This is a genomic window from Nonomuraea sp. KM90, assembly GCF_052246675.1.
Lineage (GTDB): Bacteria > Actinomycetota > Actinomycetes > Streptosporangiales > Streptosporangiaceae > Nonomuraea.
In genome coordinates this window covers 1-55,708 of the sequence record NZ_JBQQCB010000040.1, presented here as the reverse complement: position 1 = coordinate 55,708, position 55,708 = coordinate 1, and the positions used below count along the sequence as shown (strand labels likewise).

General features: G+C 70.4%; 58 protein-coding genes (1 of these 58 cut by a window edge). 42 read left to right on the top strand and 16 right to left on the bottom strand.

Annotation, left to right across the window (positions count from 1 at the left end):
• The 3 genes from dnaK to ACTWPW_RS31880 form a co-directional block, all read right to left on the bottom strand.
• Positions 1–1,006 carry the 5' portion of a molecular chaperone DnaK gene (gene dnaK, locus ACTWPW_RS31890; protein WP_375114517.1) on the bottom strand. 866 nt of this gene lie to the left of the window's left edge, so 1,006 of the gene's 1,872 nt are visible here — the first part of the coding sequence; its start codon is at positions 1,004–1,006; its stop codon lies beyond the left edge, outside the window.
• A 252-nt stretch (positions 1,007–1,258) separates the two neighbouring features.
• Positions 1,259–4,117, bottom strand: coding sequence for a LamG-like jellyroll fold domain-containing protein (locus ACTWPW_RS31885; RefSeq protein ID WP_443170791.1), 2,859 nt, complete (start codon positions 4,115–4,117; stop codon positions 1,259–1,261).
• A gap of 116 nt (positions 4,118–4,233) precedes the next feature.
• A complete protein-coding gene (locus ACTWPW_RS31880; RefSeq protein ID WP_364126203.1) occupies positions 4,234–4,680 on the bottom strand; it encodes a hypothetical protein in 447 nt (148 codons plus the stop codon).
• A gap of 97 nt (positions 4,681–4,777) precedes the next feature.
• On the opposite strand from ACTWPW_RS31880, the gene ACTWPW_RS31875 reads away from it, so the two are divergent.
• From ACTWPW_RS31875 to ACTWPW_RS31855, 5 genes are all read left to right on the top strand, one after another.
• On the top strand, positions 4,778–5,659 hold the full coding sequence (locus ACTWPW_RS31875) for a proline dehydrogenase family protein (RefSeq protein WP_443170790.1): 882 nt from the start codon (positions 4,778–4,780) through the stop codon (positions 5,657–5,659).
• A gap of 45 nt (positions 5,660–5,704) precedes the next feature.
• A complete protein-coding gene (gene proC, locus ACTWPW_RS31870) occupies positions 5,705–6,499 on the top strand; it encodes a pyrroline-5-carboxylate reductase (protein ID WP_375114520.1) in 795 nt (264 codons plus the stop codon).
• Positions 6,500–6,700: 201 nt separating this feature from the next.
• On the top strand, positions 6,701–8,050 hold the full coding sequence (locus ACTWPW_RS31865) for an efflux RND transporter periplasmic adaptor subunit (protein ID WP_443170789.1): 1,350 nt from the start codon (positions 6,701–6,703) through the stop codon (positions 8,048–8,050).
• 29 nt (positions 8,051–8,079) lie between these two features.
• Entirely contained in the window at positions 8,080–8,769 is a 690-nt protein-coding gene (locus tag ACTWPW_RS31860; protein ID WP_375114522.1) for an ABC transporter ATP-binding protein, read from the top strand.
• Positions 8,766–9,950, top strand: coding sequence for an ABC transporter permease (locus ACTWPW_RS31855; protein ID WP_375114523.1), 1,185 nt, complete (start codon positions 8,766–8,768; stop codon positions 9,948–9,950). Before ACTWPW_RS31860 ends, ACTWPW_RS31855 begins: the two co-directional genes overlap by 4 nt.
• Positions 9,951–9,996: 46 nt before the next feature.
• Here the strand turns inward: ACTWPW_RS31855 and ACTWPW_RS31850 are convergent, their stop codons facing one another.
• From ACTWPW_RS31850 to ACTWPW_RS31835, 4 genes are all read right to left on the bottom strand, one after another.
• A complete protein-coding gene (locus ACTWPW_RS31850) occupies positions 9,997–10,737 on the bottom strand; it encodes a hypothetical protein (protein WP_443170788.1) in 741 nt (246 codons plus the stop codon).
• Positions 10,734–11,624: an ABC transporter ATP-binding protein gene (locus tag ACTWPW_RS31845; RefSeq protein ID WP_443170787.1), complete on the bottom strand. Its 891-nt coding sequence runs from the start codon at positions 11,622–11,624 to the stop codon at positions 10,734–10,736. Before ACTWPW_RS31845 ends, ACTWPW_RS31850 begins: the two co-directional genes overlap by 4 nt.
• An 81-nt stretch (positions 11,625–11,705) precedes the next feature.
• Positions 11,706–12,374: a response regulator gene (locus ACTWPW_RS31840; RefSeq protein WP_443170786.1), complete on the bottom strand. Its 669-nt coding sequence runs from the start codon at positions 12,372–12,374 to the stop codon at positions 11,706–11,708.
• Entirely contained in the window at positions 12,371–13,498 is a 1,128-nt protein-coding gene (locus ACTWPW_RS31835; protein WP_443170785.1) for a sensor histidine kinase, read from the bottom strand. The genes ACTWPW_RS31840 and ACTWPW_RS31835 overlap by 4 nt, the downstream gene beginning before the upstream one ends.
• A 127-nt stretch (positions 13,499–13,625) precedes the next feature.
• Here ACTWPW_RS31835 and ACTWPW_RS31830 point away from each other — a divergent pair, with 127 nt between their 5' ends.
• The 9 genes from ACTWPW_RS31830 (at position 13,626) to ACTWPW_RS31790 (ending at position 20,800) form a co-directional block, all read left to right on the top strand.
• Entirely contained in the window at positions 13,626–14,789 is a 1,164-nt protein-coding gene (locus tag ACTWPW_RS31830; RefSeq protein ID WP_375114528.1) for an acetoin utilization protein AcuC, read from the top strand.
• 14 nt (positions 14,790–14,803) lie between these two features.
• Positions 14,804–15,586, top strand: a complete 783-nt coding sequence (locus ACTWPW_RS31825) for a phosphatase (RefSeq protein WP_443170784.1) — start codon at positions 14,804–14,806, stop codon at positions 15,584–15,586.
• 312 nt (positions 15,587–15,898) lie between these two features.
• Complete coding sequence (locus ACTWPW_RS31820) at positions 15,899–16,102, top strand: helix-turn-helix domain-containing protein (protein ID WP_026214222.1); 204 nt, start codon at positions 15,899–15,901, stop codon at positions 16,100–16,102.
• A gap of 174 nt (positions 16,103–16,276) precedes the next feature.
• On the top strand, positions 16,277–16,375 hold the full coding sequence (locus ACTWPW_RS31815; protein WP_018654693.1) for a 30S ribosomal protein bS22: 99 nt from the start codon (positions 16,277–16,279) through the stop codon (positions 16,373–16,375).
• 22 nt (positions 16,376–16,397) lie between these two features.
• Complete coding sequence (locus tag ACTWPW_RS31810; RefSeq protein ID WP_364126238.1) at positions 16,398–17,393, top strand: NAD-dependent epimerase/dehydratase family protein; 996 nt, start codon at positions 16,398–16,400, stop codon at positions 17,391–17,393.
• A complete protein-coding gene (locus tag ACTWPW_RS31805) occupies positions 17,390–18,289 on the top strand; it encodes a lysophospholipid acyltransferase family protein (protein WP_375114530.1) in 900 nt (299 codons plus the stop codon). Before ACTWPW_RS31810 ends, ACTWPW_RS31805 begins: the two co-directional genes overlap by 4 nt.
• Before the next feature lie 69 nt (positions 18,290–18,358).
• Complete coding sequence (locus tag ACTWPW_RS31800) at positions 18,359–19,156, top strand: SDR family NAD(P)-dependent oxidoreductase (RefSeq protein ID WP_443170783.1); 798 nt, start codon at positions 18,359–18,361, stop codon at positions 19,154–19,156.
• A 58-nt stretch (positions 19,157–19,214) separates the two neighbouring features.
• The gene (locus ACTWPW_RS31795) at positions 19,215–19,793 is read left to right on the top strand and encodes an RNA polymerase sigma factor (RefSeq protein ID WP_364126247.1); all 579 of its coding nucleotides are present in this window, start codon (positions 19,215–19,217) and stop codon (positions 19,791–19,793) included.
• 2 nt (positions 19,794–19,795) lie between these two features.
• Positions 19,796–20,800, top strand: coding sequence for an LCP family protein (locus ACTWPW_RS31790; RefSeq protein ID WP_375114532.1), 1,005 nt, complete (start codon positions 19,796–19,798; stop codon positions 20,798–20,800).
• A 1-nt stretch (position 20,801) separates the two neighbouring features.
• On the opposite strand, the gene ACTWPW_RS31785 is transcribed toward ACTWPW_RS31790, so the two are convergent.
• From ACTWPW_RS31785 to ACTWPW_RS31775, 3 genes are read right to left on the bottom strand one after another with little or no spacing between them, the layout of a single operon-like run.
• Entirely contained in the window at positions 20,802–21,671 is an 870-nt protein-coding gene (locus ACTWPW_RS31785) for an HAD family hydrolase (RefSeq protein ID WP_375114533.1), read from the bottom strand.
• A gap of 30 nt (positions 21,672–21,701) precedes the next feature.
• A complete protein-coding gene (locus tag ACTWPW_RS31780; RefSeq protein ID WP_375114534.1) occupies positions 21,702–22,340 on the bottom strand; it encodes a DUF5667 domain-containing protein in 639 nt (212 codons plus the stop codon).
• A 59-nt stretch (positions 22,341–22,399) separates the two neighbouring features.
• Positions 22,400–23,086: a sigma-70 family RNA polymerase sigma factor gene (locus ACTWPW_RS31775; protein ID WP_364126257.1), complete on the bottom strand. Its 687-nt coding sequence runs from the start codon at positions 23,084–23,086 to the stop codon at positions 22,400–22,402.
• A 179-nt stretch (positions 23,087–23,265) separates the two neighbouring features.
• On the opposite strand from ACTWPW_RS31775, the gene ACTWPW_RS31770 reads away from it, so the two are divergent.
• Positions 23,266–24,750, top strand: a complete 1,485-nt coding sequence (locus tag ACTWPW_RS31770; RefSeq protein WP_375114535.1) for an antibiotic biosynthesis monooxygenase — start codon at positions 23,266–23,268, stop codon at positions 24,748–24,750.
• Positions 24,751–24,756: 6 nt separating this feature from the next.
• Here ACTWPW_RS31770 and ACTWPW_RS31765 read toward each other — a convergent pair whose 3' ends face one another.
• Positions 24,757–24,993: a glutaredoxin family protein gene (locus ACTWPW_RS31765; protein ID WP_364126262.1), complete on the bottom strand. Its 237-nt coding sequence runs from the start codon at positions 24,991–24,993 to the stop codon at positions 24,757–24,759.
• Between the two features lie 115 nt (positions 24,994–25,108).
• Here ACTWPW_RS31765 and ACTWPW_RS31760 point away from each other — a divergent pair, with 115 nt between their 5' ends.
• The 7 genes from ACTWPW_RS31760 to hemL all read left to right on the top strand — a co-directional run bounded on the left by ACTWPW_RS31760 (position 25,109) and on the right by hemL (position 33,079).
• Positions 25,109–25,786, top strand: coding sequence for a redox-sensing transcriptional repressor Rex (locus ACTWPW_RS31760; protein WP_375114536.1), 678 nt, complete (start codon positions 25,109–25,111; stop codon positions 25,784–25,786).
• On the top strand, positions 25,783–27,039 hold the full coding sequence (locus ACTWPW_RS31755; RefSeq protein ID WP_375114537.1) for a glutamyl-tRNA reductase: 1,257 nt from the start codon (positions 25,783–25,785) through the stop codon (positions 27,037–27,039). Before ACTWPW_RS31760 ends, ACTWPW_RS31755 begins: the two co-directional genes overlap by 4 nt.
• Positions 27,039–27,956 (top strand): hydroxymethylbilane synthase, encoded by a 918-nt coding sequence (gene hemC, locus ACTWPW_RS31750; protein WP_375114538.1) that lies wholly within the window; start codon positions 27,039–27,041, stop codon positions 27,954–27,956. Before ACTWPW_RS31755 ends, hemC begins: the two co-directional genes overlap by 1 nt.
• Positions 27,953–29,497 (top strand): bifunctional uroporphyrinogen-III C-methyltransferase/uroporphyrinogen-III synthase, encoded by a 1,545-nt coding sequence (locus ACTWPW_RS31745; RefSeq protein ID WP_364126272.1) that lies wholly within the window; start codon positions 27,953–27,955, stop codon positions 29,495–29,497. The genes hemC and ACTWPW_RS31745 overlap by 4 nt, the downstream gene beginning before the upstream one ends.
• A 28-nt stretch (positions 29,498–29,525) precedes the next feature.
• Complete coding sequence (hemB, locus tag ACTWPW_RS31740) at positions 29,526–30,509, top strand: porphobilinogen synthase (RefSeq protein WP_364126275.1); 984 nt, start codon at positions 29,526–29,528, stop codon at positions 30,507–30,509.
• 128 nt (positions 30,510–30,637) lie between these two features.
• Positions 30,638–31,267: a bifunctional DNA primase/polymerase gene (locus ACTWPW_RS31735; protein ID WP_375114539.1), complete on the top strand. Its 630-nt coding sequence runs from the start codon at positions 30,638–30,640 to the stop codon at positions 31,265–31,267.
• A 522-nt stretch (positions 31,268–31,789) separates the two neighbouring features.
• Positions 31,790–33,079, top strand: coding sequence for a glutamate-1-semialdehyde 2,1-aminomutase (gene hemL, locus ACTWPW_RS31730; RefSeq protein WP_443170782.1), 1,290 nt, complete (start codon positions 31,790–31,792; stop codon positions 33,077–33,079).
• Here the strand turns inward: hemL and ACTWPW_RS31725 are convergent.
• On the bottom strand, positions 33,076–33,933 hold the full coding sequence (locus ACTWPW_RS31725; protein WP_443170781.1) for an EamA family transporter: 858 nt from the start codon (positions 33,931–33,933) through the stop codon (positions 33,076–33,078). The genes hemL and ACTWPW_RS31725 overlap by 4 nt on opposite strands.
• 184 nt (positions 33,934–34,117) lie before the next feature.
• On the opposite strand from ACTWPW_RS31725, the gene ACTWPW_RS31720 reads away from it, so the two are divergent.
• From ACTWPW_RS31720 to ccsA, 6 genes are all read left to right on the top strand, one after another.
• Positions 34,118–35,038, top strand: a complete 921-nt coding sequence (locus tag ACTWPW_RS31720) for a LysR family transcriptional regulator (RefSeq protein ID WP_364126288.1) — start codon at positions 34,118–34,120, stop codon at positions 35,036–35,038.
• A gap of 57 nt (positions 35,039–35,095) precedes the next feature.
• Positions 35,096–35,734 carry a histidine phosphatase family protein gene (locus tag ACTWPW_RS31715; RefSeq protein ID WP_375114543.1) on the top strand — a complete coding sequence of 213 codons (639 nt, stop codon included), beginning with the start codon at positions 35,096–35,098 and terminating at the stop codon, positions 35,732–35,734.
• 71 nt (positions 35,735–35,805) lie between these two features.
• Positions 35,806–36,372, top strand: a complete 567-nt coding sequence (locus ACTWPW_RS31710; RefSeq protein WP_364126292.1) for a TlpA family protein disulfide reductase — start codon at positions 35,806–35,808, stop codon at positions 36,370–36,372.
• Positions 36,365–37,087 carry a cytochrome c biogenesis CcdA family protein gene (locus ACTWPW_RS31705; RefSeq protein ID WP_375114545.1) on the top strand — a complete coding sequence of 241 codons (723 nt, stop codon included), beginning with the start codon at positions 36,365–36,367 and terminating at the stop codon, positions 37,085–37,087. Before ACTWPW_RS31710 ends, ACTWPW_RS31705 begins: the two co-directional genes overlap by 8 nt.
• On the top strand, positions 37,087–38,646 hold the full coding sequence (resB, locus tag ACTWPW_RS31700) for a cytochrome c biogenesis protein ResB (protein WP_443170780.1): 1,560 nt from the start codon (positions 37,087–37,089) through the stop codon (positions 38,644–38,646). Before ACTWPW_RS31705 ends, resB begins: the two co-directional genes overlap by 1 nt.
• Positions 38,636–39,628, top strand: coding sequence for a cytochrome c biogenesis protein CcsA (gene ccsA, locus ACTWPW_RS31695; RefSeq protein ID WP_443170779.1), 993 nt, complete (start codon positions 38,636–38,638; stop codon positions 39,626–39,628). The genes resB and ccsA overlap by 11 nt, the downstream gene beginning before the upstream one ends.
• Here the strand turns inward: ccsA and ACTWPW_RS31690 are convergent.
• Positions 39,625–39,927, bottom strand: a complete 303-nt coding sequence (locus ACTWPW_RS31690; RefSeq protein ID WP_364126303.1) for a PLD nuclease N-terminal domain-containing protein — start codon at positions 39,925–39,927, stop codon at positions 39,625–39,627. The two genes, ccsA and ACTWPW_RS31690, sit on opposite strands and share 4 nt — an antisense overlap.
• 138 nt (positions 39,928–40,065) lie before the next feature.
• On the opposite strand from ACTWPW_RS31690, the gene ACTWPW_RS31685 reads away from it, so the two are divergent.
• Together ACTWPW_RS31685 and ACTWPW_RS31680 are read left to right on the top strand one after the other, a co-directional pair.
• Complete coding sequence (locus ACTWPW_RS31685) at positions 40,066–41,271, top strand: hypothetical protein (protein ID WP_375114548.1); 1,206 nt, start codon at positions 40,066–40,068, stop codon at positions 41,269–41,271.
• 10 nt (positions 41,272–41,281) lie between these two features.
• Complete coding sequence (locus tag ACTWPW_RS31680) at positions 41,282–41,524, top strand: hypothetical protein (RefSeq protein ID WP_364126308.1); 243 nt, start codon at positions 41,282–41,284, stop codon at positions 41,522–41,524.
• 179 nt (positions 41,525–41,703) lie between these two features.
• Here the strand turns inward: ACTWPW_RS31680 and ACTWPW_RS31675 are convergent, their stop codons facing one another.
• On the bottom strand, positions 41,704–41,925 hold the full coding sequence (locus ACTWPW_RS31675; RefSeq protein ID WP_026214226.1) for a BldC family transcriptional regulator: 222 nt from the start codon (positions 41,923–41,925) through the stop codon (positions 41,704–41,706).
• 257 nt (positions 41,926–42,182) lie between these two features.
• Between ACTWPW_RS31675 and ACTWPW_RS31670 the strand changes: the two genes are divergently transcribed.
• A complete protein-coding gene (locus tag ACTWPW_RS31670) occupies positions 42,183–42,401 on the top strand; it encodes a DUF4229 domain-containing protein (protein ID WP_364126311.1) in 219 nt (72 codons plus the stop codon).
• Here ACTWPW_RS31670 and ACTWPW_RS31665 read toward each other — a convergent pair.
• Entirely contained in the window at positions 42,398–43,603 is a 1,206-nt protein-coding gene (locus tag ACTWPW_RS31665; RefSeq protein WP_375114549.1) for a hypothetical protein, read from the bottom strand. The two genes, ACTWPW_RS31670 and ACTWPW_RS31665, sit on opposite strands and share 4 nt — an antisense overlap.
• A gap of 106 nt (positions 43,604–43,709) precedes the next feature.
• Here ACTWPW_RS31665 and ACTWPW_RS31660 point away from each other — a divergent pair, with 106 nt between their 5' ends.
• The gene (locus ACTWPW_RS31660) at positions 43,710–44,426 is read left to right on the top strand and encodes a demethylmenaquinone methyltransferase (protein ID WP_364126316.1); all 717 of its coding nucleotides are present in this window, start codon (positions 43,710–43,712) and stop codon (positions 44,424–44,426) included.
• Here the strand turns inward: ACTWPW_RS31660 and ACTWPW_RS31655 are convergent.
• Positions 44,413–45,084, bottom strand: coding sequence for a hypothetical protein (locus ACTWPW_RS31655; RefSeq protein ID WP_375114550.1), 672 nt, complete (start codon positions 45,082–45,084; stop codon positions 44,413–44,415). The two genes, ACTWPW_RS31660 and ACTWPW_RS31655, sit on opposite strands and share 14 nt — an antisense overlap.
• A 279-nt stretch (positions 45,085–45,363) precedes the next feature.
• Between ACTWPW_RS31655 and ACTWPW_RS31650 the strand changes: the two genes are divergently transcribed.
• The 10 genes from ACTWPW_RS31650 to ACTWPW_RS31605 form a co-directional block, all read left to right on the top strand.
• Positions 45,364–46,308 (top strand): helix-turn-helix domain-containing protein, encoded by a 945-nt coding sequence (locus ACTWPW_RS31650; RefSeq protein ID WP_443170778.1) that lies wholly within the window; start codon positions 45,364–45,366, stop codon positions 46,306–46,308.
• A gap of 209 nt (positions 46,309–46,517) precedes the next feature.
• Positions 46,518–47,771, top strand: coding sequence for a geranylgeranyl reductase family protein (locus ACTWPW_RS31645; protein ID WP_375114552.1), 1,254 nt, complete (start codon positions 46,518–46,520; stop codon positions 47,769–47,771).
• Between the two features lie 64 nt (positions 47,772–47,835).
• Entirely contained in the window at positions 47,836–48,231 is a 396-nt protein-coding gene (locus ACTWPW_RS31640) for an NADH-quinone oxidoreductase subunit A (RefSeq protein ID WP_080043646.1), read from the top strand.
• 2 nt (positions 48,232–48,233) lie between these two features.
• Positions 48,234–48,785 (top strand): NuoB/complex I 20 kDa subunit family protein, encoded by a 552-nt coding sequence (locus ACTWPW_RS31635; RefSeq protein ID WP_364126328.1) that lies wholly within the window; start codon positions 48,234–48,236, stop codon positions 48,783–48,785.
• The gene (locus ACTWPW_RS31630; protein WP_375114553.1) at positions 48,782–49,486 is read left to right on the top strand and encodes an NADH-quinone oxidoreductase subunit C; all 705 of its coding nucleotides are present in this window, start codon (positions 48,782–48,784) and stop codon (positions 49,484–49,486) included. The genes ACTWPW_RS31635 and ACTWPW_RS31630 overlap by 4 nt, the downstream gene beginning before the upstream one ends.
• 46 nt (positions 49,487–49,532) lie before the next feature.
• Positions 49,533–50,858: an NADH-quinone oxidoreductase subunit D gene (locus ACTWPW_RS31625; RefSeq protein ID WP_375114554.1), complete on the top strand. Its 1,326-nt coding sequence runs from the start codon at positions 49,533–49,535 to the stop codon at positions 50,856–50,858.
• Positions 50,845–51,579, top strand: a complete 735-nt coding sequence (nuoE, locus tag ACTWPW_RS31620) for an NADH-quinone oxidoreductase subunit NuoE (protein WP_364126334.1) — start codon at positions 50,845–50,847, stop codon at positions 51,577–51,579. Before ACTWPW_RS31625 ends, nuoE begins: the two co-directional genes overlap by 14 nt.
• A complete protein-coding gene (nuoF, locus tag ACTWPW_RS31615) occupies positions 51,576–52,865 on the top strand; it encodes an NADH-quinone oxidoreductase subunit NuoF (RefSeq protein WP_375114555.1) in 1,290 nt (429 codons plus the stop codon). Before nuoE ends, nuoF begins: the two co-directional genes overlap by 4 nt.
• Positions 52,862–55,237, top strand: coding sequence for an NADH-quinone oxidoreductase subunit G (locus ACTWPW_RS31610; RefSeq protein ID WP_364126338.1), 2,376 nt, complete (start codon positions 52,862–52,864; stop codon positions 55,235–55,237). Before nuoF ends, ACTWPW_RS31610 begins: the two co-directional genes overlap by 4 nt.
• Positions 55,234–55,708, top strand: a 475-nt coding sequence (locus tag ACTWPW_RS31605) for a complex I subunit 1/NuoH family protein (protein WP_443170777.1), incomplete at its 3' end; no start/stop codon positions are given. The genes ACTWPW_RS31610 and ACTWPW_RS31605, both read left to right, overlap by 4 nt.

Here is a 55,708-nt window from a genome sequence, read left to right as displayed (position 1 = left end):
CCTTGCCGCCGGTCAGCTCCTTGACGAGCTCGGAGACGGCGGGCATGCGGGTCGAGCCGCCGACGAGCACCACGTGGGCGATGTCGGAGACCTTGATGCCGGCGTCCTTGATGACCTGGTGGAACGGGCCCTTGGTCCGCTCGAGCAGGTCGGCGGTGAGCCGCTGGAACTCGGAGCGGGTCAGCTTCTCGTCGAGGTGCAGCGGGCCCTCGGAGGAGGCGGTGATGTAGGGGAGGTTGATGTTGGTCTCGGACTGGCTGGACAGCTCGATCTTGGCCTTCTCGGCCGCCTCGCGTAGGCGCTGGAGCGCCATCTTGTCCTTGGCCAGGTCGACGCCGTGCGCGTTCTGGAAGCGCTTGACCAGCTCGTCGACGACGCGCTGGTCCCAGTCGTCACCGCCGAGGTGGTTGTCACCGGAGGTGGCCTTGACCTCGACGAAGCCGTGGCCGTCCTCCTGGCCGACGTCGAGCAGCGACACGTCGAAGGTGCCGCCACCGAGGTCGAAGACCAGGATGGTCTGGTCCTGCTCCTTGTCGAGCCCGTAGGCGAGGGCCGCCGCGGTCGGCTCGTTGATGATGCGGAGCACGTTGAGGCCCGCCACCGTGCCGGCCTCCTTGGTGGCCTGGCGCTGGGCGTCGTTGAAGTAGGCGGGAACGGTGACCACCGCGTCGGTGATCTTCTCGCCCAGGTAGGCCTCGGCGTCCTGCTTGAGCTTCTGCAGCACGAAGGCGCTGATCTGCTGCGGCGAGAACTTCTTGCCGTCGATCTCCTGGGACCAGTTGGTGCCCATCTCCCGCTTGACCGAGCGGATCGTCCGGTCGACGTTGGTGACGGCCTGCCTCTTGGCGACCTCACCGACCAGGACCTCGCCGTTCTTCGCGAAGGCGACCACGGACGGCGTGGTCCGCGAGCCCTGCGCGTTGGCGATGACGGTGGGCTCACCGCCCTCGAGGATCGAGACGACGGAGTTGGTCGTCCCAAGGTCGATACCTACCGCACGTGCCATGAGTACGTCCTTGTAGTCAAAGTTGAGTCTGTTGGACTCAACGTATGGATGCGAGTCGTCTTTGTCAAACGACTTGAGCCTACCCGACTCAACCCTCGTGAGCGCGAAAGCATTCCCGCCAAATCGGAGACAACGCCCGTGTCGCTCCACACCACGGGTAACGGGACCGGAGGTACGGAGGTTCCACCTCGGAACAGGGCGGACCCCCGGACGCGGTGGGCGCGCGCCGGGGGTCCGCATTCGGGAGATGGCTCAGGAGACGGGTGTGTTCATGTCCGCCTGGATCTCGGTGGCGTTGAGCGCCCGGTTGTAGATGCGTACTTCGTCGATGAGGCCGTTGAACCATTCGCCCCAGAGGCTGTTGCCGCCGATGCGCAGGACGCCGTTGTCGGTGCGGATGGGTCCGCCCGCGGTGCGTTGGCTGACTTGGGTGCCGTTGACGTAGAGGCGGATGGTGGTGCCGTCGTAGGTGGTGGCGAGGTGGCTCCAGGTGTTGAGGGGGAGTGAGGCGGTGCCGCCGGTGTCGACCTCGCCGGTGGTGTGGATGACGGTGTGGGGGCGGTCGGTGTCGCTGCCCGCGGAGAGCACGTAGGCCAGGCCGTTTGTGTGTTGTTTCATGATGACGGTGCGCCAGCTGTCGACGGTGGTGGGGCGGACCCAGGCTTCGAGGGTCATGCCGGTGGTCAGGCGCAGGCCGGCGGCGTCGTTGACGGTGACCCAGCTGGACGAGCCGTTGAACGACAGGGCCTTGCCGTACTTGCCGGTCGCCGCCCAGGTGGTGGCCGTGGCCGTGCCGGGGTTGCCCGATGGCGAGGCGTCGCCGACGGTGGTGCCGGCGCCCTCGTTCATGCCGTAGGCGGCCACCAGACCGGCGGGGGACTGCACGACCTTGTACGCCGCCGTGTACGTGGTCGCCGTCGCCGGCGCGGCGAAGTTGTGCGTGGCGGCCCCGCCGTCGGACCAGGCGTCGAACCCGTGCTCGCCCTGGGGCGAGGGCGCCGTGATCGAGTTGCTGGAGCCGACGATCACCGTCCTGGTGAAGGGAGCGACCGTCTGCTCCTGGTTGAAGCCGAGCTGGAGGCCGGGCGGGTTCGTCTGGAACGTCAGGTTCACGGTCCTGGGCTGCAGCAGCACGCTCTTGGTGTCGGTCAGCCCGTGCTGGTCGGTGACGGTCAGCCGCAGCTCCAGATGCGACGGGTACTCGTGGTCGGGCGCCTGGAAGGACCCCGACGCGCCGGTGTACCGGGTGATCTCGTGCTCATGGCAGGCGCCCGGGCAGTGGTGCATGATCAGGGTCCAGGTCATCCGGGACCCGGGGACGGCCCCTTCCTCCGGGTCCGTGCCGGTGCCGGAGAAGCCGATCGTGTCGCCGACCGCCCACGTCGTGGTGGACGAGGGGCTGGTGATCGCCGCTGTGGGGGCGGTGTTGCCCACGTTGACCGTGACGGTGGCGTCGGCCTGGCCGCCCTTGTCGTCGCTCACCCGCAGCCGGACCACGTACGAGCCGTTCTGCGTGTACGTGCGCGACGGCGCCACCGACGTCGAGTCGTCGAGCTCCCCGTCGCCGTCCAGGTCCCAGGCGTACGTCATCGCGTCACCGTCGGCGTCGGTGGATCCCGCGGCCGAGAAGGCGACGGCCAGCGGGGCGGCCCCGGAGGTCGGGACGGCGTTGATCGCCGCCGTGGGCGGCGCGTTGTCGAAGATGTAGCGGACGATCGTGCCGTTGTCGAAGTTCACCGCGAACAGGTCGCCGTTCGGGCCCGTCTCCAGCTCCACCGCGCCGATGCCCGTGTCGAACGTGGCGACCGTGGCCGGGTTGGGCAGGCCGTTCGAGCCCTTGGTCATCGCCCAGACGCATTTACGGCTGTAGTCGGAGAAGAACAGGGCCCCGTCGTAGGACGGCGGGTACGTGCCGTCCTGGTAGAAGGCGACGCCGCTGGAGGAGGACTGGCCGCCCGGCGTGCAGGTGTCGCCGGTGTGGAGGCGCTGGCCGTGGTGCCAGGCGAAGTACGGCTGGGTGTGCGCGGCGGCGCCGGCGCTGTAGAGGTTCTCGCAGAGCGTCAGGTTCAGGGCGTCGTAGCCGTCCTCCCGGTCCGCGCCCTCGTAGCAGGGCCAGCCGAAGTTGGCCACGCCGCCGGTCGGGTTGGCGACCCGGTTGATCTCCTCGTACGAGCCCCAGCCGACCTCGCCGGACCAGATCTCGTCGGTGCCGGGGCGCTGGGTGATCCGGAAGGGGTTGCGCAGCCCGTGGGCGACGATCCGGCGTACGTTGGGGTCGGAGCTGGCGGCGTTCGGGTTGCCGGCGGCGGCCGCCCCCGTGTCCGGATTTATCCGGATGATGGTGCCGTCCAGTCCGGCCGGGTCGCCGTTCGTCCGCACGTCCTGGGAGCGCAGGGCGCCGCCCTCCGCGCTCGGCGGGGTCAGCGCGGTGCCGACCGCGTTCGGCGGGTCGCCGCACGGGTTGTCCGGCACGATGTCGGAGCTGGTCTGGTTGTCCTGGCCGTAGTCGGGGAACTCGAAGCTGGCGCCGTCGCCCGCCGAGGCGTAGAGCGCGCCGTCGCGGCCGAACTGCAGGTCGCCGATGGAGTGGCTGGGATACTGCTGGCACCAGTCGGTGATCAGCGGGGTCTCCGCCCCCGAGGGGGAGATGACGGACAGGCGGCCGGTGACGCGGCAGCCGTCCCCGGTCGGGCCCGGAGGAGAGGCGCACGCGTCGAAGTCCTCGTTGGGCTCGCCCCAGCGGGGTGCGGTGCCGCCGGGCTCGGCGTCGTGCGAGTAGAGCACGTACACGCGGGGGTCGGTGGGGAAGTTCGGGTGCAGGGCCATGCCCAGCAGGCCGCGGTCCCAGAAGTCGTGCACCTTGGTCCGCAGGTCGGCGTACACGGTGGGGGTGGTGTCCGTCAGCGAGTCGAAGACCTTGATGTAGCCGCCCTTCTCGGCCACGAACACCCGCCCGTCGGAGGCGAACTCGATGTTGGTGGGGCTGATCAGCCCGCTGAAGACGGTTTGTTTGTGGAAGCGCTGGGGCAGTGCCGCCGCCGGGGGAGACAGAACGATCAGGCTGGTCAGGATCAGGGCAGCAGAAATCAGGCAGGATAAGAGCCGTCTCACGGGTCCCCCCATTTGGAGCGTTACATCACCACCGGCGCCCCCACGCCACGGTGTTCTGATCGATGTATCGCAACAAATCGATCATTTGTCACTGGGGTTGTCCGTAAGTGGACAGATCACGACTTGGCGCCGTCCACGACCTTGCGCTTGCCCAGGGCTTTCTTGAGTTTGACCGTCGTGGTCTTCTCGACCGCGATCATGATGCACGACATGTTCCTGGCCTTGGGAGCGGTGCCCTCGTACAGGGTGATCGTGACCTGCTTGCCGGTCTCCTTCACCTTGACGCGGTCCAGCACCGTGCACGGCGCCACGCCCGACCACCAGGTGAGCTGGATCTTCTTGCCCTTCGAGACCGGCTTGGCCTTGGTCCAGCGGATCTTGTGGACGTTGATGGCGTTGCCCGTCGGCTTGACCGGCTCGGGAGCCTTCGTGGGAGCGGTGGTGACCGGTTCCGACACGACCGGGGGCTTCTCCGGGGTGGTGGAGGCGGCCCGCTCGACCGGCGGGGCCGTGCCGCAACTCGTGGCGAGCACCAGACATCCGGCCAGGAAAGTCGCTGTCATTGTCCGCATACCCATAGGACGGATCACACCGGCCGCCGGTTCAAAGCCGGTCGTGGATCGTTCACGGGTGAGAAGCCGACTGATTAGTGTGGTTCGCGTGCTCCGTCAGGCCTTGCTCGCCATCTCGAAGAGCCGACGCGCCGAGCGGCTCGTCACCACCTCGCCGCTGACCGCCGACGTCGTCAGGCGCTATGTCGCGGACGACATCGGCGCCGTGGTCGCGGAGCTGACCCGCAAGGGGCTGCTGGTCACCGTCGACCACCTCGGCGAGGAGGTGACCGACCAGGCGCAGGCCGAGGCCGCCGTCGCGAACTACCTGTCGCTGCTCGACCTGCTGCCCGCGGGCGCCGACGTCTCGGTCAAGCTCACCGCCCTGGGGCTGCGGCTGTCACAGCGGCTCGCGATCGACAACACCGCCGCCATCTGCGCGGCCGCCGCGGGCAAGGGCATCACGGTGACGCTCGACGCCGAGGAGCACGACACGATCCCGGGGCTGCACGCCGTGCACGCCGCGCTGCGCAGGGAGCATCCCGACGTGGGGGTGGTGGTGCAGGCGTACCTGCCGGACTCGCTGGACCGCTGCGAGAAGCTCGGCGGCGCCCGCGTACGGCTGTGCAAGGGGGCCTACACCGCGCCCGGCGCCTACACCAGGACCGCCGACATCGACCGCTCGTTCGTACGGTGCCTGAAGGTCCTCATGGCCGGCACCGGCTACCCCATGGTCGCCACCCACGACCCCAGGCTGCTGCGCATCGCCTCCACGCTGGCCGTGCTGGACGGCCGCGACGTGACCGGCTTCGAATACCAGATGTTGTACGGCGTGCGCCCCGAGGAGCAGGCCCGCCTGGCGGGGCTCGGCGCGCGGATGCGGGTCTACGTCCCGTACGGCTCCGACTGGTACCCCTACCTCATGCGCCGCCTGGCCGAGCGGCCCCGCAACCTGGCCTTCTTCCTGCGGTCGCTGGTGTCCCGGGGTTAGCGGATAGGCTTCCAGACCAGCGTCTATTTCTTTCGAGGGGCCGAAATGATCGCGATTCTGGGCACGGGCAAGATGGGCGAGGCCCTGCTGTCCGGGTTGTTGCGGGCCGGGTTCAAGCCGGGCGACATCATGGCGACCACCCGCAGGGCCGAACGGGCACAGGCGCTGCGCGAGACCTATGGCGTACGCGTCGTGTCCAACCCGGAGGCGGCCAAGGCCGCTGACACCCTGATCCTGGCCGTCAAACCGCAGGACATGGCCACGCTGCTGGCCGAGATCGCCCCCCACATCCCCGCCGACCGCCTGGTGATCTCGGCCGCGGCGGGCATCACGACGTCCTTCGTCGAGCAGCGGCTCGGCGTCGACGTGCCGGTGGTGCGGGTGATGTCGAACACGCCGATCAAGTTCGACGAGGCGATGAGCGTGATCTCGGCGGGGGCGCACGCGGGCGAGGAGCACCTCAAGCTCACCGAGGGCCTGCTGGAGCCGGTCGGCAAGGTGCTGCGCATCCCCGAGTCGCAGCAGGACGCCGCCACCGCCCTCTCCGGCAGCGGGCCCGCCTACTTCTTCTACCTGGTCGAGGCCATGGTGGACGCCGGCATCCTGCTCGGCATGCCGCGGGCCGCCGCGCTCGACATGGTCACCCAGTCCATCGTGGGGGCCGCGGTGATGCTGCGCGACTCCGGCGAGCACCCGGTGATCCTGCGCGAGGCCGTCACCTCGCCGGGGGGCACCACGATCGCGGCCATCGCGGAGCTGGAACGGCACAGCGTGCGCGCGGCGTTCCTGGCGGCCATCGAGGCAGCCCGCGACCGCGGCCGCCAGCTCGCCTCCGGCTGAACGCTCCCGCGCCCGTCCGGTCCGCCCCGCTCCGCGCCGGTCCGCCCCGCCCCGCTCCGCGCCGGTCCGCCCCGCTCCGCGACCGCCGCCCGGCGTGCTCGCGAGGCGCGGGGTGGTGCTGAGCTGGGTGGGTCGGCAGGGGGATGAGAGCCCGAGCGGGCGCTTGTGGAGGCGGGTGGGCGGGATCCTACGATGGGTCGGGTGACGATCCGTCGCGGGCTCGCCCCGCTGCTCGTCCTGTTAGCACTGACCGGCTGCACCTCCGAGGAACCGCCGAGCGTCCAGCTCGCCGAGGTCCGGCGTGCCCCGGTCACCGAGGTCGTCGAGGCCCCCGCCACCATCGGCGCGCGGGCCTCCGCGACACTGCGCTCTCCCGCCCAGGGCACGATCGCCAAGCTGTACGTCCGCGAGGGCGACCGCGTCCGCAAGGGCGAGATCATCGCCAGGATCCGCTCGCCCCAGGCCGAGGACCAGCTGCGCCAGGCCCGCCAGGCGTCCAGGATGTCGGCCCCTGCGAGCTTCACCCCGAACGTACGCCTGCCGACCTTCGACACCAGGGCGTTCGACCGCAAGGTCGCCACCCACTTCGCCAAGGCCCGCAAGGAGGCCAGGAAGGTCGACGACCCCCAGGCCCGCAAGCAGCTGCTGAGCGCCATCGACCTGGCCCAGGCCCAGCACAGGGCGCAGGCGAAGGCCCTGTCGTCGATCACCGCCCAGCTCAACCGCTCGATCAGCGGCCTGCTGACCGGCGTGAGCAGCGGCCTGTCCAGCTCCATGGCCTCCCTCCAGGCCGCCTCGAAGTCGCAGGCCAGGGCCGCGGTCAAGGCGGCGGAGAGCACGGTGCGGTCGCTCACGGTCAAGGCGCCGTTCTCCGGCATCGTCACCCTGGGCCGGGTGTCCGGCGGCGGCGGCGCCCCGAGCGGGGTCGAGGGGCTGCTCAGCCAGCTCCCCGGCGGCGGGCAGCAGCTGCCGTCCATGCCCTCCGGCGGGTCCGCCTCGGGCACCCCGGTCGCCACGGGGGTGCCGATCTCGGCCGGTGACTCGATCGCCACCGTCACCGACGTCTCCGAGCTCACCCTGGCCGCCGACGTGGACGAGACGGACGTGCTGCTGGTGCGCAAGGGCGTCAAGGCCGACGTCGAGCTGGACGCGGTGCCCGGCGCCACGTACACCGCCGTGGTCACCGGCATCGGCGTCACGCCCATGGAGGGCACCACGGGCGGCGTCAGCTACCCCGTGCGCCTCTCGCTCGGCGCCGGCGCCTTCGACGACGGCTCCAAGGCGCCCACGCCCAAGCCGGGCATGAGCGCCGTCACGCGGCTGACCGTGCGGGAGTCGGCGTCGGCCGTCTCGGCCCCCGCCTCGGCCATCGTCTCCAGCGGGCGCGAGAGCGTGGTGTGGGCGGTCAGCAACGGCGTGGCGCGGCGGCGCGTGGTCAAGCTCGGGGCCCAGGGGGACGCCGTGGTGGAGGTGCTGAGCGGGCTGTCCGTGGGCGAGCGGATCGTGGTCAAGGGCGCGGACTCCGTACGGGAGGGGCAGACCCTCCCATGACGCTCCGTACGGGAGGGGCGGATCCTGCCATGACGGCCCCCGCCATCGAAGCGGTGGACCTCGCCCGCCGCTACCAGCTCGACGGCGTGGCCGTCGAGGCGTTGCGCGGCGTGTCGCTCCGGATCGACCAGGGTGAGTTCGCCGCCATCGTCGGCCCGTCCGGATCCGGGAAGTCCACGCTCATGCACCTGCTCGGCTGCCTCGACCGGCCCTCGACGGGCGTGCTGAGGGTCAACGGGGTGGACATCTCCCGGTTGTCCGACGCCGAGCTGGCCGAGCTGCGCAACAAGACGATCGGCTTCGTCTTCCAGTCCTTCCACCTGCTGGCCAGGACCTCGGCGCTGGACAACGTGGCGCTGCCGCTGGTCTACCGGGGTCTGGGGCGGGCGGAGCGGCGCGCCAGGGCCCGTGCGGCGCTGGAGTCGGTGGGGCTCGGGCATCGCATGGAGCACCGGCCCTCGCAGATGTCCGGCGGCGAGCAGCAGCGCGTGGCCATCGCCCGGGCGCTGGTCGGCGAGCCGAAGGTACTGCTGGCCGACGAGCCCACCGGCAACCTCGACACCAGCAACGGGGCCGAGGTCATGGCCATACTCGACCGGCTCAACGCCGACGGGGGCGTGGCCGTGGTGCTCGTCACGCACGAGGCGGAGATCGCGGCCCACGCCAGGAGGCAGATCCACGTGCGCGACGGACTGATCGAGCGGGACAGCGCGTCATGAGGGGCGGCGAGGCGCTGGTCATGGCGCTGGAGGCGCTGCGGGTCAACCGGCTGCGCAGCGTGCTGACCATGCTCGGGGTGATCATCGGCGTGCTGGCCGTGGTGATCCTGGTGGCCATCGGCACCGGCGCGAAGGACGAGATCGAGAAGCAGATCTCCGGGCTCGGCACGAACATCATCCTCGTCGTCCCCGGCCGCATCAGCCTGGGCGCGGCGCCCTCGCAGAGCAAGCTCGGGCTGGCCGACGTGGCGTACGTCCGGCGGGTGGTCGGCGACCCGTCGAAGGTGACGGTCTCGCTGCAGTCGGGCGAGACCGTACGCGTGGGCCGGACCGAGGTGTTCGTCACCGTGATGGGCACCGACCAGAACATGGTCAACATCTTCGAGCGGCCGGTCGGCAAGGGCCGGGCGCTCAGCGAGACCGACGTGGACACCCGGCGCAGGGTGGCCGTGCTGGGCTCTGAGGTGGCCGACCGGCTGTTCGGCGACCTGGACCCGATCGGGCGGCAGGTGACGGTGGCGGGGGCGAGGTTCCGGGTGGTGGGGGTGTACGCCGAGGTGGGGCAGACGTTCGGCCTCTCCCGGGACCAGGAGATCCACATCCCGGTGACCACGGCGCAGCGGCTGCTCGGGATCGAGCGGATCAACGGGCTGGCCGTCGGCGCGTCCGGGCCCGAGGAGATCGACCCGCTGTCGGACCGGGTGACGGCGGCGCTGCGGGACCGGTACCCGGGCGAGCAGTTCTCGGCGGTCACGCAGACGGCCCTGCTCGGCACGATCGGCAGCGTGCTGGGCATGCTCACCGGCGTGCTGGCCGCCATCGCGGGCATCTCGCTGCTGGTCGGCGGCGTGGGCGTGTCGAACATCATGCTGGTCAGCGTGCGCGAGCGCACCCGCGAGATCGGGTTGCGCAAGGCGCTGGGGGCCAGGCAGCGCGACATCCTGGCCCAGTTCCTCATCGAGGCGGTGCTGCTGACCACGATCGGCGGGCTCATCGGGATCATGCTCGGGGTCGGCGGTTCGCTGGCCATCGCGGCGCTCACCGAGGTGCCCGCGTCGATCACGTGGTGGTCGATCGTGCTGGCCTTCGGGGTGTCGGCGGCCGTCGGGGTGTTCTTCGGCGTGGCGCCGGCGCGGCGGGCGGGCCGGCTGGATCCCGTGATCGCCCTCCGCGCCGAATGAGCCCGCGCGCGCCGGGTCAGGCGTCCCGGCGGAGCAGCGGGCCGGGTCAGGCGTCCCGGCGGAGCAGCAGTGCGGCGCTCGCGACCACGGTGACGGCGATCCAGACCAGGTAGACGCCGAACCCGCTCCACGGCCCCAGCGAGGCGCTGCTCTGCCCGTTCGCGATCAGCATCCCGGCGTTGGTGGTGAAGTAGTCGGCCACGGTCCTGCCCCACTGCCCGGGCAGCTGGTTCATCAGCGGAGGGAGCACCAGCATCAGCGCGGTGGCCGCCATGATCGCGCCGGGCGTGTGCCGGACCAGCGTGCCCAGACCCAGCCCGAACACGCCGCAGGCGGTCAGGAAGAGGGCGGCCCCGCCGACGGCCCGCGCCGCGTCGCCCAGCACGAGCGAGGGCGGCTGGGTGATCGCCAGGCCCACGGCCAGCGCGGCGGCCGACGCGACCGCGGAGGTGACCAGCGCCGTCGCGGTGAACACCAGCATCTTGCCGGTGAGCAGGCTCAGCCGTTTCGGCACGGCCATGAGCGACGTGCGGATGCCCCCGGTGCGATATTCGCTGGAGATCACCAGCACGCCCAGAGTGGCCAGGGAGAGCGAGGCGAACATGACGCCGACCAGGCTGCCCGCGATGGCCTCGTCGGCGGGGATGGGGCCGTCGGTGTTGCCCCTGTTCGCGGCGCTGATGAGCGCGCCGATGCCGACCATCAGCGCCACCGTGGCGGCCAGCGTCCACACGGTCGAGCGCACGGAGCGGATCTTGGTCCATTCGGACCTGAGGATGTCGATCATGAGGAGAACTCCAGGCTGTCCTTGGTCAGCTCCATGTAGGCCGCTTCGAGCGAGGGCTGCACGAACGTCAGCTCCTCCAGAGGGAGGCCCGCACGGGCGGTGAGAGTGCCGATCTCGAGGGTGCTCATCGCGGTGACCCGCAGGTGGTCGGGGTGCAGCTCGCCCACCTTGACCAGCTCGGCCACCTCGGCCAGCCGGGGCGAGCGCACGCGTACGTACCCCTGGGAGCTGCGCCCGATGAACTCCTGCACGCTCGTGTCGGCGATGAGCCGGCCCTTGCCGATCACGATCAGGTGGTCGGCCGTCTGCGCCATCTCGCTCATCAGGTGGCTGGAGACGAACACCGTCCGCCCCTCGGCCGCCAGCTTGCGCATGAGCGTGCGGATCCACAGGATGCCGTCCGGGTCGAGGCCGTTGACCGGCTCGTCGAACAGCAGGATCTCCGGGTCGCCGAGCAGCGTCGCGGCGATACCCAGCCGCTGTGCCATGCCCAGCGAGAACCCGCCGACCCGCCGCCTGGCGACCTCGCGCAGGCCGACGAGCTCCAGGACCTCGCTCACCCGGCCGGCCGGGATGCCGTTGCTCTGAGCGATGGCCAGCAGGTGGCTGCGGGCGCTGCGCCCGCCGTGCACGGCCTTGGCGTCCAGCAGGGCGCCCACCTTGCGCAGGGGGTGTCTCAGCTCGCCGTACGGCCTCCCGTCCACGAGCACGGAGCCGCCCGAAGGCCGGTCGAGGCCGAGGATCATGCGCATGGTGGTCGACTTGCCGGCGCCGTTGGGGCCGAGGAAGCCGGTCACCTGACCCGGCTCGACGTCGAACGACAGGTCCGCCACGGCGACGGTGCCGCCGTAGCGCTTGCTCAGGTTCGTAGCCCGAATCGCGGTCATGGCTCCAAGCGTGCCGCTGCGCGCGCCCGGTTTCTTCCTGCCCGGGAACCGTTTCGGGGACGGCCGTGTAGGACCCTGGTCCTACTCTCCAGGGTGGATCAGCGCCGCCTCGTAGGCGACGATCACCGCCTGCGCGCGGTCCCTGACGCCGATCTTGGCGAACAGGCTCGTCACGTGGTTCTTGACGGTCGAGGGTGAGACGGACAGGCCGGCGGCGATCTCCGCGTTCGACCTGCCGCGGGCGATGAGCACGAGGATCTCCCGCTCGCGTTCGGTGAGCCCGCCCAGCTCGGCCGGGGCCGGGCGCTGGGGAGACGTGCGGACGAACGTGCCGATGAGCCGGGTCAGCAGGCGCGGCGCGACGGCGGACTCGCCCCGGTGTACCACGCGCACGCCCTCGATCAGCTCCTCCGGCGAGACGTCCTTGGGCAGGAACCCGTCCGCGCCCGCGCGCAGGGCGGCGACCACGTTCTCGTCCAGGTCGAACGTGCTCAGCGCGAGCACCCGCACACCCGGCAGCTCGGCGGTGATCAGCTGGGTCGCGCGCACCCCGTCCATGCCCGGCATGTGCAGGTCCATCAGCACCACGTCCGGCCGCAGCCGCCGGCTCAGGTCCACCGCCTGCGCGCCGTCCGCCGCCTCGCCGACCACGCCCAGGTCGGGCTGCGCGTCGAGCATCAGCCTGAAGCCCTTGCGCACCAGCTCGTGGTCGTCGGCCAGCAGCACCTTGATCGTTCCGTCAGGCGTCATCTCGTCTCCAGCGGGATGCGGGCGTGCACGCGGAATCCTCCGTCCGGGCGGGGGCCGGTGGAGAGCTGGCCGCCGCACAGGGCCACCCGCTCGGCCATGCCCCCGAGCCCGAAGCCCGGTGTCCCGCCGGCCTTCGCCAGGCCGTCGTCGAGCACCTCGACCTCGACCGCGGCGGGCCCGTACGCCAGCCGGACGCTGGCCCTGGCGCTGACCGCGTGCTTGCGGGTGTTGGTCAGCGCCTCCTGCACGATCCGGTAGACCGCGTGGTCCACGGCGGCGGGCAGGCCGACGGGCTCGCCCGTCACGGTCAGGCTGGCGGGCAGCCCGGCCGACGCGGCCTCCTTGATCAGCTCGGGCAGCCGCTCCGCGCCCACCCCGGTCGCGGCGTCCGGCCCCTCGTTGCCGTCGGCCCTCAGCACGTCGAGCAGGCGGCGCATCTCCGACATCGCCTGGCGGGCGGTCTGCTCGGCGCTCTCCAGGGCGCTCCTGGTGACCTCCTGCTCCGGCGGGAGCGTGGCCCGCGCGCCGCCGACCAGCGCGTTGATCACGGTGATGTGGTGCGCCACCACGTCGTGCAGCTCCCTGGCGATGCGCCGGCGCTCCGCCCGTACGGCGGCGTCGGCCACCTCGCGCCTGTTGCGGTCGTTGAGCTCCGCCCTGAGGAGTACGAGCTGCCCGACCCCCACGGACATCCCGACCGTGAACAGCGCCGCCACCCAGCCGCCCGAGCCGGGCCAGGACAGCTCCTGCGCCGTGGCGTAGACGGCGAACGCCGCCCCGGAGGCGATCGCGGTCGTGCGGCCGCTGGTGTAGCGGCCCACGCTGTAGAGGGCGATGATCGTGGGCAGGTTCGTCATCGCCACGGTCTGCGTGGCGAGGAAGACCACGTCGGTCACGGCCACCAGCGCCGCCGTCAGGATCGGGCGGCGGCGGCGCATGAGCAGCAGCGCCAGGCCCAGCAGGTAGTGCGCCGAGCCCGGGACGGTGCCCGTCTGGCCCCGGAGGACCAGGGCGATGGTCCCGATGAGCATCGGCGCGGCCAGGACGATCACCAGCGCCCGGTCGAACACCTGGGGACGCCGTAAGAACCGCACGATCTTCATGAAGGCCCGCGCCACGCGCACGCTGAAACCCTAATTCACGATTTTCCCCTATTGCCCGCAGGTTTCGCAGCCATGAACCTGGGCTACAACGAGGTGCCTGCGCTGCGGTAACGTCGGCGCAAGGCGAGGGCGCAGCAGAGGGGTTGGCATGAGCCGGTCGGCACGGGTGATCTGGGACGACGCTCTCACCTCCTACAACTTCGGCGCGAGCCATCCGCTCCATCCCGTGCGCGTGGAGCTGACCATGGCGCTGGCCCGCGAGCTGGGCGTGCTCGACAAGGTCGAGATGACCGGCTGCGCGCCCGCGACCGACGACGAGCTCTCCCTGGTCCACGAGCGCGGCTACATCGAGGCCGTCAAGCGCGTGTCCGCCTCCGGCCGGCCCGACCTCACCGCCGGGCTCGGCACGACCGACAACCCCGCGTTCGCGGGCGTCCACGAGGCCTCCGCGCTGATCGCCGGCGCCTCCCTGGCCGCCGCCCGCTCGGTCTGGGAGGGCTCGGCCGAGCACGCGGTCAACATCGCCGGCGGGCTGCACCACGCGATGCCCGCCGTGGCCAGCGGGTTCTGCGTCTACAACGACCCGGCGCTGGCCATCGCCTGGCTGCTGGAGCGGGGGGTGGGCCGCATCGCGTACGTGGACGTCGACGTCCACCACGGCGACGGCGTGCAGACGGTGTTCTACGACGACCCCAGGGTCCTGACGATCAGCCTGCACGAGAGCCCCCGCACGCTCTTCCCCGGCACCGGGTTCCCGGAGGAGACCGGCGCCGACGGAACGGCCGTCAACGTCGCGCTCCCGGCCGGCTGCGGCGACTCCGGCTGGCTGCGGGCCTTCCACGCGGTCGTGCCGCCGCTGCTGCACGACTTCGGGCCGGAGATCCTGGTGACCCAGCACGGCTGCGACAGCCACGCGCTCGACCCGCTGGCCAACCTGATGCTCAGCGTGGACGGCCAGCGGGCCGCGTACGCCGCCCTGCACCGCCTGGCCCACGAGACGGCCGGCGGGCGGTGGATCGCGACCGGCGGTGGCGGCTACGAGCTCGTCCAGGTGGTGCCGCGGGCGTGGACGCACCTCATCGCCGAGATGGCGGGGCACCCGCTCGATCCGGCCACGCCGACGAGCGAGGAATGGCGCCGGTTCGTACGGGAGCGTACGGGCGAGACCCCGCCCCTTACCATGACCGACGGCCGAAGCCCGGAATTTCGCGACTTCTCCGATGGTTATGATCCAGCGGACCCCATTGACCGTGCGGTCATGGCGACCCGGCACGCGGTGTTCCCCCTGCACGGCCTCGATCCGATGCCCTGACGAGGAAAGAAGCAGTGCTGAGCCGCGACGAACTCCGAGAACAACTTGTCTACAGCCGCATAGCCGGCGATGTCGCGACCTCTCGCGAGAACAACCTCGACCACTACAGCTCGCTGGCCAACGGTGATCCCTACTACGCGCTGGGCCTGACGTTCGACCAGCCGTGGTCCTACCGCGACATCCTGGCGCTGATGGCCAAGTCCGCGGGCGTGGTCTCCGACCCGGGACACCGCTGGGGCCAGGACACCATCGACCCCGACCTGACGATCGACGCGATCGACGCCATGGCCGAGCGCATCGCCGCCGTGCTGACGCGGCCGAGCCCGCGCATCCTGTTCGCCACCGGGCACCCCACGGGCCTGCTGGCCGTGCACCTGCGGCTGGCCGCCTTCTGCGCCGCGCGCGGCGCGCGGTTGCTGTCGCCCGCCGAGGGCTGGACGTACGCGGGGTCGAGTTTCGGTCGTCCCAGAAGGATCCGTTACCTGGAGGACATCGCCATGCTCGACGACCGGGGCGCGCTGGTGCACACCCACGACTCCGCCCCGATGCGGCACATGCTCGGCGAGCTCGGTGACGACCTGCCGGACCTGGTGATCGCCGATCATGGCTGGGCGGGAGCGGCCGGAGAGGCCGGTGTGCCGACAGTGGCGTTCGCCGACAGCAACGACCCCGGGCTGTTCGTCGGGGAGGCGGAGGGCAAGATTGACGTGGTCGTGCCACTTGACGACAACGTGCTACCGCGCTATTACGCTCCGCTGACCGAGAGACTAGTCACAGAAGTCTCACGCGCCCTTTGAGTCCGATTCGGTCATCCCCATACCGTCTTTTCGCGCCTGCATTCCAAGGGGCTCGCTGTCCCTTTGCCAACTTTTGATGGGGCTCCGGCGACTCTTATGTGTGGCAGCTTGGACAGTTCCAACGTCCGAGTGAGGTGCTCGGCCCGGCTGCTGGCCAGCGATTTCGCTGGTTCGGCTGACAGGTGGCTCCGTCGGCTGAGAAAATAGGGGGTTTGCGCACTCGGAGTCCCGACTTACGCTGACGGCAGTACACGTGCGTGAGCAATGGCACCAGTGGGGATAACCCGGAAACACGTGCGGAAGAGGCGTCCGATGGGTGCAGGCGAAAGACCTCTCAGCGAGGTGAAGTTCCTGACCGTCGCAGAAGTGGCGACGGTCATGAGGGTGTCCAAGATGACGGTGTACCGGCTCGTCCACTCTGGCGAGCTGCCGGCCATCAGAGTCGGCCGATCGTTCAGGGTGCCTGAGCAGGCGGTACACGACTATCTGCGGGAGGCCTACATCGAGGCAGGTTGATGTAGCGACACGCCAGACCGTGTCGTGAATGCTGTCGCGGGAGGGGCCCGGCCGCCGCACATGCGACCGGGCTCTCACCCCCCGGGGGGCGATCTACCATGGATCGCCGGTAGTCTGTGACCCGGTGTGCGCTCGCACTCCGTTCCAGACTTGCTATCAGTACCTGGGGGTCCCGTGGGCTCTGTCATCAAGAAGCGCCGCAAGCGGATGGCTAAGAAGAAGCACCGCAAGCTGCTCAAGAAGACGCGCATCCAGCGGCGTAACAAGAAGTAACCGACGCAGCTGCGAGGCGCTGATGACCCACACCGTGCTTGTCACCGGGGTCTCGCGCCACATAGGCGCCCGGGTGGCGAGCGTTCTGGCGGCGGACCCGGACATCAGCCGTGTCATCGGAGTGGACACCGTGCCGCCCTCCTCGCTGACGCGAGAAGGCGGCATCTCTCTCGGCCGGACGGAGTTCGTCCGGGTCGATCTGCGCAGCCCCGACATCGCTCAGGTGATCGCGGCCGCGGACATCGACACCGTTGTGCACATGAGCCTGGTCAGCGCTCCCTCGCGGAGCGGTGGCAGGGCCGCCATGAAGGAGCACAACGTCATCGGCACCATGCAACTGCTCGGTGCCTGCCAGCGGTCGGCGACCGTGCGGCGCGTGGTGGTGCGTTCCACCACCGCCGTCTACGGCTCGTCGCCCCGCGATCCCGCGGTGTTCACCGAGGACCTGGAGCCGCACGACGGCCCCGTCCACGGCTATGCCAAAGACGCGGTCGAGGTCGAGGGCTACGTGCGGGGCTTCGCCCGGCGCCGTCCCGACGTGACGGTGTCGCTGCTGCGCTTCGCCAACTTCATGGGTTCCGGCGTCGACTCGCCGCTGACGCGTTACTTCACCCAGCCGGTGCTGCCGACCGTGTTCGGCTTCGACCCGCGGCTGCAGTTCGTCCATGAGGACGACGCGGTCGAGGTGCTGCGCCGGATGGCGACCGAGGATCACCCCGGCACGTACAACGTGGCCGGGGCAGGCGTGTTGCTGCTGTCGCAGTGCGCCCGGAGGGCGGGGCGGCCGTCGCTGCCGCTGTTCTCGCCCGCCTTCAGGGCGCTGGGCAGCGCCGTACGCAAGATCGGGCTGGTCGAATACTCGCCGGAGCAGGTCAGGCTGATGAGCCACGGCCGCGCCGTCGACACCTCCAGGCTGGAGGCGGAGCTGGGCTGGAAGCCCAAGTTCACCACCGGGGCGGCCTTCGACGACTACCTGCGCTCGCGCGGCCTGCGGCCGTTCGGAGGTGTCCTCACTTGAGCGTTCCCCACGAGGAAGAGGCCCGCGTGATCCCGATCAGTGCGGCACCCTCCTTCGAGGAGCCCGACCCCATGGCCAGGATGCTGGCCTTCCTGCGCAGGCGGGTCACGGGCGACTACGAGGTCGACGAGTTCGGCTACGACGCCGAGCTGACTGACAAGGTGGTCCTCGAGCTGATCAGGCCGCTCTACAACCACTGGTTCAGGGTGGAGACGGTCGAGCTCAAGAACATCCCCGACGACAGCGGCGCCCTGATCGTCGCCAACCACTCGGGCACCCTGCCGATGGACGCGCTGATGTTGCAGGTGGCGCTGCACGACGAGGCCGGCCGGCCGCTGCGACTGCTCGGCGCCGACCTGGTCTACCAGCTCCCGCTGCTCAGCCACCTGGCGCGCAAGACCGGCCACACGCTGGCCTGCCGCGAGGACGCCGACCGGCTGCTGCGCAAGGGCGAGCTCGTCGGGGTGTTCCCCGAGGGGTTCAAGGGCGTCGGCAAGCCGTTCTCCGAGCGCTACAAGCTGCAGCGCTTCGGCCGCGGCGGCTTCGTGGCCTCGGCCATCCGCGCCGGGGTGCCGATCGTGCCCACCGCGATCGTGGGGGCCGAGGAGATCTATCCCAAGATCGGCGACCTCAAGTTCCTGGCCCGGATGCTGGGCCTGCCCTACCTGCCGATCACCCCGTTCTTCCCGCTGCTCGGCCCGCTCGGCCTGGTGCCGCTGCCGTCGAAGTGGATGATCGAGTTCGGCGAGCCGATCCGCACCGACGAGTACGACCCGTCGGCGGCCGACGACCCCATGACCGTCTTCAACATCACCGACCACGTGCGCGAGGTCATCCAGCAGTTGCTCAACGAGCTCCGCCTGCGCAGGGGCCACGCCTTCCCGCCGTTCCTCTGAGGGCTGCAACCTCCGCGGCGGCCCCGGTGTTCAGCAACCGTCATCGCCGAACACCGGAGGAGAACTCCCATGGATCTGCAGCTTTCCGGCCGCGTCGCCGTCGTCACGGGCGCGTCCAAGGGCATCGGCCTGGCCGTCGCCCGCACCTTGGCCGAGGAGGGCGCCCACGTGGTCACCGCCTCGCGCACGCCCGCCGAAGCTCCCATCGACGGCAAGGTGGCGCACGTCGCGGTGGACCTGATGGACCCGGAGGCCCCGGCCCGGGTCGTCGCCCGCGCGGTCGAGGAGTTCGGCGGGGTGGACATCCTGGTCAACAACGCCGGCGGGCCGCCGCCCGGGGCGACGTTGCCGCGGGTGGGGTTCATGACGCCGGATGACGAGGACTGGCGGGCGATGTTCGAGTTCAACGTGTTCGCCGCCGTACGCATGATCCGGGCCGCGGTGCCCGTCATGCTGGAGCGGGGCGGCGGCTCGATCGTCAACGTGTCCTCGACGATGGGCAGGCAGCCCGGCGCCATGAACGTGGACTACAGCGCGGCCAAGGCGGCCGTGCTGGCGATCGGCAAGTCGCTGTCCGAGGAGTACGGCCCCCAGGGCATCAGGGCCAACACCGTCTCGCCCGGGCCGGTGCTGACCGACTGGTGGACCAAGCAGGGCGGCGCGGCCGAGGTCATCGCCGGGCTGGCCGGGTCGGACAAGGAGAGTGTGATCTCCGAGGTCGCCCCTGCGATGATGAAGCTGACCACCGGGCGGCTCGTGCACCCGCAGGAGATCGCCGACGCGATCGCCCTGCTCGTGTCCCCCCGCTCCGGCAGCACGACCGGTGCCGAGTTCGTGATCGACGGGGGCCAGCTCAAGGAGCTGTGAACCCGAACGGCGGGTTGTGGCAAGACATCCGTGACCGATCCCCCACAGAAGGGCGGAGATGATCACGCAACCCGCCGTCAAGGGTGCGGACTCGGAGCTCGTGAGCGCCTCGTGGACCGAACCCGAGGCGTTCGCCGAGCTCTTCGACCGCTACTCCGCCATGCTCTACAGGTACGTCTCCAAACGCCTCGGCCCCGAGCCCGCCGAGGACCTCGTCGGGGAGACCTTCCTGGTCGCCTTCTCCCGGAGGAGGAGCTACGACCTGGCGTACCCGGACGCCCGGCCCTGGCTGTTCGGCATCCTGACCAAGCTCGTCTCCCGGCACCACCGCACGGAGGCGGCCCGCTACCGGGCCCTCCTGCGCGCCCCTGTCGACTCCGAGGTGGAGTCGCCCGCCGACCGGGTGGCGGCCGGGGTGACCGCCCAGGCCGTCCGCGCGGAGCTGGCCGGCGCGCTGGCCGCGCTCCCGGCCAAGGACCGCGACGTCCTGCTGCTGATCGCCTGGGGCGATCTCACGTACGAGGAGGTCGCGCGAGCGCTCGGCATCCCCGTCGGAACCGTGCGCTCCCGCCTCAACAGGGGCAGGCGGAAGGTACGTGCCGCGCTCGGCGACGCCAACCCGATGGAGGAGGAGTGACGATGGACGACCTGAAGCTGCTCCGGAACCTCGGGGGAGAGCTGGAGCACGAACCTCCCGCGACCCTCGCCCGCCAGCGGGACCGCTTCCTGCGCGCCCGCCCCCGGCGCAGGTGGACGGGCTGGTGGACGGCCGGCCTCGTGGCCGCCGCCACGGCCACCGCCGTCGCGGTGCCCACGGTGCTCATCGGCACCCAGCACACGGCCGCGCCGCCGGCCGGGGCCGATCGGGTGGACGTGAGCGGCGCCAGGAACGTGCTGGTGATCGGTTCGGACTCGCGGCAGGGCGCGGGCAACGCCAAGTACGGTCCGCGGAGCCAGCACGCGGACCAGCGCTCCGACACGATCATGATCGTGCACGTGCCGGCCGACCGGGGCAGGGCCACGGCGGTCAGCATCTCGCGCGACTCGATGGTGCGGATCGCGCCCTGCGGCTCGGAGCCGGCCCGGATCGACATGATCAACTCGGCGTACGCCAAGGGTGGCGCCGCGTGCCTCAGGACGACGCTGGAGAAGCTGACGGGACTGCGCCTGGACTACACGATCGACGTGGACTTCGCCGGCTTCAAGGACATGGTGGACGCGCTCGGGGGCGTGACCGTCAAGGTGCCCGAGCCGGTGGACGACCGGGCCTCCAAGCTGCGGCTCTCCGCGGGCGAGCAGGTGCTCGACGGCGAGCGGGCCCTCGGCTACGTGCGCCTGCGCGGCTACGGGGACGGCTCCGACATCGCGCGGCTGAAGCGGCAGCAGACGGTCGTGCTGGCGATGCTGAAGAAGGCGCAGCGGATGGTCGCCGAACCCGGCAAGCTCAAGGACCTGCTCGCCGTGCTGCGCGAGAAGGTGAGGACCGATCTCAGCCTGGAGGAGATGTACGAGCTGGGCACGCAGCTGGCCGGCACCAAGATGACCTTCCTGGCGGTGCCCTGGAAGCCGCACGCGAAGGACAGGAACCGGATCGAGTGGGCGCAGCCGGAGGCGGACCAGCTGTTCGAGTCGCTGAAGGAGTAGCTCAGGACCGGCGGTAGTGGCGGCGCAGGGCCAGGCCCGCCGCCACGCCGCCGGCGACCGCCCCCACGCCTGCCGCGATGGGCAGGGCCGTGAGCGTGGCCTTGCGGCCCGTGCGGAAGTCCTTGATCGGCCAGTCGTGCTTCCTGGCGTGCTCGCGCAGCTCGCTGTCCGGGTTGATCGCCACCGCGTTGCCGACCAGCGACAGCATGGGAAGGTCGTTGGCCGAGTCGCTGTAGGCCGTGCACCGCGTCAGGTCCAGCCCCTCCCGGCGGGCCAGCGCGCGCACGGCCTCGGCCTTGGCGGGTCCGTGCAGCAGGTCGCCGACCAGCCGCCCGGTGTAGACGCCGTTGCTGGTCTCGGCGACCGTGCCGAGCGCGCCCGTCAGGCCGAGCCGCTGCGCGATGACCCTGGACAGCTCGATCGGCGTGGCGGTGACCAGCCAGACCCGCTGGCCGGCGTCGAGGTGGCTCTGGGCGAGAGCGCGGGTGCCGCCCCAGATGCGGTCGGCCATGACCTCGTCGTAGATCTCCTCGCCGAGGCGTACGACGTCGTCGACCTTGGCGCCGGCGACGAAGGCCAGCGCCGTCTCCCTGGCCACCGCGATGTGCTCGGGGTTCTCGTTGCCCCGCAGCCGGAACACCGCCTGCCCGACGGCGAACTTGAACAGGTCGGACGTCGTGAACAGCCCGCGGGTGGCCAGCCCGCGGGCGAAGTGGTAGATCGACGCGCCGCGCATCATCGTGTTGTCCACGTCGAAGAAGGCCGCGGCCTGCAGGTCGGGCTCGACCGGGGCGACCGGGGCGACGGTGACCGCCGCTCGCGCCGCGGCCTCACCGGCGACCTCCGGCCGGACTTCCTGTCGTCGTCGCATAAGCCGCCACATGGGCTTCAGCTTACTTTCCTACTCAGGGGCGACCAGACCCTCGATGTAGTCGAGATACCCCTCCGCCTGGGCCAGCTGATCCTCGTTGAGCTGCTGGAGCATCGGCTTGACGGTCTCCTTCTGGTCCCGCGCGAAAGTCTTGATCTTCGGTGAGCGCGGTTCGGTCCGTTCGAGGCGGCTGATGCCCGCCCGCGTCGACTCCTCCATGTCCTCCAGCGTCTTGTCGATCAGCGGGCCGTCGGTGGACGAGCCGAGCAGGCTCGCGACCTCCTTGGCGCGCGTCTTGGCCGAGGCGAGCTCGCGCTCGCCGCGTTCGGCGTCGTCGGTGCTGAGGCGGACGAGCGTGCTCTCGGCGGCGCGCTTGAGCGGGTAGAGCGAATCACCCGGCACCGCCCGGTAGGTGGCGAAGGAGGAGACCATCATGGCCGCCGCCAGCCCCACGGCGGCGAGCTGGGACAGCAGCGGCCGGCGCCGGACCGGGCGGCGGTGGCCCGCCGGCGCGGCCGGCGCCGCCCGCTCCTCGGCGAGCGCGCCGGACAGCAGCTCGGCGCGCAGCCGGTCCCTGAAGGCAGGCTCCGGCGCGCCGCCGAGCGGCAGCTCCCTCAGCTCCGTGAGGTGTTCGAGCACGCGCTCCCGCCGCCTGCGCGCACTACTCATGACAGCTCCCTGACCGACCAGGCCATGACACTTGCCTAACGAGGGGCCGATGGCGGAGGTTACGCCAGGTCGTGCTTGAGAGCCCTGGCCAGCGCCCGTACGGCCCGGAACTGCAGCGCTTTGATCGCTCCACTCTTCTTCCCCATGATCAGCGCGGTTTCCGCGAGCGAGAGGCCGTGCAGGAAGCGCAGGACCACGCATTCCTGTTGTTCGGGATTGAGATCGCGTACGGCACGCAGCACGCGGTCGTTGATGATGGCCGTGACCACGGCGTTCTCGGGGATGTGGGAACCGTCGAGCGGAACGTCGATCACCTCTCCGGTCGGTACCTCCAGCCGGTAGCGCCCGGACTTGAAGTGGTCGGTCACCAGGTTCCTCGCGATGGTCACGAGCCAGGCCCCGAAGTCGCGGCCCTGCCAGGTGAAGTCGCCGATCCTGCGCAGCGCGCGCAGGAACGTCTCGCTGGTGAGGTCCTCGGCCAGCGGGTGGGAGCCCACGCGGAAGTAGATGTAGCGGTAGACGAGGTCGACGTAGCGGTCATAGAGCGTGCCAAAGGACTGCGTGCATCCGTTCTTGGCGTGCATCACCAGCGTACGCAGGTCGTCGGGCACGCCGTCCCGCGCGTCCTCGCGCACGTCTTCACGCCCGCTGTCACGTACGTCTTCGCGCACGGCGAGCTCGCCCGTCCGGGCAGGTCCAGCGACCGCTGGCGCCAGCAGCCCGGCGAACGGCGACGAGTCAGGCATCCGGTATCCCTAGGGGTAAGGGGTGCGGCGTGCTCGAACACTCTAGAAATCAACCGGAAAATTCACAATCCACATCGTCCTGGCATGACTAGGCGTAATCGGCGGATACCGTGTTGGACCGACCCGTTCCCTCTTCGGCTACCGGCTGGGAGGCATCGTCCGGCAGCATTGGAGTCACCATGGAGATCCTCGTTGCTGTCATAGCTCTTGCCGGTGCGCTCTTGGCCGCGATCGCGGCAGGTGCCCTGATCCAACGACTGCGCGACGAGCCCGAGGGGTGGTTGATCGCCTGGACCGTTGCAGTCGTGGCCCTTTGCCTTTCACTGGTCGTGATCGGCATCGGCTACCTCATGGGCTTCGGCCAGGTCACCTTCCGGATCTACCAGGTGACCGGATCGTTGCTGGCGCCGCTCTGGCTGGCCATCGGGCTCGTGCAGCTGCTGTCGGAGAAGGTGCCGCCCCGGTTCCTGGCGTGGCTGCTCGGCATCGCGCTGACCGTCGTCGCCGCGGTGATCATGGTTTTCGACCCGCTGAAGAACACGGACATGGGCAAGTCCCTGCCCTCCGCCGCGACCCACTGGAACGTCCCGCCCGGCTACCTGCTGATCGGCGTGCACGCCGTCGCCGTGCTGGTCATGCTGGCGATGCTGGTCGTGGCGGGGCTCAAGTGGCGCAGCGGCGACGAATACGACACCGACAACCTGCACGCGACCGTCGTCATCGTCCCGTCGGGGCTGGCGCTCGTGGGCGCGATGAGGTTCCCGGTGCCGGCGCTGTTCACCACGGCGCTGCTGGCCGTGGCCGGGGCCGCGGTCTGGTACACCGTGCTGCGGCCGCTGGCGCCGTACGAGGACGACGACGAGGACGACTTCGGTCCTGACAGCGACGAGCGGCCCGCACGCCGTGACGAGCGCTCTCAGCGCCGCGACGAGCGTGCCCAGCATCGCGAGGAGCGGCCCATGCCCCTGGGCGAGCGCCCGATGCCGGTCGGCGACCGCCAGATGCCAGTTGGCGACCGCCCGATGTTCCGCGACGAGAGGCCCCAGCCGATGGGCATGCCCGAGCCCGTGCCCGCCGCCGACCTGCCGCCCGCGCCGCCGCGCCGGGCGTCCGGGCTGGGGGACCTGGTGGCCGAATACCGCGCGGGCGACCAGGAGGTCGACTACGCCGCCCGCATGGCCCCGCCGCCCGACGCGGGTCCCTCGACCGGCTACATCATGAACGGCGCCCCGCCCCAGCGCCCCGACTACGCCGTGCCCGGGACGGGAGCCGTCTTCCCCGGCGCCGACGTGTTCTCGCCCGCGCCGCGGCAGCAGCCCGCCTCCGGCAAGCCGTCACCGACCATCTACGGCCTGCTCACGGTCTTCACGATCATGGACGGGGCCGGCGACGCGTTCGACCGGCTGGCCGAGGCGACCGTCGAGGCCGTGCGCCGCGGCGAGCCGGACACGCTGGTCTACGCCTGCCACGCGGTGAAGTCGGCGCCGCTGCAGCGGATCGTCTACGAGCTCTATCGCGACGAGGTCGCCTACCGCGACCACCAGCGGCAGCCGCACGTTGAGAGGTTCGTCAACGAACGGCAGGCCATGGTGCTGGCCACCAATGTGATCGAGCTCACCGTCAACGCCGCGAAGGTGGTGCCGCTGCCCACCGCGATGTACTGAGCCCGCTCAGGTGGTGAGCGCGGCGCGCAGGCGGCTCTCGTCGACGCGCCAGAAGTCGTGCTGCACGCCGTCGATCAGCGTGACCGGGATCATCTCCCAGTATTTTTCCTTGAGCTCGTCGGAGGAGTCGATGCTGACCTCCTCCCACGGCACGCCGAGCTCGCCCGCGACCCTCGCGATGATCTCTCGCGCGTCGTCACACAAGTGACAGCCGGGCTTGCCGAGCAACGTGATGCGATGCATAACGCAACCGTACCCCGCTGACTTTGTGCATCGGTTCACAAAGGGATTAACCTGAAAGACGGTTCGATTCCCGTCACGCGGTCCCCAAGCCGCCCGTCCCCTGGAGCACCGGCACGTGAAGAGCCCGTCCCAGCCCCGTGACCGCGGTATACCCGAGGCGACGGTCGCCAGGCTTCCGTTGTACCTCCGGGCGCTGCACGGGATGGCGGAGCGGGGCGTCGCGACCGTCAGCTCGGAGGACCTGGCCGTGGCGGCCGGCGTGAACTCCGCCAAACTGCGCAAGGACCTGTCGCACCTCGGCTCCTACGGCACCCGCGGCGTAGGCTATGACGTCGAATACCTCGTCTACCAGATCTCCCGCGAGCTCGGCCTGACGCAAGACTGGGCGGTCGCGATCGTCGGAGTCGGTAACCTCGGTCGCGCGCTGGCCAACTACGGCGGTTTCGTCTCCAGGGGCTTCCGGGTCGCGGCGCTCGTGGACGCCGACCCCGAAGTCGTGGGCGACACCATCGCGGGATTGAATGTGGAGCACATCGACGAACTGGAAGCCGTCATCAAGCGGCGTGGAGTCTCGATCGTGGTTCTGGCGACACCGGCGGCAGCGGCGCAGAAGGTCTGCGATCGCGTGGTCGCCGTGGGCGTAACCAGCATCCTGAACTTCGCGCCAGTCGTACTTTCCGTACCGGACACCGTCGATGTCCGTAAAGTCGACCTATCAATCGAACTGCAGATTCTCGCGTTCCACGAGCAACGCAAGGCTGGGGGGCCACTCATGGCGGTGGACAGTCAATGAGTGTTCTGTCTATCGGACTAAGCCACCGGACCGCGCCGGTGGCTCTTCTCGAGCGCGTCTCGATGACGGGCGACGCGCTCGTCAAGCTCCTGCACGACGTGCAGAGCGACCCCTGCGTCGCCGAGGCCATGGTGGTCTCGACCTGCAACCGGGTCGAGGTCTACGTCACGGTCGACCGCTTCCACGCCGCCGTGACCGCCATCAGCAACCTGCTGGGCGTGCACTCGGGCGTCCCGGTCGACGAGCTGACGCCGCACTTCTACGTGCACTACGAGGAGCGGGCGGTCGAGCACCTGTTCTCCGTGGTGTGCGGCCTCGACTCCATGGTCGTCGGCGAGGGCCAGATCCTCGGGCAGGTCCGCCAGGCGCTCAAGCTGGCCCAGCGGCAGGGCACGGTGGGCGCCACCCTCAACGACCTGGTCCAGCAGGCGCTGCGGGTCGGCAAGCGGGCGCACCACGACACCGGCATCGACAAGCACGGCGCCTCCCTCGTCTCCGCGGGCCTCGCCCTCGCGGGCGACCTGGCCGGGCGGCGCGCCCTGGTGGTCGGCGCGGGCTCCATGAGCTCCCTGGCCGCCGTCACGCTGGCGCGCGCCGGGGTCACCGACATCGTCGTGGCCAACCGTACGTACGAGCGGGGCGCCCGGCTGGCCGAGTCCGTCGGCGGGCGGGCGGTCGAGTTCGCCGCCGTGGCCGACGAGCTGGCCACGGCCGACCTGGTGATCACCTGCACCGGCGCCGGCCGCCACGTCATCACCCCCGGCATGCTGAGCCGGCCCGCGTTCCTGCTGGACCTGGCGCTGCCCCACGACATCGACCCGGCCGTGCGCGCCGTCCCCGGCGTCACGCTGGTGGACCTGGAGACGATCCAGGAGTCCGGCATCGGCTCTCGCGAGGGCGACGCCGTTCAGTCCGTACGCGCCCTCGTCGCCGAGGAGCTGCGCGCCTACCTCGACGCCGAGCGGGCGGCGAAGGTCACCCCGACCGTGGTGGCGCTGCGCAGCAAGGCGGCGAGCGTGGTCGAGTCGGAGCTGGGCCGCCTGCTGATGCGCGTGCCCGACCTCGACGAGCGGGTCAAGGACGAGGTCGCCATGACCGTTCAGCGGGTCGTCGACAAACTGCTTCACGAGCCGACTGTGCGTGTCAAGCAGCTCGCCACCTGCCCAGGAGGCGATCATTATGCGGAAGCGTTGCGTGAGTTGTTCAATTTGGATCCGAAGATGCCCGAGGCCGTGAGGGAGGTGGAGCTGTGATGTCACGGTTGGGCACCCTGCGTCTCGGCACCCGCCGCAGCCTCATGGCGACCACGCAGTCCGGCATGGTGGCCGACGCCTACACCCAGCGCACCGGGCGCGCGGTGGAGCTGGTCGGCATCACGACCTTCGGCGACGTGACCAAGGCGCACCTCGCGCAGCTCGGCGGCACGGGCGTGTTCGTCAGCGCGCTGCGCGACAAGCTGATCGAGGATGAGGTCGACTTCGCCGTCCACTCGCTGAAGGACCTGCCGACCAAGCAGGACCCGCGCTTCACGCTGGCCGCCATCCCGGCCCGTCACGACCACCGCGACGCGCTGGTCGGCATGCACAAGTTCGCGGACCTGCCGCCCGGGGCCAGGGTCGGCACCGGCTCGCCCCGTCGCGTGGCCATGCTCAGCGCGCTGCGCCCCGACCTGGAATACGTCCCGATCCGCGGCAACGCCGACACGCGCATCGGCAAGGTCACCTCGGGCGAGCTCGACGCGGTCGTGCTGGCCTCGGCCGGCCTGACCAGGATCGGCCGCAGCGCGGACATCGCCCAGATCTTCGAGATCGAGGAGCTGCTGCCCGCCCCCGGGCAGGGCGCGCTGGCCGTCGAGTGCCGCTCTGACCGCTCCGACCTGATCGAGTTCCTGCGCGTGCTCGACGACCCGGCCACGCGCTCCGCGGTCACCGCCGAACGCGCCGTGCTGTCCGCCCTGGAGGCCGGGTGCTCCGCACCGGTGGGTGCTTTCGCGGCCGATGATGGGCACACTCTGAACCTGACCGCAGTGGTCGTCTCCATCGACGGCCGCGAAGCGGTCCGCAAGTCCGCCGCCGGCTCTCCTTCGGAGGCAGCGAACCTGGGCCGCCTCCTCGCGGCCGAGATGATCGCCGAAGGGGCCGACAGATTGATGGGGGAGCATTCCCATTGAGCTCCGATAGTCCAACCTCCGGATTCGTCGCGTTCGTGGGCGCGGGCCCCGGCGATCCCAACCTGCTCACCCTCCGCGCCGCCGAGCTGCTCGGCAAGGCCGACGCGGTGGTGCTCGACGCGGAGACGCAGACCCCGCTGCTGCGCCACTGCCGCACGGGCGTCGAGGTCGCCGAGGGCGACTTCGTCAAGCGCGCCGCACGGGGGCAACTGGTGGTGCGCCTTTGCGAGGGCGACCCCATGCTGTTCTCCTCGATCACCGAGGAGGTGGCGGCCTGTGCCGCGGCGGAGGTGGACTTCGAGATCGTGCCCGGTGTGCCGCCCGCGACCGCCGTGCTCACCTACGCGGGCATCCCGCCGGCGACCGCCGTGCCCGAGTTCCGGATCGTCGACGCGGCCCAGGAGCAGGACTGGGCGGCCCACGCCGCCTGCCGCGGCACGCTGGTGATCTACAACGGCATCGGCGACGCCGTGGCCATCGGCAAGGCCCTCGTCTCCGGCGGCAAGCCCGACACCACGCCCGTCGCGGTCAGCAGCGGCGGCACCACCACCGAGCAGTACACCGTCGTGTCCTCGCTCGGACGGCTCCAGGCCGACCTCAAGCACGCCGGGTTCACCGAGCCCGCGCTGATCGTGGTCGGCGAGGCCGTGGGGCTGCGGGACAAGCTGTCGTGGTTCGAGACCAAGCCGCTGTTCGGGTGGCGGGTGCTGGTGCCCCGTACGAAGGAGCAGTCGCGCAGCCTGTCCGAGCAGCTCATCGCCTACGGCGCGGTGCCCGAGGAGGTGCCGACCATCTCGGTCGAGCCGCCCCGCACGCCGCAGCAGATGGACCGCGCGATCAAGGGCCTGGTCACCGGCCGCTACGAGTGGGTGGCCTTCACCAGCTCGAACGCGGTCAAGGCGGTGCGCGAGAAGTTCGAGGAATACGGTCTCGACGCCCGTGCCTTCGCCGGGCTCAAGGTGGCGGCCGTGGGCGACGCGACCGCGCGGGCCCTGGTCGAGTTCGGGGTCAAGCCCGACCTGCTGCCCTCGGGGGAGCAGTCGTCCGAGGGGCTGGTGGCCGAGTGGCCGCCGTACGACTCGATGCTCGACCCGATCAACCGGGTGCTGCTGCCGCGGGCCGACATCTCCACCGACACGCTCGTCGCCGGGCTCACCGAGCTGGGCTGGGAGTGCGACGACGTCACCGCGTACCGCACCGTGCGGGCCGCCCCGCCGCCCGCACCCATCCGCGAGGCCATCAAGGGCGGCGGCTTCGACGCCGTGCTCTTCACGTCCTCGTCCACCGTGCGCAACCTCGTGGGCATCGCGGGCAAGCCGCACAACGTGACCGTGATCGCGGTCATCGGGCCGCAGACGGCCAAGACGGCCGAGGAGTTCGGGCTCCGGGTCGACGTCATGGCCGACAAGCCGTCCGCCTCCGCCCTGGCCGCCGCGGTCGCCGAGTACGGAGCCAAGCAGCGCCAGGCGGCCCTGGCCGTGGGTGACACCCCGCGCCGGCCCTCGCAGAACCGCCGGGGAGCCAGGAGGAGAGCCAAATGAGCGTGCGACACCCCGGAAGGAGCGCCGAATGAGCGCGCAATACCCCGTCGCCCGTCCGAGGCGACTGCGCCGCAGCCCGGCCCTGCGCCGGATGGTGGCGGGCACCCGGCTGCACGCCGCCGACCTGATCCTGCCCATGTTCGTCAAGGAAGGCATCTCCGAGGCGCACCCCGTGGCCTCGATGCCCGGCGTGGTGCAGCACACCCGCGACTCGCTGCGCAAGGCCGCCCACGAGGCCGCCGAGGCCGGGGTGGGCGGGCTGATGTTGTTCGGCATCCCGGCGGTGAAGGACGCCCGCGGCTCGGCCGCCGACGATCCCGACGGGATCCTGCAGAAGGCGCTGCGCGACGTGACCGCCGAGGTCGGCGACTCCATCGTGGTGATGGCCGACACGTGCCTCGACGAGTTCACCGACAACGGGCACTGCGGCATCCTCACCCCGTCCGGTGACGTGGACAACGACGCCACGCTGGAGCGGTACGCCTCGATCGCGGTGGCCCAGGCCGAGGCCGGGTCGCAGATGGTGGCGCCGAGCGGGATGATGGACGGCCAGGTGGGGGCGATCCGTGCGGCCCTGGACGGGGCAGGTTACGGAAATATCCCGATTTTGGCCTATTCGGCCAAGTACGCGTCGGCCTTCTTCGGCCCGTTCCGCGACGCCGCCGAGTGCGCGCCGCAGTTCGGCGACCGCAGCACCCACCAGCAGGACCCGGCCGGGCCGCTGGAGGAGGCCCTGCGCGAGGTGCGCCTCGACCTGGCGGAGGGCGCCGACGCCGTCATGGTCAAGCCGGCGCTGGCCTACCTCGACGTCATCGCCCGCTTCCGCGACGAGGTGGACGTGCCGGTGGCCGCCTACCAGGTGAGCGGCGAATACGCGATGATCGAGGCGGCGGCCGCCAACGGCTGGGTGGACCGGCAGCGGATGATCATGGAGTCGCTGGTCGCGATCAAGCGGGCGGGGGCCGACCTGATCCTCACGTACTGGGCCACGGAAGTGGCGCGAACGCTCTAACCAAGGGGTTTCCCGTCAACTCGTGGGGCCTGTGGGTTAGAGTGCATGACAAGTGCTGGTGTGTCCCGCGTGTGCGCAACGCCCGGAGCCGGGGCCTCCTCAGGCACGGGGACTCGACGGGAGACACCATGGTGGGGGTACCACTGGCTCGGCGTACCAAAAAGCGGTCGCGGCCGACACGGATCGGGACGGTGCTCGAATACGCCGCCATGGGCTGGCCCGTCGTGCCGGGCGCCTATCCGCTGCGGCACGGGCCGCGCGCCTGCTCGTGCGACCGCGTCGGCTGTCCCGACCCCGGCGCCCACCCGCTGTCCCCCGCCTGGCACATGCAGGCCACCACCGACCCCGCCCTGCTCACGCGCTGGTGGCAGGCCGAGCCCGAGGCCAATGTGATCCTGCCCACGGGGCGCGTGTTCGACGTGTTCGACGTACCGCTCCCCGTCGGCCTGTCCGCCCTCACCCGAATCGACGCCGCGGGAGCCCATCCCGGCCCGGTCGCCGCCAATGGCGACCGGGTCTTGTTCTATGTGGCCACCCGGGGCAATCCCGAGGACGAGGACGAGTGGTGGTCGTGCCACCTCGACTGCGACCCGGCGACGATCGACGACACGCCGGGGCTGCGGTGGCACTGCCGCGACAGCTACGTCCTCGCGCCGCCGTCCACCCTGCCCAGCGGCCAGCCCGTCACCTGGCTCCGCCCCCCTGACGGCCGCCCCTTGCCCGACCCGCTGCGCCTCCTGGAGTGGCTGGCCGACTGACCCGGCCCACCGCCCACCCACCACCCGCCGTTCAGGCCCGCCCGCCGTTCACGCGCGCCCGGCCGTGCTCCAGCGGCTCCCTGACTCTCCCGCGTCTCCCCATGGGCCTGCGCGCCCTGGCGTTCTGCGCACCCCTCAAGGTTCAGTTGGCAGCCCCAGCCTCGCTGGCACCCTCCGGCCTCTGGCCCCCGGCTCGCTGGCGCTCCCGCCTCCCGCCCACCCCCGGCTCTCGCGCCCTCCTGCCTTTCGCGGGCCGCCGGGCCTCCGCGCGCCCCCGGCCCTTCCGCGGCCCCGGGCTTCCGCACCACTCCCCGCCGTTGCGGCGCTCGGAAGGCGCATCAGCGGAGGGTCGCGCAGCCGCGGGGCCCGTCACCGCACGCTGCGGCGGTCCTTCGTAGGCCAGGGGGAAGGACGGTCAGAAGACGTCATGGAGGGTGGGGCGGGGGGCACGAAGGGGTCGGGCAGGGTGGCGGGTGTGGGGCGTTGCCGGGGTCAGCGGCGGGCGCGGCTAACCTGGATCGGGTGAGCCGTACACAGAACTCCGAGGACCTGTTCGCCCGCGCCCGCCAGATCGTGCCGGGAGGCGTCAACTCCCCGGTGCGCGCGTTCGGCGCGGTGGGCGGCACGCCGCGTTTCATGGCCTCGGGCCAGGGCCCCTACATCACCGACGTCGACGGCAACCGCTACGTCGACCTGGTCTGCTCCTGGGGCCCGATGATCCTCGGCCACCGCCACCCCGCGGTCGTCGAGGCCGTCTCCGGCGCCGTGGCCAACGGGTTCTCCTACGGCACCGCCACGCAGGGCGAGGTCGAGCTGGCCGAGGAGATCGTCGCCAGGGTGGCGCCGGTCGAGAAGGTGCGCCTGGTCAGCTCGGGCACCGAGGCGACGATGAGCGCCGTGCGCCTGGCCAGGGGGTTCACCGGCCGGTCCAAGGTGATCAAGTTCGCCGGTTGCTACCACGGGCACGTGGACGCGCTGCTGGCCTCGGCCGGGTCCGGGGTGGTGACGTTCGGGCTGCCCGACACGCCCGGTGTGACGGGGGCGTCGGCGGCGGACACGATCGTGCTGCCGTACAACGACGTCGCGGCCGTCGAGGAGGCGTTCGCGGCGGCGGACGTCGCGTGCGTGATCACGGAGGCGTGCCCGGCGAACATGGGCGTCGTCCCGCCGCGCGCCGGCTTCAACGCGCGCCTGCGCGAGCTGTGCACGGCCAACGGCGCGCTGCTCATCGTGGACGAGGTGCTGACGGGCTTCCGCGTCTCGCCGGCGGGCTGGTACGGCCTGGACCCGGTGGAGGCCGACCTGATGACGTTCGGCAAGGTCATGGGCGGCGGCCTGCCCGCGGCGGCGTTCGGCGGCCGGGCGGACGTCATGGCCTACCTCGCGCCGGAGGGTCCCGTCTACCAGGCGGGCACGCTGTCGGGCAACCCGCTGGCCTGCGCCGCCGGCCTGGCCACGCTGCGCGCCCTGGACACGGAGGCGTACGCGCGGGTGGACGCCGCGGCGCTCACCGTCGGGCAGGCCGCCTCCGAGGCGCTCGCCGCGGCGGGCGTGCCGCACCGGCTGCAGCGGGCGGGCAGCCTGTTCTCGATCTTCTTCACGGATGCCGAGGTGACGAGCTTCGCCGAGGCCAAGACGCAGAACACGGCGGCGTTCACGGCCTTCTTCCACGCGATGCTCGACCAGGGCGTCTACCTGCCGCCGTCGGCGTACGAGGCGTGGTTCCTGTCGGCCTCCCACGACGACGAGGCGCTCAACCGCGTGGCCGAGGCCCTCCCGGCCGCCGCGAAGGCCGCCGCCGCGGTGCTCTAGGTCGCCACGAGTGCGCGGCGGGGCTTGGTGCCGGCGTAGAGGACGCCGGAGACGATGAGTGCCGCCGCCAGCAGTTCGAGCCAGGACAGCGACTCGCCCGTCACGAGCGCGGCCGACGACATGCCGAACACCGGCACGAGCAGCGTGTACGGCGCCACGGTCGAGGCGTCGTAGCTGCGCAGCAGCCAGCCCCAGACGCCGAAGCCGCCCAGCGTCGAGACGAAGGCCACGTACAGGAGCGACAGCCAGCCCTCCGCCGGTGAGCTCAGCACCGGCGCGCCCTCCACCAGCAGGGACAGGAGCAGGAGCGGGGGCGCGGAGAAGGCGCTGACCCAGACCATGAAGCGCAGGGAGTCGGGTGGCGCGGCGCGGCGCTGGACGACGTTGCCCAGGCCCCAGGCGGCCGCGGCGGCCACGCACAGCGCGAAGGCGCCGATCGGGCCCGACACGCCGAAGTCGAGGGCGACCAGGGCCAGGCCGCCGAACGCGACGGCCAGCCCGAGTACGCGGCGGGCGGTGAGCCGCTCCCCGAGCAGCGTCACCGCGAACACCACGGTGAACAACGCCTGCATCTGCAGGACGAGAGAGGTCAGGCCGGCCGGCATGCCCGCTCGCATCCCCACGAGCAGCAGGCCGAACTGGCCCACCCCGATGGTGGCCGCCACCCCGGCGACCCAGCGCCAGGGAACTCCGGGCCGCCCCACCAGCAGCAGGGCCGGGAACGCGGCCATGGCGAACCGGAGGCCCGCGTACAGCAGGGGCGGGAAGTGCCGCAGGCCCACCTGCATGACCACGAAGTTGAAGCCCCACACGGCCGCGAGGCCGACGGCGAGGGCGAGGTGGCGGGGGCTCACTCAGCGAGTGGGCTTCTGGTAGCGGATCCGCTGCTCGCGAGCCTGCTCGGCGAGCGCCTTGAGGTACGACACGGAGCCGGTCTGCTGCTTCTTCGTCTTCAGGATTCTCATACAACTATTTTCATCCGCTACACATTCAACGACAAGCGAGACTTTCTACGCTAAACCGTTTAGGCTGGCTTACATGTTGGACTTGAACCGGCTCAAGGCTCTTCACGCAGTTCACGTCTACGGGTCGGTCGGGGCGGCGGCCGACGCGCTGATGGTCACCCCCTCGGCGGTCTCCCAGCAGATCGCCAAGCTGGAGCGGGAGACCGGCGCCCGGCTCATGGAGCGCAACGGCCGCGGCGTGCGGCTGACGGACGCCGCCGGGCTGCTGGCCGAGCACGCCGAGCGCATCCTCGCCCTGGTGGAGACCGCCGAGGCCGACTTCGAGGCGCTGCGCGGCGAGGTCGTGGGCCGCCTGAACATCGCGGCCTTCCCCACCGCCGTACGCGGCCTCATGCCCGGTGCGCTGGTCTCGCTCAAGCAGCGCCACCCCGATCTGTGGGTGCAGCTCAACGAGCGCGAGCCCGAGCGGGTCGTACGCGAGGTGGCCAGGGGCGAGCTGGACCTCGGCATCATCCAGGACTGGCTCAACCGGCCCATGGCCATCCCCGAGGGCCTGTCCAAGGCCACGCTGCTCGACGACGTGGCGGACGTCGCCGTCCCCGCCGGTCACCCGATGGCCGGCGAGCGGGAGGTCGAGCTGTCCGCGTTGCGGAGCGAGCAGTGGATCAGCTCCTCGCCCGGCACGGTCTGCCACGACTGGCTGGTGTTCACGCTGCGCAGCGCCTCGCTGGAGCCGGTGATCGCCTGCATGGCCGACGAGTACCCGACCCAGCTCGCGCTGGTGGCGGCGGGCCTGGGCTGCGCGATCGTGCCGCGCCTGGGCCGCGACTGCGTGCCCGACGGGGTGCGGCTGATCCCGCTGCGGCCGCGCCAGTCGCGGCGCATCTACGCGGTGTGGCGTACGGACGCCGCCCGCCGCCCCGCGATCAGGGCGATGGTCGAGGCGCTGGTCGAGGTGAGCAGGAAGCAGGAGAACGCCTGGGCCGTGAACTGACATCTTCGGCGCGGGCCTGGCCGTAAGGCTCGGGTGAGCGGATAGGCTGTGCGCACCATGGCTGAAACCACCGTCGTTCACCTATTGCGCCACGGTGAGGTGCATAACCCCGGAGGCATCCTGTACGGCAGGCTGCCCGGCTACCACCTGTCGGAGACAGGTCAGCTCATGGCCGAGACGGTCGCCAAGGCCGTCGGGGGCCGTGACATCGTCGCGCTCTACAGCTCGCCGCTCGAACGCGCGCTGGAGACGGCGGCCCCGCTCGCGGAGAAGCTCGGCCTCGAGATCACCCGGGACGCCCGCCTGATCGAGGCCGGCAACCTCCTGGAGGGACGTGAGGTGGGCCAGGGCCTGGCCCTGCTGCGCAACCCGCGCAACTACCGCTATTTCTGGAATCCGCTGCGCCCGTCCTGGGGCGAGGCGTACCCGGTCATCGTCAAGCGGATGAAGTCGATCATCGACGAGGCCAGGGCGGCGGCGCGCGGGCACGAGACGGTGCTCGTCAGCCACCAGCTCCCGATCTGGGCGATCAGGTCGGCCGCGGAGGGCCGCCGGCTGTGGCACGACCCGCGGCGCCGGCAGTGCGCGCTGGCCAGCCTGACCACGCTCACGTTCGACGGCGACCGCCTGATCAGCATCGGCTACAGCGAGCCCGCCGGATCCCTGGAGGCGGGCCCTTCCGTCCCCGGGGCCTGATGTCCGGGGCGCGGAGGCACACCGGTAGAGTTGCAAGCTCTACCGGTTGTAGTACAAGGAGATCTTCCTCCGTGCGCGCCAAGTCCCTTCCCCTCGTTCTCCTGGCTGTCCTCGTCGCCGGTTGTGCGGGCAACCAGAGCGGTCAACCGCAGGCCGGTGACACCCGGTTCGTCGCGGGCGACGGGAAGATGCAGGTGTTCGAGGCGAGCGAGCGCAAGCCCGCTCCCGCGATCGAGGGGCCGACGCTCGACGGCGCCACCGCCTCGCTGGCCGCGCACAAGGGCAAGGTCGTGGTGCTCAACTTCTGGGCGTCGTGGTGCGGCCCGTGCCGGGCGGAGGCGCCGGTGCTCAAGGAGGTCGCGGCCAAGACCAAGGGCAGCGGCGTGGAGTTCCTCGGCGTCGACTTCAAGGACCGGCAGGCCGACGCGCAGGCGTTCGAGCGCACCGAGCAGACCGGCTACCCGCACATCTTCGACCAGCCCGGCAAGGTCGCGCTGGCCTTCCAGGGCACGGTGCCGCCCGCCGCCATCCCGTCCACGCTGATCATCGACGAGCAGGGCAGGATCGCGGCCAGGGCGCTGGGCGCCGTCAAATACACCGACCTGATGAACGCGGTGACCAAGGTCCGCGATGAGTGACGTCGTCGCCTCGGGTTCGCTGCTGCTGGCCGTGCCCATCGCGGTGCTGGCCGGGGTGGTGTCCTTCCTGTCGCCGTGCGTGCTGCCGCTGGTGCCGGGCTACCTGTCCTACGTCACCGGCATGAGCGCCGACCCCAAGCGGGGGCGGCTGGTGCTGGGGACGGCGCTGTTCGTGGCCGGGTTCGGGCTGGTGTTCGTGCTCAGCGGGGCGCTGTTCGGCGGGCTCGGGTCGATCATGCTGGGCAACGCGGAGGTCATCACGCGGGTGCTCGGCGTGCTGACCATCGTGCTCGGGCTGGCCTTCCTGGGCGTGCTGCCCGGGCTGATGCGTGACGTGCGCATCCACCGCCTGCCCGCCGCGGGCCTGGCGGGCGCGCCGCTGCTCGGGGTGGTGTTCGGGCTCGGCTGGACGCCGTGCATCGGGCCCACGCTGGCGGTCGTGCTGACGCTCGGGCTCAACGAGGGCAGCGCGGGCCGGGGCGCCCTCCTGGCCGTCGCGTACGCCCTGGGTCTCGGCCTGCCCTTCGTGGCCGCGGCCCTGGCCTACAGCCGGGCACTGCGTACGTTCCGGGCCATCCGCAAGCACTCGCGCCTGATCACCCGGATCGGCGGCGGCATGATGGTGGCCGTCGGCGTCCTGCTCGTGACCGGGCTATGGGGAGAGATGATCGCGGCCATGCAGGGACTGATCGGCGCGTTCGAGCCGGTGATCTGATGAGCGTCACGGAGATGGAGAGGGAGCAGGAGCCCAGGCAGGCGTCGTTCGGGCTGGTGGCCTGGCTGCGCTGGGCCTGGCGCACGCTTACCTCGATGAAGACGGCGCTGATCCTGCTGTTCCTGCTCGCGCTGGGCTCGGTGCCGGGTTCGCTGGTGCCGCAGCGGGGCGTCGAGCCCGACAAGGTCGCCCGGATCTACGAGCAGAACCCCGTGCTGGCCGAGTGGTACGACCGGTTCCAGCTCTTCGAGGTGTTCACCTCGACCTGGTTCGCGGCGGTCTACCTGCTGCTGTTCGCCTCGCTGATCGGCTGCATCATCCCGCGCACCTCGACCTACCTGCGCGAGCTGCGCCGCAAGCCGCCAGCCGCCCCGAAAAACCTGTCCCGCCTGCCGCACTCCGCCTCCTTCGAGGGCGACCTCGGGGTCAAGGAGGCCGCGTGGCGGCTGCGCAAGCTGCGCTTCCGCGTCGTGGCGGGCGACGGCTGGGTGTCGGCGGAGAAGGGATACCTGCGCGAGACCGGCAACCTGCTCTTCCACGTGTCCCTGCTCGGCATCCTGCTCGCGATCGGCGCCGGCTCGCTCTTCGGCTACCGCGGCAACGTGCTGGTCGTCGAGGGCGACGGGTTCGCCAACACCGTGGCCGCCTACGACCGGTTCATCCCGGGCAACCAGGTCTCGGCCGAGTCGCTGGAGCCGTTCTCCTTCCAGCTCGCCGAGTTCAAGGCCGCCTACCAGGTCACGGGGGACAAGCGGGGGCAGGCCCTCGACTACTCGGCGCACCTCAAGGTCAACGACTCGCCGACCGCGCCCACCCGCGACTACGAGCTCAAGGTCAACGAGCCGCTGGAGATCAACGGCACGCAGACCTACCTGATCGGCAACGGCTACGCGCCCGTGTTCAAGGTCACCGACGGCAAGGGGCAGGTCGCCTTCGAGGGGCCGGTGGCCTGCCTGATCGAGGAGAAGGCCACCTTGACCTCGGGTTGCGTGGTCAAGGTGCCCGACGCGCAGCCGTCGCAGCTGGGGTTCCTGCTGCAGTTCATGCCCACCAGCGTGCCGCTGACCAACGGCGGCTACGCCTCGGCCTTCCCCGGCGAGCTCAACCCCGAGGTGCAGATCCTCGGCGCCTTCTCCGGTGACCTGGGCGTGCGCTCGGGCAGGCCGCAGTCGGTCTACACGCTGGCCGAGCCCGAGGTGCTGAAAAAGCTCGACCGCCTGTTCATGGGCGCCGGCACGCCCAAGCCGCTGGCCGTGGGGCAGTCGGTCGACCTGCCCAAGGGGCTGGGCAAGCTGGAGTTCACCGGCGTCAAGGAGTGGATCACGCTCCAGACCGCCTACGACCCGGGGCGGATGCCCGCCCTGCTGGCCGCCGGCACGGCCGTCGTCGCCATCGCGTTCTCGCTCATGATCCGCCGCCGGAGGGTGTTCGTGCGGATCTCCGAGGGCCGGGTCGACGTGGGCGGCCTGACCCGTACCGAGGGCTCCGCGGCGGGCTTCGCAGAGGAGTTCGCCGACATCGTGAAGGTTCTATCAGCAGGAGAAAAGGATGTCCGCTGAGCAACTCGCCGAGCTGAGCGACCTTTTCGTCGTCGCAGCCGTCCTGCTCTACGTCGTGGCCATGGTCGGCTTCGCGATCGAGCTGGCCTTCGGGCGGTCCCGGCCCGGCAGGGCGGAGACCGCCGCCACGCCGCCGGTCGAGGCCAAGCGGCCGGTCGCGGTCGGCGCGGTGACGGGGGAGGCCGCTGACGGGCCGACGACGTCGGTGGTCGCCTCCGGCGAACCCGCCGTCCCGGCGCCGCCCGCCGAACCGCCCGCCGGGGCCGCCCGGGCCGGAACGGTGGCCCTCGTGCTCACCTGGCTCGGCTGGGCCGCCAACCTGGGCGCCATCGTCACCCGCGGCCTGGCCGTGGACCGGTGGCCGTGGGGCAACATGTACGAGTTCGTGGTCGCGATCTGCTTCGCCGCCGTGACCGCGTTCCTCGGCACCCAGCTCCGTCACAACGTGCGCTTCCTCGGCGCCTTCGTCACGGTCACCGCCGCGCTCGGCCTCGGGCTGGCGTCCAAGGTGTTCTACACCGCCGCGGGTCCGGTCATGCCCGCGCTGGACTCGTACTGGATCGCCATCCACGTCACCGCCGCCATCATCTCCAGCGGCCTGCTGACGCTGGCGGGCGTGGCCGGCATCCTCTACCTGGTGCGCGGCGACGGGATGTCACGCCTGCCGTCCCGCGCCGACCTGGAGAGGGTGGCGCACCGGGCGATCGTGTTCGCCTTCCCGCTGTGGACGTTCGCCGTCATCGCGGGCGCCCTCTGGGCGGACCGGGCGTGGGGCCGCTACTGGGGCTGGGACCCCAAGGAGGTCTGGTCGTTCATCACGTGGGTCGCCTACGCCGCCTACCTGCACGCCAAGGCGACGGCGGGATGGCGGGGCAGGGCCGCGACCATCGTGCAGCTCGTGGCGTTCGGTTGCCTTCTGTTCAACCTGATCGGGGTCAACATCTTCATCGAGGGGCTGCACAGCTACGCCGACGTGCCCTAGCTCAGGTCGTCGCCACGCATGCGGCGGTCGAGGTCACGGAGGAAGTCGGGGTCGTCGTCCGGTCCCTTCGGCATGCCCGGACCCGGGGCGCCCGGGGGGACGGGCCACGCCGCGCGCGGGGCCCGCGGACGGCCGCGCGCCATCCACACCAGGCCGCCGAGCAGCGGGATGAGCACGACTACGAGGATCCAGAGCCCTTTTGGTACGTTCCTAACCTCGTCTTCCGGCGTGGTCACCACGTCGAACAGCGAGAAGAGCCAGAAGGCCAGCAGCGCCAGGCCGATCAGAACACCTGCCATGTCCCGAACTGTAAGCCATCATGCGGCGTGATCGTGCTGCCCGATGTCCCATTTCGGGTGACTAGCGGAAGATCGGCGTCGTACGGTGGAACCCGATGCGGCGGTGTCCAAGGGGCTCCACAGGCGCTGAGGGGTGAGATGGCCTTTTCTCACGACAAGAGTCACGGTGACAAGGGGCGGCATCGGCGCGGTCGTTGGTGGCGGCGCGGCTCGTACCTCTTCTCACGGCGTGACGAAGCGCCCCCCGATGCTCACCGCTCCTTCTGGTCCAACGCCCGCGAGAAGCGCCGTGAGGCGCGCGCGGCGGCCAGGGGACACGACGGCGCCGAACGCCGCCGGCGGCCCGGCGACCGCGAGCTCGGCGGCCACCCCGGCCGGGCAGGCCGGCCCGGTGGCGCGCAGTCCGAGCGGGTGACGTGGCCGGGCGGCGGCGAGGAGACGGCGCGGATGGCGTGGCCCGGCGAGCGCCAAGGAACGGCGTGGCCCGGCGAGCGCGAGAGAGCTGCGTGGCCTGGCGAGCGCGAGAGAGCGGCCTGGCCCGGTGAACGGGAGCGGGCGGCGTGGCCGGGTGAAGGTGGGCGGCGTGCGCCGGAGGCGAGCTGGGACGGGTTCGCGGTGCGCGAGCGCGGCGAGCGGCTGCCCGCCGCCGTCATGGCCGACCGCCCCCGCTACACCTGGTACGACTTCGAGCTCGCCGACCAGCCCCCCCGGGCCCAGCCCAACCGGCCGGACGTGCCCTCGCTCGGCGACGGCCTGCGCCACTGCGGCAAGCTGGAGTCCATCCTGCACCGCCAGTGGGACGCCCGGCTGGGCCCGCCGCCCGCGGACGTCGTCCGGGCCGTGGAGAGCCTGGCCAGGCTGCCCGATCGGCTGAAGGAGCTGCTCGCGGCCGGGCTGGAAGGAATCTACGTCGGCCCCGGAGGCGTGCCCGACCTCGACGACATGGCCTACTTACGCGGCGCCCCGCTCCCGTCCGGGCGGGCGACCTGGGACATCTGCGCGGGCGCGTACGGCGACCGCAAGATCGTCGTCGGCGACCGCCCCTCACCCACCCCTGACGTGATGATGCACGAGGTCGGCCACGCCATCGACGACGTCGACTCGATGTACGGCGACTGGGTGTCGGACTCGCCCGAGTTCGTGCGCCTCTACGAAGCGGCCGTCCCGCTGCTGGCCTCGACGTTCCACCGTCAGGGAGGAGGGCTGGGCCGCAAGGAGTTCTTCGCCGACGCCTTCGCCGCCATCGCCTCCCGCCAGCGTCCGGCCCTCGTGGACATGCTCGGGGGCGACACGCGCATGGCGCTCGACATCATGCTGTTCTTCAACCGGCGCTACGGAATCTAGGTGATCGGCCATGTACGTCATCCGGCTCGCGGACGGGACCCTGCGCGTGCCGCAGAGCCTGACCAGCGAAGACGGGCGTCTGATCGGCAACGCGTACGTGGAACTGCAGCCTGGTGACCCCGACTACGAGCAGTGGCTGCCGGAGTCGCTGACCGAGGAGGAGGCCGAGTTGCGCCGCCGGCGCTGGGAAGAGGAGAACGACGATCTGGAGCGCGAGTTCCTGGCCTTCAAAGCGCGGCAGGAGGACGCCTGATCGGCGGAGAAAAAGGACAGGCGCCAGCCACGGTCGGCGGTTGGCGCCGCCCCGTGCTCACCGTACGGAAGTGTGGCCGGGAAGCACGCGAACAGTGGGTGTTCCGCCAGCGGTGATCCTGGCGGCTCGGACCGCTGTTCATGCGGCCCACCGTGCAGGATCACCGACTAGACGGAACGTCAGACGCGCGGGGACTCACCTGCTGGCCTGTCGGCCGTAAGAACGTCCTCGCCTCGGAGAAGGGCGTGGACTTCCGACTCGCGGAAGCGCCGGTGCCCTCCGGGGGTGCGGATACTGCTGATGCGGCCTGCCGCAGCCCAGCGCGTAACCGTCTTTGGGTCTACCCGGAAGAGGGCGGCAACCTCTCCTGGGGTCAGCAGACGCTCGCTGCTACTCTCCACCAATCTCTCCCCCTCGCATCCCGCTTCCTGCCAGCGGGCGGACAGGTAACCAGTGTGTCGAGCGAAGCCTGATTTATCCGTGGTTTTCTGCAAAGATCACGGGTTGTTATCAGCTGACTGCCCGATTGTTATATGATAGAGCCTCTTTGGGGCTCTCGTGGGTGTTTCTTTACGAAACTCCCTAACTGGGAACAGTAGCAGTGCTCGCGTCCGATGCGAAGAGCGACCGCTGCGCAGGTCCGAGTAACCTCGAACCTGTGCGTCCCGTTCTCGTTTACACCGCGTCGCGGATCGGCCTGTTTGTCGTGACCCTCGGTGTGCTGTGGCTGCTCGGCCTGACAAACCCGCTGATCCTGATCGCGGCTTCTTTCTTGATCAGCGGCATTGCGAGCTACGTGTTGCTGTCCAAGCAGCGCGACGCCATGAGCGCGCGTCTCAGCGACAGGATCGACCGGCCGAAGCCGCACGACGACTAGGGCAGGGGGAACATGCCAATCCGGGCATGGTACTCCCGTCCGAGTCTCGTTGTGTCACTACCGACAAGTAGTCCGCTGCCGTGCGCGAAAAACGCCTTCACGCCGATGCCGCGCTCCCGTCCGGGATTCCAACTCAGGGCCTTTCCGGTCCGCGGATGAATGGCGCCGATGCCCGGCCGTGACACCGCGCCCGGGCCGGCCGAGTCCCGGCCCTGCGGATTGTTCAACCAGCGCTGATGCCCGCCGACGTACACCGCCGCCCCGGTCACCGCGACCGCGTAGAGCGAGTCGCCGCCCGTGCTGTTGACCCAGGTCGGCCTGATGGCCGAGCCCCTGGCGTAGGTCTCGAACCGCGCCGCGGTGTCGCACATCCCGCCCCGGGCGCCTCCCGTGGTGACGACCGCGAAATAGCGCCCGTCGGGGGAGAAGTCGAGGCCGCGTACGTACGAGGGGAAGGCACCGCTGCACTTGCGCGCGTACGCGTCGGTCCGCCACGGTGCCACCCTCGCCGTGGCGCCGCTGACGTCGATCAGGCCGAGCTGCGGCCTGGAATGCCCGTCGAGCGTGGTGAACGAGCCGTCCACGACCAGCCGGTCGCGCGAGACGGCCAGCGCGTAGACCTTCACGTTCGCGGTCAGCGGCGTGCCCGGCGTGATGTCGAACGCCGGGTCGGGCGCCCCGGTGGCGGCGTCGAGCCTGGCCAGCGCCGTGCGCGGGCTGATGAAGTCGCCGCCGACGTAGAGCTTGGGACCCTGCCGCGCCAGCGAGGTCACCATGCCGCCGCCGATGCGCGGCGCGAAGCCGGGCACCAGCGAGCCGTCGGCGAGGGCGAGCCTGGCCAGCCCGCGGGACCTCTGGTGGTTGATCCCGTGGAACTCGCCGCCGACGTAGACGGTGCCCCGGTCGCCGGCGGCCAGGCCGTAGACCGGGCCCGCGACGCTCGGCGCGAAGCCGGGCAGGACGCGGCCGGTGGCCAGGTCGTAGGCGAACAGGTTGTCGCGCGGATAGGTCGTCCTGCGGGCTGCGTCGCTCACTTCGCTGAACGAGCCGCCGACGACGACGGTGCTCCCGACGACGGTGATGGCGTTGACGATGCCGTCGAGCACATGAGGGGTGCTGTCGATCGGGTCGGCCGACACGACACGCGGGTGCGCGACGGGGGCCGAGGCGATGATCGCCGCAAGGGCGACACGGGCAAGCATTCGCCAATATCTAGCAGACGTTCGGTAGTCATGAGACTACTTTCCGTTGATTGTCCCGGATGGGCATGACCGCAAGGTCTGCGACCCCTCCCAATAGGCTGTGAGCATGACGCGCGCTCAGTTGGACAAACAGCCGGACGAGGTCGCCGCGATGTTCGATCGCACCGCCCGCCGCTACGACCTGGTCAATGACGTGATCTCCCTCGGGCAGGTCAGGCTCTGGCGCAAGGCGGTGGCCGCCGCCGTGGACGCCGGTCCCGGTGAGATCGTGCTCGACCTCGGGGCGGGCACCGGCACGTCCACCGACGCGTTCACCACGCTGGGCGCGCGCGCGATCGCCTCCGACTTCTCGCTCGGCATGTTGCGCACGGGAGTGCGCCGCCACGGCGGTAACGCGCTGGCGGGGCCGGGGGTGCCGTTCGTCGCGGGCGACGCGATGCGGCTGCCGTTCGCCGACGACGCGTTCGACGCGGTGACGATCTCGGTGGCGCTGCGCAACGTGCACGACACCGCGCAGGCGCTGCGGGAGATGCTGCGGGTGACGAGGCCGGGCGGGCGGCTGGTGATCCTGGAGTTCTCGCACGTGACCGTCGGCGCGTTCGACCTGGTCTACCGCGAATACCTGATGCGGATGCTGCCGAAGGTGGCCAAGGTCTTCGGGTCCAACGACGACTCCTACGAATACCTGGCCGAGTCGATCAGGGACTGGCCCGACCAGCCGACGCTGGCCCGGACGATCCAGGACGCCGGCTGGGAACGGGTGGCCTGGCGCAATCTCACGATGGGGATCGTCGCCATGCACAGGGGTTTCAAGCCCGCCTGAGCTCCATCGTCAGCAGATGGGGCCGGTGGGGATGGCGGTGGAAGGTCACCTCCTCGGCGAAGCAGGCGACCCTGATCTCGGGGATGTAGTCCTCGAACAACTCGGGGCTCATGCCCGACCTGCACCAGATCAGGAGCGCCGTCCCGTGCGGGATCGACTGCGTGTGGACGATGAGGGGCAGGCGCCCCTCGGGCGTACGCATCGACGTACGCAGGCACAGGCCCTGGAAGCGATGGCGGACGACAACCCGGTCGGCGGCCCTGCGCACTCCCGGGATCGCGCCGCCGGCGGACACCGCCCCCGCGAGCAGCAGTGCCGCCACCGGCCCCAGCCACTGGATCAGCGGGACGGCGGCCATCGGTACGGCGCAGCACACGGTGATTTCGGTCCTCCATCGCCAGACCAGGCCCGTGGTGGCGATGAGGTCGTGTGCCCTGGCTATCTTCGGATGCTTCCTGGGGAAACCGTCCCCCGGGCTGAACTTGCGCGGAGGCGGTTCGCTGACCGGCTCCTCCTGGAGCGGCGCCTCCAGGATCTCCTTCTTGCGTATGTCGAACCGGGGATCGCGGTATCTCCGGCCGCCCCCGGCCGACCTGTCGATCTCCCAGCCCTGTTCCCTGGCGAACTCGTTGGATCCGTGCCAGAACCACCTGTTCAAGGCGACGGTTAATCGCCGCCATCCGCCCTTGCGATCTCCCCTGCCACGTGTAGCGTCGGTCATGTCCGCGGCTCCCATTTCCACTCTTCGGTCAGAGTCGGGGTGCTACGCGGTGGCGGGCGGATGGGGTCCCACCATCCGCCTGCCCGCGTCTGGCGAAAACCTCATTTCCGTCTGGCCCGCTTTCCTGCCTGCGGGCTACCCTAAGGGTGTTCCGCAGGGCCGCCCGGTGCAATTCCCGCGGGGATGAGTCCAGGGACTCCTGGCGAAACGCGAAAGGTGCTTCCCGGCGACGATTGCGCGTGGGCGGGGCGGGGCATATATCGCGGAATGCCGAAAGGAGACCGAGTGATCGGGGAAATCAATCCGACACTCCGCCGCCGGAAAATCGCCACTGAGCTGCGGCGGCTCCGCGAGGAAGCGGGTCTCAACGGCGTTCAGGTGTCACGGTCGCTGCACTGGTCGACGTCGAAACTCTCCCGCCTCGAGACGGGCCAGGTCGCGCCCTCGGCCGAGGACGTGGCGAAGCTGCTCGACCACTACCGCATCGGCCCGGAGCCGGCCGCCCTGCTGCTCTCGCTCGCCGGCAACCACGCGGCCAAGGGCTGGTGGGAGTCCTACTCCGACGTGCTCACCGAGATCGGCCGCGAGTTCGTCGGGCTGGAGGACGGCGCCTCCTCGCTCAGGACGTGGGGCTCGAACGCGGTGCCCGGGCTGCTGCAGACCGATGCCTATTGCGCGGAGATGACGCGGCTCACCCGCGCCGTGGAGATAGTCCCGCCGGGAAAGGTCGAGCGCCGGACGCGGACCTGGCTGCGCCGGCAGCGGCGGTTGTTCGCCGATCCGCCGCTGGCCTACTCGGCGGTGATCGACGAGGCCGTCCTGCGCCGCCGGTTCGGCGCCGCCGACGATGGGCTGATGCGCGAGCAGTTACGTCACCTGCTGAAACTCGGTGACCGGCCGAACATCAGCATTCACGTTCTCCTGCTGGAGCAGTCGCACCCCATCAACTTCTCGCATTTCGTGCTCCTCGGATTTCCCTCCATGCCAGTGCTGGGTCCGGTCTCGGGCGACATCGTCTATTCGGAGGACTATCCGGTGGCCGAAGTGGTGGAGGACGAGGAGCGGGTCTATCGCTACTCCGTGATATTCGATCTGCTCAAGGAGGCGGCTCTCGACGAAGAAGCATCTCGAGACTGCATCGCCTCACTCGCCGGACTCTGAGTGCCGGGGGGCCTGCTGCTAGCGTGACGATCATGACTGCGCTGCCCCAGGCGACACGCCGTCCTCTTGGATCACAGAACAGCACCCCGACTGCCACTATGTACAGGAAAAGCAGTAGACTGCGGGCCGGTAAGTTTGTGAAGGGGTTCACAAAGGAACGAAGGCGCCACACCCCGAGGCCTTCGAGCGTGTAGGGACAGGACAGTCCAGTGACCGTGCCAACAGCCACACAGGCTGACGCAGACGTCATCGTCGTCGGCGCCGGTCCCGCCGGTTCCGCAACCGCCTTTTACCTCGCGCAGGCCGGGCTCGACGTGCTGCTCCTGGAGAAGACCAGGTTCCCCCGCGAGAAGGTCTGCGGCGACGGCCTGACCCCGCGGGCGGTCAAGCAGCTGCAGAACATGGGCGTCGACATCGACGCACCCGGCTGGATCAGGAACAAGGGCCTGCGCGTCGTCGGTGGCGGCCTCCGGTTCGAGCTCGACTGGCCGCGGCTCGAGCGCTTCCCCGACTTCGGGCTCGTACGCACCCGCCAGGACTTCGACCAGATCGTCGCCGCCAACGCGGTCAAGAACGGCGTGCGCCTCATGGAGGGCGTCACCGTCGCCGGCCCCGTGCTCGACGACCGCAGCGGCCACGTCGTGGGCGTGACGACCAAGGACGGCCGCGAGTTCCGCAGCCGCGTGGTGGTGGCCGCCGACGGCAACAGCACCCGCCTGGCCCTGGGCATGGGCCTGCACAAGCGGGAGGACCGCCCGATGGGCGTGGCCGTGCGGACGTACTTCGAGAGCCCGCGCCACGACGACGACTACCTCGAGACCTGGCTGGAGCTGTGGGACGGCGACACGTTGCTGCCCGGCTACGGCTGGGTGTTCGGTGTCGGCGACGGCACCTCCAACGTGGGCCTGGGGCTGCTCAACACCAGCTCCCAGTTCGGCAACATCGACTACCGCGACCTGCTGCGGCGCTGGTGCCGGTCGATGCCGGAGGAGTGGGGCTTCACCGAGGAGAACATGACGGGCCCGATCCGCGGCGCCGCGCTCCCGATGGCCTTCAACAGGCAGCCCCACTACACACGCGGCCTGATGCTCGTGGGAGACTCCGGCGGGTCGATCAACCCGTTCAACGGCGAGGGCATCGCCTACGCCATGGAGACCGGCGAGATCGCCGCCGAGGTCATCGCGAAGGCCCTCAAGGGCACCACCCCCGCGCAACGGGAGCGGACCCTGCGGTCCTATCCTCGAGTACTGAAGGACGCCTACGGCGGATATTTCACGCTCGGGAGGTTGTTCGTCGAGGCGATTGGGAAGCCGGGTGTGATGAGCTTCGGCACCAGGCACGGGCTGCCCCACCCGAGGCTGATGCGCTTCGCGCTCAAACTCCTTGGTAATCTCACCGACCGGCGAGGCGATGCGTCGGACATGATCATTAACGCACTCTCGAAGGTCGCGCCACCAGCATGAATCTCAGAATCCACAGATCCGGCTGCGCGCCCGCGCGCGCGGCGACTCCAGAGGAGGCGTAGCGATGGACCTTTACGTGCCCATCCTGGTGCTCGCCGTTCTCGCGGGGGGCTTCGCGATCTTCTCGGTCGCCATCGCTCCCTTCACCGGTCCCAAGCGCTGGAACCGCGCGAAGCTTGACGCCTACGAATGCGGCATCGAGCCGACGCCCCAGCCGGTCGGTGGCGGACGGTTCCCGCTCAAATACATGATCACGGCGATGCTCTTCATCGTCTTCGACATCGAGATCATCTTCCTTTACCCGTGGGCCGTCTCGTTCGCTCCGCAGACGGACGACCTCGGCCGCGTGCTCTCCTCGGGCCTGGGGCTGTTCGCGCTCGTCGAGATGCTGCTGTTCATCGTCACCGTGCTCGTCGCCTACGCGTACGTGTGGCGCCGCAAGGGTCTGGACTGGGACTGAAAATGGGACTTGAAGAGAAACTCCCCAGCGGGTTCATCCTCAGCACGGTCGAAGCGGCCGCCGGATGGGCGCGTAAGAACTCCGTATGGCCGGCCACCTTCGGCCTCGCGTGTTGCGCGATCGAGCTGATGGCCACCGGTGGCCCCCACTACGACCTGGCGCGCTTCGGCATGGAGCGCGCTTCGGCGTCTCCTCGCCAGGCCGACCTCATGATCGTGGCCGGGCGCGTGTCGCAGAAGATGGCGCCGGTGCTGCGCCAGATCTACGACCAGATGGCCGAGCCTAAGTGGGTCATCTCCATGGGCGTGTGCGCCTCCAGCGGCGGCATGTTCAACAACTACGCCATCGTGCAGGGCGTCGACCACATCGTGCCGGTGGACATCTACCTGCCCGGCTGCCCGCCGCGGCCGGAGATGCTCATCGACGCGATCGTGAAGCTGCACGACAAGATCCAGAACATGAAGTTCGGCGCGCACCGGGCCAAGCAGATCGAGGAGCTCGAGCTGCAGGCGCTGCGCACGCTGCCGCTGATCGATCAGGGGGCCGCGAAGTGACCTCGCCCGACAACCTCCCCGGAAGCCCGGAAGGCGGCGAGACCCCGCAGGCGCCGGTCCCGGCGGTGCCCGAGTCCCCCGTCGCCCGGCGCGGCATGTTCGGGGCCCAGGACACCGGCGACACCTCCGGCTACGGCGGCCTCGTCGTACGCCGGGCGCCGCAGCTGTCCACGCCCCGCCCGTACGGGAGCTACTTCGACGAGCTCGTGGACACCCTCGGGCTCGACGACGCCATCGAGCGCGTGGTCGTGGACCGCGGCGAGCTGACCCTGCACGTCAGGCGCGAGCGCCTGGTGGAGGTCTGCCAGAAGCTGCGCGACGACCCGGCGCTGCGCTTCGAGCTCTCGCTCGGCGTGTCCGGCGTCCACTACCCGCACCTGGCGGGTGAGGAGCTGCACGCGGTCATCCACCTGTGCTCGATCACCCACAACCGGCGGGTGCGCGTCGAGGCGAGCGCTCCCGACTCCGATCCGCACATTCCATCCACGGTGAGCGTTTACCCTGGTCACGACTGGCACGAGCGCGAGACGTACGACTTCTTCGGGATCATCTTCGACGGTCATCCCGGGCTCACCCGGATCATGATGCCCGACGACTGGGACGGACACCCGCAGCGCAAGGACTATCCGCTCGGGGGCATCCCGGTGGAATACCGCGGCGCCACCATCCCCTCGCCGGATGAGAGGAGGTCGTACGCGTGAGCGACCTTGTGGAGCTGAGCGTTGACGACCGTAGGAAGGATCACTCGTGAGCACCGCTTATGACGAGGCGACCGAGGGCAAGGTCTACTCGGTCACCGGAGCCGACTGGGAGCAGGTCGTCACCGGCGTGCGCGACTCCGAGGAAGAGCGCCTGGTCGTCAACATGGGCCCGCAGCACCCGTCCACGCACGGCGTGCTCCGCCTGGTCCTGACGCTCGACGGCGAGACGGTCACCGAGGCGCGCGGCGTCATCGGCTACCTGCACACCGGCATCGAGAAGAACATGGAATACCGGACGTGGACCCAGGGGACCACGTTCGTGACCCGCATGGACTACCTCTCGCCGATCTTCAACGAGACCGCCTACTGCCTCGGCGTGGAGAAGCTGCTCGGCATCGAGGACCGCGTGCCCGACCGGGCGCAGGCCATCCGCGTGATGATGATGGAGCTCAACCGCATCGCCTCGCACCTGGTCGCGATGGGCACGTTCGGCATGGAGCTGGGCGCGACCACGCCGTTCCTCTTCGGGTACCGCGATCGTGAAATGATCATGGACCTGTTCGAGTACATCACGGGCCTGCGCATGAACCACGCCTACATCAGGCCGGGCGGCGTCAGCGTCGACCTGCCGGCGGGCGCGGTCGACAAGATCGGCGAGTTCCTCAAGGAGATGCCCAAGCGGATCAAGGACATCCGCAAGCTCCTCGACGAGAACCCCGTCTACGTGCGCCGCACCAAGGACGTGGCCTACCTCGACCTGACCGGCTGCATGGCGCTCGGTGTCACCGGGCCGATCCTGCGCGCCGCCGGGCTCCCGTGGGACCTGCGCAAGTCGCAGCCCTACTGCGGTTACGAGACCTACGAGTTCGACGTCGCCACCGAGCGCGGCTGCGACGTCTACTCGCGCTACCTCGTCCGCATGAGGGAGATGGAGGAGTCCCTCAAGATCGTCGAGCAGGCCCTGGACCGCATCGCCGGCCCGCTCAAGGGCGACCCGGTGATGATCGAGGACAAGAAGATCGGCTGGCCCGCGCAGCTCGCGCTCGGCCCCGACGGGTTCGGCAACTCGCCCGACCACATCGCCCACATCATGGGCACCTCCATGGAGGCCCTCATCCACCACTTCAAGCTGGTGACCGAGGGCTTCAGGGTGCCGGCCGGGCAGGCGTACGCCAGCATCGAGTCGCCCAAGGGCGAGCTCGGCGCCCACGTGGTCAGCGACGGGGGCACCCGGCCCTACCGCGTGCACTTCCGCGAGCCGTCCTTCTGCAACCTGCAGAGCTTCCCCGCGATGGCGGAAGGCGGCCAGGTCGCCGACGTGATCGCCGCGGTGGCTTCTATCGACCCCGTCATGGGAGGTGTGGACAGGTGAGCGAGCTTGTCGCGCGCACAATCGGACACAGCACGCAGGCCATGAGCGCGCCGGAGGCGCGGTCATGACGTATTCACCGGAGGTCCGGGAGCGTCTGGAGCGGGACGCCAAGGAGATCATCGGGCGTTACCCCAAGACCCGCTCGGCCCTGCTGCCGCTGCTCCACCTCGTGCAGTCCGAGGACGGTTACGTCTCGGACGACGGGCAGGAGTTCTGCGCGGAGATGCTCGGCCTCAGCAAGGCCGAGGTCACGGGCGTCGCGACCTTCTACACCATGTACAAGCGCAAGCCCGCCGGCGACTTCCACGTCGGCGTGTGCATCAACGCGCTGTGCGCGGTCATGGGCGGCGACGAGATCTGGGAGGAGCTGACGGAGCACGTCGGCGTCGGTCACGACGAGGCGACCCCGGACGGCAAGGTCTCGCTGGAGCGCCTGGAGTGCAACGCGGCCTGCGACTTCGCCCCGGTCATGATGGTCAACTGGGAGTTCTTCGACAACCAGACGCCCGAGTCGGCCAAGCAGCTCGTCGACGACCTGCGTGACGGCAAGGACGTGCGGCCCACGCGCGGCCCGAAGAAGCTGTGCACCTTCAAGGAAGCCTCGCGCGTGCTCGCCGGCCTGCCCGACGACCTCGCGGGTGACGGCCCGTCGGCCGCCGGCCCCTCGCTGGAGGGCCTCAAGGTCGCCAAGGCCAAGGGATGGAAGGCCCCCGAAGCATGAGCACGACTCTGACACCGGTCCTGACGGCCAACTGGGACCAGCCCAACTCCTTCACGCTCGACGTCTACGGCGCGTATGAGGCGGCCAAGAAGGCGCTGGGCATGGACCCCGACGCCGTCATCCAGGCCGTCAAGGACTCGGGCCTGCGCGGCCGCGGCGGCGCCGGCTTCCCGACCGGCATGAAGTGGGGCTTCATCCCGCAGGGCGACGGCAAGCCGCACTATCTCGTCGTCAACGCCGACGAGTCGGAGCCGGGCACCTGCAAGGACATCCCGCTGATGATGGCCAACCCGCACTCGCTGGTCGAGGGCATCATCATCACGTCGTACGCGATCCGGGCCAACCAGGCGTTCATCTACGTGCGCGGCGAGGTGCTGCACGTGATCCGGCGGCTGCACGCGGCCGTACGGGAGGCGTACGAGAAGGGTTATCTCGGCACCGACATCTTCGGCTCGGGATACGACCTCGAACTCGTCGTGCACAGTGGCGCGGGCGCCTACATCTGCGGCGAGGAGACGGCGCTGCTCGACTCGCTCGAAGGCTTCAGAGGTCAACCGCGGCTCAAGCCCCCGTTCCCGGCCGTGGCGGGCCTGTACGCCTCGCCTACTGTCGTGAACAACGTCGAGTCGATCGCGAGTGTTCCCTCGATCATCGCCAACGGCGCCGACTGGTTCGCCGGGATGGGCACCGAGAAGTCCAAGGGCTTCGGCATCTTCTCCCTCAGCGGCCACGTCACCAGGCCCGGCCAGTACGAGGCCCCGCTCGGCATCACGCTGCGCGAGCTGCTCGACATGGCCGGCGGCATCCGCGAGGGGCACCAGATCAAGTTCTGGACCCCGGGCGGCTCCTCCACGCCCATCTTCACCGACGAGCACCTCGACGTGCCGCTCGACTTCGAGGCGGTCGGCGCCAAGGGCTCGATGCTGGGCACCCGCGCGCTGCAGATCTTCGACGAGACCACCTGCGTGGTCCGCACGGTGCTGCGCTGGACCGAGTTCTACGCCCACGAGTCCTGCGGCAAGTGCACGCCCTGCCGCGAGGGCACGTACTGGCTCAAGCAGGTGCTCAAGCGCCTGGAGAAGGGCCAGGGCACGGAGGAGGACCTGTCCACGATCACCGACATCGCGGACAACATCCTGGGTCGCTCGTTCTGCGCTCTGGGCGACGGCGCGACCAGCCCGATCCACTCCTCGGTGAAGTACTTCCGCGAGGAGTACCTCAAGCACTTCGAGATCGGCGGCTGCCCGTTCGACCCGAAGAAGTCCACTCTCTGGGGTGAGCAGTGACCGTCGTAGAGACCGAAACGAACCTGGTGACCCTGACCATCGACGGGTTCCAGGTCAGTGTCCCCAAGGGCACTCTGATCATCAGGGCCGCCGAGCTGCTGGGCATCCAGATCCCCAGGTTCTGCGACCACCCCCTGCTCGACCCGGCGGCCAACTGCCGCCAGTGTCTCGTCGACATCCCCGACGCGGGCAACGGCCGCGGCTTCCCCAAGCCGCAGCCGTCGTGCGCGATCGAGGTCGCCGAGAACATGGTCGTGCAGACCCAGCTCACCTCGCCGGTCGCCGAGAAGGCGCAGCGCGGGGCGATGGAGCTGCTGCTCATGAACCACCCGCTGGACTGCCCGGTCTGCGACAAGGGCGGCGAGTGCCCCCTGCAGAACCAGGCCATGTCCAACGGTCAGGGCGAGACCCGGTTCCAGGAGCAGAAGCGGACCTTCCCCAAGCCGCTGCCGCTGTCCACGCAGGTGCTGCTCGACCGCGAGCGCTGCGTCCAGTGCGCGCGCTGCATCCGGTTCTCGGACCAGATCGCCGGTGACCCGCTCATCGAGTTCTTCGAGCGCGGGGCCAAGGAGCAGGTGCGTACGGCCGAGGGCAAGCCGTTCAACTCCTACTTCTCCGGCAACACGGTGCAGATCTGCCCGGTCGGCGCGCTCACCGGCGCCGCCTACCGGTTCCGGGCCCGCCCGTTCGACCTGGTCTCCACGCCCAGCGCGTGCGAGCACTGCGCCTCCGGCTGCGCCCAGCGCACCGACCACCGGCGCGGCCGGGTCACCCGCCGCCTGGCGGGCAACGACCCGCAGGTGAACGAGGAGTGGAACTGCGACAAGGGCCGCTGGGCGTTCTCGTACGCCACGCAGCCCGACCGCCTCAAGCAGCCGCTGGTCCGCAACGAGGAGGGCGTGCTCGTGCCCGCCTCGTGGCCTGAGGCGCTCGCGGTGGCCGCCGAGGGGCTGGCCAAGGCCCGCGGCAAGGCCGGCGTGCTGGTCGGCGGCCGGGTCACGGTCGAGGACGCCTACGCGTACGCCAAGTTCGCCAGGACCGCGCTCGCCACCAACGACGTCGACTTCCGCGCCCGGCCGCACTCCGGCGAGGAGGCGCAGTTCCTGGCGCACGCGGTGGCCGGCAGGGGCATCGAGATCAGCTACGCCGACCTCGAGAACGCCCCGCACGTGCTGCTCGTCGGGTTCGAGCCCGAGGAGGAGTCGCCGATCGTCTTCCTGCGCCTGCGCAAGGCGTGGATGAAGAAGGGCCTCAAGGTCTCGGCGATCGCGCCGTTCGCCTCCGCCGGGCTGGCGAAGATGGGCGGCACGCTCATCCGCACCGTCCCGGGCGCCGAGGCCGACGCGATCGGCGACCTGGTGGGCACGCTGGCCGAGGGCACGATCGTGCTGGCCGGCGAGCGCCTGGCCACCGTGCCGGGCGCCCTGTCCGCTCTCATTCGCCTCGCCGCCGCCTCCGACGCCAGGCTCGCCTGGATCCCGCGGCGGGCCGGCGAGCGCGGCGCGGTCGAGGCCGGCGCGCTGCCCAACCTGCTGCCGATCGGCCGTCCGGTGGACGACGAGAGCGCCAGGGCCGAGGTCGCCAGGGCGTGGAACGTGGCCTCGCTGCCCGCCACCCCGGGCCGCGACACGGCCGGCATCCTCGCCGCCGCCCGCGACGGCGAGCTGGACGCGCTGGTCGTGGCCGGCGTGGACCCCTACGACCTGGCCGACCCGGCGGCGGCGCTCGAAGCACTCGAGCACACGCCGTTCATCGTCAGCCTGGAGATCCGCGCCAGCGCCGTCACCGACCGCGCCGACGTGGTCCTGCCCGTCGCCTCCGTCCAGGAGAAGGGCGGCACGTTCGTCAACTGGGAGGGCAGGGGCCGCTCGTTCGAGGCGCCGCTCAAGGTGCCGGGCCTGCAGTCCGACCTCGCCGTGATCGGCAACCTGGCCGACCGGATGGACGTCCACCTCGGCCTGCCGGACGCCAAGGCCGCCCGGCGCGAGCTGTCCGGCCTGGGCTCCTGGCGGGGCAGCCGGGTCAACGCGCCGAACGCCCTGACCCGCACCCAGGAGGTGCCGGAGCCGGGCCAGGCGCTGCTGGCGACCTGGCACCTGCTGCTCGACGAGGGCAGGCTGCAGGACGGCGAGCCCTACCTCGCGGGCACCGCCCGCACCGCCGAAGCACTGGTCTCCGAGAGCACGGCAGCCGAGCTCGGCGTCGCCGACGGCGACAAGCTCGTCGTCGGCGAGGTCGTCACCCTGCCGGTGCGCATCGCCGACCTGCCGGACCGCGTGGTCTGGGTGCCGGCGAACTCCGGCGGCTGCTCGGTCACGCGTGACCTGCGCGCGGTGGCCGGCGACATCGTCACCATCGGGAGCGCGTCATGAGTCCCACCCTGGAGAACTTCGGCCACGATCCGCTGTGGATCACCATCATCAAGGCCGTGATGCTGTTCGTCTTCCTGATGCTGGGCGTCCTGTTCGGTGTCTGGTTCGAGCGCAAACTGATCTCGCGGATGCAGAACCGCTACGGGCCCAACCGGGCCGGTAAGTTCGGCCTGCTGCAGTCGGTCGCCGACGGCCTGAAGATGGGCCTGAAGGAGGACCTCTTCCCGCGGACCGTGGACAAGGTGCTCTACCTGCTGGCTCCGATCATCATGGTGGTGCCGGCGTTCCTGGCCTTCTCGATCGTGCCGTTCGGGCCGGTCGTGAACCTGTTCGGCGTGCAGACGCCGCTGCAGCTGGTCGACCTGCCGGTGGCGGTGCTGTTCATGCTGGCCATGGGCGCGGTGTCGGTCTACGGCGTGGTGCTGGCCGGGTGGTCGTCGCGTTCGCCGTACGCGCTGCTGGGCGGTCTGC

Bases quoted from the DNA above. Each gene is read 5' to 3' on its own strand.
- ACTWPW_RS31880 (WP_364126203.1), bottom strand. From the start codon at position 4,680: ATGACAGCGACTTTCCTGGCCGGATGTCTGGTGCTCGCCACGAGTTGC.
- proC (WP_375114520.1), top strand. From the start codon at position 5,705: ATGATCGCGATTCTGGGCACGGGCAAGATGGGCGAGGCCCTGCTGTCC.
- ACTWPW_RS31860 (WP_375114522.1), top strand. From the start codon at position 8,080: ATGACGGCCCCCGCCATCGAAGCGGTGGACCTCGCCCGCCGCTACCAG.
- ACTWPW_RS31855 (WP_375114523.1), top strand. From the start codon at position 8,766: ATGAGGGGCGGCGAGGCGCTGGTCATGGCGCTGGAGGCGCTGCGGGTC.
- ACTWPW_RS31850 (WP_443170788.1), bottom strand. From the start codon at position 10,737: ATGATCGACATCCTCAGGTCCGAATGGACCAAGATCCGCTCCGTGCGC.
- ACTWPW_RS31845 (WP_443170787.1), bottom strand. From the start codon at position 11,624: ATGACCGCGATTCGGGCTACGAACCTGAGCAAGCGCTACGGCGGCACC.
- ACTWPW_RS31840 (WP_443170786.1), bottom strand. From the start codon at position 12,374: ATGACGCCTGACGGAACGATCAAGGTGCTGCTGGCCGACGACCACGAG.
- ACTWPW_RS31830 (WP_375114528.1), top strand. From the start codon at position 13,626: ATGAGCCGGTCGGCACGGGTGATCTGGGACGACGCTCTCACCTCCTAC.
- ACTWPW_RS31820 (WP_026214222.1), top strand. From the start codon at position 15,899: ATGGGTGCAGGCGAAAGACCTCTCAGCGAGGTGAAGTTCCTGACCGTC.
- ACTWPW_RS31810 (WP_364126238.1), top strand. From the start codon at position 16,398: ATGACCCACACCGTGCTTGTCACCGGGGTCTCGCGCCACATAGGCGCC.
- ACTWPW_RS31800 (WP_443170783.1), top strand. From the start codon at position 18,359: ATGGATCTGCAGCTTTCCGGCCGCGTCGCCGTCGTCACGGGCGCGTCC.
- ACTWPW_RS31795 (WP_364126247.1), top strand. From the start codon at position 19,215: ATGATCACGCAACCCGCCGTCAAGGGTGCGGACTCGGAGCTCGTGAGC.
- ACTWPW_RS31790 (WP_375114532.1), top strand. From the start codon at position 19,796: ATGGACGACCTGAAGCTGCTCCGGAACCTCGGGGGAGAGCTGGAGCAC.
- ACTWPW_RS31785 (WP_375114533.1), bottom strand. From the start codon at position 21,671: ATGCGACGACGACAGGAAGTCCGGCCGGAGGTCGCCGGTGAGGCCGCG.
- ACTWPW_RS31780 (WP_375114534.1), bottom strand. From the start codon at position 22,340: ATGAGTAGTGCGCGCAGGCGGCGGGAGCGCGTGCTCGAACACCTCACG.
- ACTWPW_RS31775 (WP_364126257.1), bottom strand. From the start codon at position 23,086: ATGCCTGACTCGTCGCCGTTCGCCGGGCTGCTGGCGCCAGCGGTCGCT.
- ACTWPW_RS31770 (WP_375114535.1), top strand. From the start codon at position 23,266: ATGGAGATCCTCGTTGCTGTCATAGCTCTTGCCGGTGCGCTCTTGGCC.
- ACTWPW_RS31765 (WP_364126262.1), bottom strand. From the start codon at position 24,993: ATGCATCGCATCACGTTGCTCGGCAAGCCCGGCTGTCACTTGTGTGAC.
- ACTWPW_RS31755 (WP_375114537.1), top strand. From the start codon at position 25,783: ATGAGTGTTCTGTCTATCGGACTAAGCCACCGGACCGCGCCGGTGGCT.
- hemC (WP_375114538.1), top strand. From the start codon at position 27,039: ATGTCACGGTTGGGCACCCTGCGTCTCGGCACCCGCCGCAGCCTCATG.
- hemB (WP_364126275.1), top strand. From the start codon at position 29,526: ATGAGCGCGCAATACCCCGTCGCCCGTCCGAGGCGACTGCGCCGCAGC.
- ACTWPW_RS31735 (WP_375114539.1), top strand. From the start codon at position 30,638: ATGGTGGGGGTACCACTGGCTCGGCGTACCAAAAAGCGGTCGCGGCCG.
- ACTWPW_RS31720 (WP_364126288.1), top strand. From the start codon at position 34,118: ATGTTGGACTTGAACCGGCTCAAGGCTCTTCACGCAGTTCACGTCTAC.
- ACTWPW_RS31715 (WP_375114543.1), top strand. From the start codon at position 35,096: ATGGCTGAAACCACCGTCGTTCACCTATTGCGCCACGGTGAGGTGCAT.
- ACTWPW_RS31705 (WP_375114545.1), top strand. From the start codon at position 36,365: ATGAGTGACGTCGTCGCCTCGGGTTCGCTGCTGCTGGCCGTGCCCATC.
- resB (WP_443170780.1), top strand. From the start codon at position 37,087: ATGAGCGTCACGGAGATGGAGAGGGAGCAGGAGCCCAGGCAGGCGTCG.
- ccsA (WP_443170779.1), top strand. From the start codon at position 38,636: ATGTCCGCTGAGCAACTCGCCGAGCTGAGCGACCTTTTCGTCGTCGCA.
- ACTWPW_RS31690 (WP_364126303.1), bottom strand. From the start codon at position 39,927: ATGGCAGGTGTTCTGATCGGCCTGGCGCTGCTGGCCTTCTGGCTCTTC.
- ACTWPW_RS31685 (WP_375114548.1), top strand. From the start codon at position 40,066: ATGGCCTTTTCTCACGACAAGAGTCACGGTGACAAGGGGCGGCATCGG.
- ACTWPW_RS31680 (WP_364126308.1), top strand. From the start codon at position 41,282: ATGTACGTCATCCGGCTCGCGGACGGGACCCTGCGCGTGCCGCAGAGC.
- ACTWPW_RS31665 (WP_375114549.1), bottom strand. From the start codon at position 43,603: ATGCTTGCCCGTGTCGCCCTTGCGGCGATCATCGCCTCGGCCCCCGTC.
- ACTWPW_RS31660 (WP_364126316.1), top strand. From the start codon at position 43,710: ATGACGCGCGCTCAGTTGGACAAACAGCCGGACGAGGTCGCCGCGATG.
- ACTWPW_RS31640 (WP_080043646.1), top strand. From the start codon at position 47,836: ATGGACCTTTACGTGCCCATCCTGGTGCTCGCCGTTCTCGCGGGGGGC.
- ACTWPW_RS31635 (WP_364126328.1), top strand. From the start codon at position 48,234: ATGGGACTTGAAGAGAAACTCCCCAGCGGGTTCATCCTCAGCACGGTC.
- nuoF (WP_375114555.1), top strand. From the start codon at position 51,576: ATGAGCACGACTCTGACACCGGTCCTGACGGCCAACTGGGACCAGCCC.